A 55833-nucleotide genomic window follows, 5' to 3' on the forward strand; every position below is an offset into this window, starting at 1 on the left:
GCTAGGTGGAGATGTCGCAATCCACACCGAACCCGGAGGCCCTCACCCATTTCAAGAACCCAGCACGCGTGTCACCAACGTCTCGGGACAACACACCTAGTACCGCATCAGACAACGTTCGCCCCTGATGTGCTGGGCTGGCGACTGCCATACTCGGCGTCATGGGGAGAGCTTTGAGTCGCACCAGATTGTGGGAGCAGGGTGATCTGACCGGCGGGCCGGCCGATCAGCTTTTCGCGCAGGTCCGTCAGGCCGTGCCGGGTGTGGTCATCGAACGTCTGGCGGTCACGCACCCCGCCGACGATGACAATGTGTACTTCCTGGGTGTCGGGGCGGTTCTGGACCGCGTCCAGTTGGATACCGGCCCGGGTGGTCGGCCGCCGTTCCTGATCGAAGCGGATTGTCGGGTGGTGACCTCGGACGTCACCGAGGCAGTCGCGGCTGTTTCCGCGGGGCTGGGTTCAGGCGACGTTGGCTTGGGCGACGAGCTTCCGTAGGCGGTCATCGTTGGCGTGGCGGTTTCGCCAGATGATGTAGCGGCGGATCGTGCTGCCCTGCTCCTTGTGGCTGGCGTGATCGGTGCCGTCGAGGGTGAAATAGCGCAGGGCGGTGAACTGGGCCTCGATGCGGTTCAGCCAGGAGGAATTCGTCGGGGTGTAGGCGATCTCGACATCGTTAGCCTCGGCCCAGTCCGCCACCCGGCGGCACCGTTTCGTGGTCAGGTGCGGTGAGTAGTTGTCACACACGATCGCGATGCGTTTCTCGGCCGGGTGCAAGGACCGCAGGTAGCGGCAGAACTCCAGGAACTTCGAGCGGGTTTTGGTCTTCTTGATGTGGCCGTAGAGCTGGTCCTTGCCCAGGTTGTAGGCGGCGAACAGGTGGCGGACGCCGTGCGGCCGGGTGTAGGTCGCCCGCCGCCTCGGCCTGGGCTCCCGGCCGGGGTCTTTGCGCCGGCCGCCGCGTTCGGCCCACTGGTGTCCGGGGTGGGGCTGGAGGTTGAGCGGCCCGAACTCGTCCATGCAGAAGATGACTTCGGGTTCGCCCGCCTCGGGTATGACCTCACCGTCGGCGATGGCATAGAGGTGCTCGACCCGGGCTTTCTTCGCCGCGTAGTCCGGGTCTTTCGAGGACTTCCAGGTCTTCACGCATTGAAAGGTGACGCCTTCCTCGCGGAGCAGGATGCGCAGGCCCTCATGGCTGATGTCGTCGACCACCCCCTCGGCGACCAGGAAGTCGGCCAGTTTGACCAGGCTCCAGGTCGAGAACGGCAGGCCGTGCTCGGCCGGCCTGGACTTGGCCATCTTCTTGATTTCGCGCCGCTCGGGCAGCGTGAAAGTCTTCGGCCGTCCGCCTTTGTACTTCGGGAAGAGCGACGCGAAGCCGTCGGTATTGAAGTTGTGGACCACGTCCCGGACCCGGTCTCCACTGGTGAAGGTAACCTCCGCGATCTTCGCCACGGCCATACCCTGCGCAGACAGCAGCACCATCTGGGCCCGTCGCCAGGTCACCACCGACCCCGTGCCCCGGCGGACGATCCGCAGCAGCCGCCAGCCTTCATCATCATCGATCTCACGGACGCGTACTCGTTCAGCCACCCACACAGCTTGGCGACCACACGCCGCCCAGAACAGGATCCGAGCGGCGCGTCACGTCACAACAGGGCGAACGTTGTCTGATGCGGCACTAGATGCCGTGGACGGTGGTGAGGTCGGTGAGGCCGGAGATGGTCAGGACGGGTTCCAGGAGCGGATTGGCGAGGAGTTCGATGCGGTCGGCGTGCGGGAAGAGGACGCTGAGGCCGGCGCTGTCGAGGTACTCCACACCGGTGAGGTCGAGGACCAGGGGGCCGACCGTGCCCGCGAGGGCGGCGGCCAGCTCCTTGGTGTTGCTCATGTCGATCTCGCCGACCGCGGTGAGCAGTGCGGCGCCGTCGGGCCGCCGTCCGAAGGTGAGGGTCAGGGGCGTGGTCATCAGGCGATCCTCGTGTGCATGTCGACGGTGGTTCCGGACGGGCCGGGAGTGATGGTGACCTGCTGCATCAGCGCGCGCATCAGGGCCATCCCGCGGCCGCGGTGCGCGTTGAGCTCCGGCTCCGGCGCCTTCCAGCGGCCGGTGTCGGCAATGGTCAGGTGCAGATCGTTGACGTTCGCCTCGGCCCGGAACTGGATGGTGCCTCCGGCGGCGTCGCGGTGCCCGTGTTCGATGGCATTGGCGCACGCCTCGCCCGCGGCGACCAGGATGTTCTGCACGGTGGCGGAGGGCAGGTCGCACCGGTCGAGCCAGCCGCGCAGCGTCTTGCGTACGGGCGCGAGCTGGGACGATTCGGCGGGGAAGGACATCTCCAGGGGAGCCGGGTGACGGTAGAGCAGCAAGGCGACGTCGTCGTCGTAGCCGTCGACGGGAGCCAGCCGCGACATGACGTCGGTGGCGAGGTCGTCGATCGCGGTGTCCCGGCCGTCCTGGAGGGCCTTGCTGGCCTGATCGATGCCCGCGCTGAGCGGGCGGCGGCGGCGTTCGACGAGCCCGTCGGTGTACAGCAGCAGCGTGGATCGGGCCGGTATGGTGCAGGCGCCTTCGGGACGCTGGGTTCCGGGCCGGACGGCCAGGGGCAGTGAGCGGCCGTCCTCCAGGAGCCGGGTGGTGCCCTCGGGCCGGACGAGGATGCCGGGCGGGTGGCCGGCGCTGGAGTACGTCAGCTGCCCGGTGTCGACGTTGAGGACTCCGCAGAAGACGGTGGTACAGGCCGCGCCCGGCACACCGGCGGCGAACTGGTCCAGGGCCATCAGCGTCTGGGCGGGACTGGCGTCCTGCAGCAGCAGGGCGCGGCAGGCGCTGCGCAGCTGACCCATGACGCTGGCGGCTTCGAGCCCCCGTCCCACGCAGTCGCCGACGACGATGCCGATGCGGCCGTCGGGCAGTGCGACCGTGTCGTACCAGTCACCGCCGACCTCCAGCGGCTGGGTGGCGGGCTCGTAGCGGACGGCGAAACCGGCGGGCAGCCGCGAGGGGCCGAGGATGGCGCGCTGCAGGGCGATGGCCGTCTCGCGCTGCTGGTCGATCTGGTGCGCGCGGTTGAGGCCTTGGGCGAGGTGACCGGCCAGGAGGGACAGCAGCAGTTCGTCCTCGCCCGTGAACGGCCGGTTCTCGCCCAGGTCGATCCACAGGGCGAGCGGCCCGTCGGGGAACTCCAGGAGGATGCCGGCCCCCGTGCGGTCGGCGACCGGGGTCAGGACCGGCCCCCGGCGCAGCTCCTCAAGCGCCTCCCGTCGTCCGGCGGGCAGTTGCGACCAGGTCAGCCGCGCATCGGTGGAGGTCAGCGCGGGTTCGTCGCCCCGGTCGAAGACCGCCGCCACGACCCACCGGCCGCGCCACAGCTTCTTCAGTTCCTGCAGTGCGCCGGACAGCGCCTCGGGCACGCTCGTGGCCCGGGACAGGCAGGTCCCCAGGGCGGCCAGGGCGCTCTCACGCTGGATGGCGTAGTGCTCGGCGGTGACGTCCCGGAAGGTGCCGACGGTCACGCGGCGCCCGGTGTCGGGATCGTCGACCTGGTTGAAGGTGGCCGTGACCCACAGCCGGTGCCCGTCGCGGTGGGTGATCGGAATGGTGTACGAGCCCTTCGTGCTGCCGAGCAGCAGGGCGAAGGCCTCCTCGACCTGCTGGTGCGCCACCGAGTCGGTGGTGGCGTCGGGCCACCACGGGTGGATCGGCCGGTAGGGCAGGCCTTCGGGTCCGTAGCCGAGGATGTCGCTGAACGAGGTGTTGATCTCGATGACCGCGCCGTCCTCGTCGCACACGAAGAAGGCCTCCTGCAGGGAGTCCACCAGGGCGGTCCGCCAGCGGACGTGGTGGCCGCGCAGCCGTGCCAGCTCGATGTTCGCCCGTACGCGGGCGAGGAGTTCCGCGGCCGCGAAGGGCTTGACGAGGTAGTCGTCCGCGCCGGCCTGCAGGCCTTCGATGGACGCTTCCTGTCCGGCCCGCGCGGACAGCAGCAGCACCGGAACCGAGGCGGTGCGGGGGTCGGCCCGCAGCGTCGTGACCAGGGAGAGGCCGTCCAGGTGGGGCATCATGACATCGCTGACCACCAGGTCGTAGGCCTTCGCGCGGATGGCCCCCAGAGCCTGTTGGCCATCGGCGACCGCGTCGACCTGGTAACCGGCGCCGTGCAGCAGGCGTACGAGGTACTCGCGCATGTCGGGGTTGTCGTCGGCGACCAGGAGACGTGACGTCGGGGCCTGACCGGGGCCGGTCCTGGCGGCCCCGGCGTCCGCGACGTCCTCGATCCGGGCCGCGACGGACGACGCCTGGCCGTGGCCGCCGGGCAGCCAGCGCAGTGCCTCCTGTACGAAGGGGGCGGTCGCGGTGGGGCCCGCCCCGGAGCCCGGCTCCGAGAGGACGGCGTCGGCGGGCAGGTGCGAGGACCCGAAGGGCAGCCGGATGGTGAACCGCGTGCCCCGGCCCTCCGCGGAGGTGGCACTGATCTCGCCGCCGTGCAGCCCGACCAGTTCCTTGACCAGGGCCAGGCCGATGCCGCTGCCCTCGTTGGAGCGGGAGCGGGCGTTCTCGATGCGGTGGAACCGTTCGAACAGTCGGGGTATCTCCTCCGCCGGGACACCGATGCCGGTGTCGTCGACGGTCACCACGGCCGCCCCGTCCACGGCGTCCACCGCGACGCGGATCGAGCCGTCGAAGGTGAACTTCAGCGCATTGCTGAGCAGGTTGAGAACGACCTTCTCCCACATGGTGCGGTCGATGAAGACCGGCTCGGGCAGCGGGGAGCAGTCGACCCGGAAGCCCAGGCCCGCCTTGTCGACGGCGGAGCGGAACACGCTGGCGAGCTCACCGGTGACCTCGGCCAGGTTCACCGGCTCGTAGGACGCCTGCATGCGGCCGGCCTCGATGCGGGAGAAGTCCAGCAGGGTGTTGACCAGTTTGCCCAGCCGGAGCCCGTTGCGGTGGATGACCTCCAGTTCCTCCTGCACGCCCGGGTCCGCGTCCACGCCCGCGAGCCGGTCCCGCAGTTCCTCCACAGGACCCATGATCAGCGTCAGCGGCGTACGGAACTCGTGGCTGATGTTGGAGAAGAACGTCGTCTTCGCCAGGTCCAGCTCAGCGAGTTCCTCCGCGCGCCGCTGCTGTGCCTGGTAGCTGCGGGCGCTGGCCACTCCGGTGGCGACGTGCCCGGCGACCAGCTCCACGAAGCCGCGGTATCCGTCGTCCAGGGCCCGGTACCGGTTCAGACCGACCACCATGAACCCGTACGGGTCGCCGCCCTGCTGGCGCAGCGGCACCACCAGGGCCTGCAGGGGCGCCTCGGCCCACTCGCCGGTCGGCAGGTCCGCGAACACGTCGCCGTCCAGGGGCACCAGCGCGGACTCCCCCCGGGCCGCGGCGGCCGTCGGCCACGGGGTGTCGGAGTCCGGCGGGAGGAGCTTCACCGCGGCCGGGTGATCGTTCCCGATCCCGGTGGCAGCGGCCAGCGAGGCGCTGCCGTCGTCCTCGAACAGGTAGGTCAGGGTGAAGGGCAGATCGTGCGGGTTGCCGCTCAGCTGCAGCCGCGCGAAGTCGAGCATCTCCTGCTCGGTGCGCACCACGCTGGGGTCGGAGCCGAGGTCGCGCAGCGTGGTCATCCGCCGTTCGCCGATGACGCGCTCGGTCTCCTCGCTGACCACGCAGAGCATGCCGACGACCTCACCGGTGTCGTCGCGCAGCGGACTGTAGGAGAACGTGTGGTAGCTCTCCTCCGGGTATCCGGAGCGCTCCACGAACAACAGCAGGGCCTGGTCCCACGTCGCCTCGCCGGTGGTGAGCACGGTGTCGATGCGGGGGCCGATGTCGTCCCAGATCTCCGCCCAGACCTCGCTCGCCGGCCGTCCCAACGCCCACGGGTACTTCCGGCCCAGGGTGTCGCGCCGATAGGCGGCATTGCAGAAGAAGGTGAGTTCCGGTCCCCAGGCCATCCACATCGAGAACTTCGACGACAGCAGGATGCTCACGGTCGTCTTCAGGCTCTGAGGCCAGTTCTCGGGGATGCCGAGCGGGGTGGCCGCCGACCAGTCCACCCGGCCCAGATCCCGGCCGACCGCCTCGTCGGCAGCGAACACACCGGCCCCGACGTCCGCCGCCGTTTCGCGCGCGGCATCCTCGGAACGCGTCACTGCCCACCCCTTTTTGTTCGAACAGCCGATGTCCGGGTACACGGCCGGCATCCATTGTGCTGCCACGCCGCGTGCCGTGGTGGCCTTTGCGGCCCCCAGCGGCCCGTACGGCTGACGGACCACCCGGAGGGAGACCGTTGACGTGATCCGTAGGATAGGACAGCCGAGCCCGGGACCACGAGGTACGGCCAACCAGGCGGGCCGGGAGACCATGTGACGGCAACCGAGTACACCCTCCACCCCGGGGCGGCGCAGGACGGGGCGGACGAACGGAGCAGGCTCGCCGCGGTACGCCGCTACGCGGCCCTGGACACCTCCGCGGACGGGGCCTTCGACCGGATCGCGACCCTCGCGGCCCGAATCTTCGGCGTCCCCATGGCGACCGTGGCGATCGTGGACAGCGACTGGGTGTGGCTCAAGGCCGCACACGGCCTCGCGGGCCTCAGAGAGGTCCCCCGTGACCAGGGCGTGCTCTGCTCCCTCCCGCAGGAGGGGCCGTACGTGGTCACGGACACCCTCACCGACCCGCGCACCACCGCCGGCCCCGCCGTCCAGGGCCGGCCGGGAGTACGATTCTGCGCGGCCGCGGCGATCACCACGTCCGACGGCCACCGACTGGGCACCGTCAACGTGCTCGACACCCGTCCGCGCCACCCCACCGGCGACCAGCTGGCCGCCCTCCAGGAGCTGGCCGCACTCGTCATGGAGGAGCTCGAACTGCGGTTGAGCGCGCAGCACATGGTCGCTGCCGAACGCGCGCGCCGGGCCGACGCCGAGCGCTTGGCCCGCACTCTCCAGCGCACCCTGCTGCCGCCGGCCCTGCCCGCGGTTCCCGGACTGCAAGCGGCCGCCGCCTACCACACGGCCTCCGCCGACGAGGTCGGCGGCGACTTCTACGACCTGTTCCCCCTCGACGACGGCCGGTGGGCGTTCTTCCTCGGCGACGTGTGCGGCAAGGGCGCCGCCGCCGCCGCACTGACCTCGCTGACCCGCTACACCCTGCGCGCCGCAGCCATCTACGACCCCGACCCCCGCACCGTCCTGTCCAACCTGGACACGGTCCTCAAGGGCGAGTACCAGGGCGACACCCCCCGGTACTGCACTGCGGTGTTCGGCGTGCTCGACGCCGCCTCCGACGGGTCGTTCACGGTCACCCTGGCCGGAGGCGGACACCCCCCGGCCCTGGCGGTGCGCGCGAACGGCACCGTCGAACCGGTGTCCACCACCGGCGGCCAGCTGATCGGCATCCTTCCCGACCCGCACTTCGCCGAGGCCACCACCCGCCTCGCGCCCGGTGACGCCCTGCTGCTGTACACCGACGGGCTCACCGAAGCCCGTACCGCGGACGGCAGCATGCTCGGGGAGGAGGGGCTGGCCCGTCATCTTCTCGCCGGGCCCGCCCGAGGAGCGGACGTCCTGCTGGCGTCGGTGCACGAGCTCTTCACCGATCTGGGACCGGGAGTGAGCGACGACACCGCCCTGCTCGCCCTGTCCGTCCCGTACCACCACACACGGCTACCAGCCCAGGAGAACAGGTGACCCACCCCACCCTGACCACCAGTCGGCGCTCCCACCCGAGTGGGGCCATCGTGCTGGGAGTTGTCGGCGAGCTCGACCACCACACTGCACCGGAGCTCACCGGGGTGATCGAGGAGACCCCCTTCAGTGCCGGCGTCCCCGTACTGATCGACCTCTCCGAGCTCGCCTACTGCGACTCCACGGGCATCACCGTACTCATCGGTGCCTACCACCGTGCGGAGAAGGCCCGCGCCCCCTTGTCCCTCGTCGGGCTGAAAGCCGACCTGATGCACGTCTTCCGCATCATCGGCCTCAACCAGCTCTTCACCTTCCATCCCACCATCGAGGACGCGGTCGAGGCCCTCCAGCCTTAGAACCCCCAACAGAACGATCTTCGAGGTGATCGGACCGCTCAGGGGCCGTCGAGCACGCTCTGCGTGGCCACGGGTGCTTTGGGCGACTCCGTACTGGCCTCCGGCCTCCCACCGACCGCACGCCGTGACGATCCGTCTGCCCGGCGTGCGGCTCGACTCCGGGCGGAGGGATGGTGAGGAACCGTCGGCCGGGTGGGTGGCGTGAAGCAGAGTGGGAAGAGGCGTGGTGAGAGGAGCGATGATGCCAGGGACCTCGCAGAGCATGGCCGGACTCAGGAGCGCGGACGCCCGACAGGTCGCCCGGGAGGCCCTGTCCGCCCGTGGTGTGGGGGAGCGGCCGGTGGACGACGTCCTGACGGTGGTAGCCGAGCTGGTGAGCAACGCGATCCGGCACGCGGGCGGCGTGACCGGCTTCAGCATCCGGCATCTCCCCGATGCGGTGGCGATCGAGGTGTCCGACGCGTCCCCGGTCCTCCCCCGCTCGCCGGGCACTCCGGTCGCGGTACCGGGAGGATTCGGCTGGCTGCTGGTCAACCAGCTCGCCGCCCGTACGGAGATCACGGCCGGCCACGACGGAAAGACGATCACCGCGTACGTGCCGCTCACGGTCGCCGCCACGGGCGCGTGACCCGCACGCGCTTCTCCTCGCGGCATGACGGCACCGTCACCGTCACCTTTCATCACCCGTTCATCGACGGAGCACGTCACGTCGTGGTGCCCGCGTCCGCGCCCGATGCGGGCGTTCCCGCGCGGCCGGCTCCTACAGCCAGCCGTTGCGGCGGAAGGCCCGGTACAGGGCTCCTGCCGCGAGCGTCATGAGGCCCACGGCGAGGGGGTAGCCGTAGCTCCAGCCCAGTTCGGGCATGTGCTCGAAGTTCATGCCGTAGACGCCGGCGACCATCGTGGGCACCGCGAAGATCGCCGCCCAAGCGGAGATGCGCCGCATGTCATCGTTCTGCCACGTGCCCACGCGCGCCTGCTGCGCGCCGAGGACCGAGTCCAGCAGTTCGTCCAGGGTGCGCACCTCGATGTCGGTACGGTGCAGGTGATCGGCAACGTCCCGGATGTACGGGCCGATCTTCGGCTGGTGCCTCTCCGGGCCGCCCGGTAGGCCCTGGACCACTGGGACGAGGGGCTGGACCGCGTCGCGGAACTCGCGGACCTCCCGCTTGAGGGAGTAGATGCGCCCGGTGTGGTCGACGCGGTCGGTCGAGAACACCTCGTCCTCAAGCCGGTTGAGCGTGGCGCGTACCCTGCGGGCGGCGTCGCTGTACGCGTCGACGGCGACGTCCAGCACCGCGTGCACCACGGCCCAGGGGCCGAGGCGCAGCATGTCCGGATCGGCGTTCAGCCGACTGGCAGCCTCCGTACAAGGATCCGTCGGACCGTGGCACACGGTGAGGACACTGCGGGTTCCCACGAAGATCATGATGTCGCCGGTCTCCACCGCCGCACCCTCCTCCACGTACCGCAGGGTCTTCAGCGCTACGGCCAGCACGTCGCCGAACCGCTCGCGCTTCGGACGCTGCCGGCCGTGCAGGGCGTCCTCCACGGCCAGCGGGTGCAGGCCCAGCTCCTCGGCCAGCTGGAGCAGTTCGGTTTCCGAGGGGTCTGACAACCGGACCCATGCGAACTCGCCCTCACCCAGTCCCCGCAGTCGCTTGAGTACCGACTGGCAGGCATCTTCGGGTAGTTCGCACTCCACGTGGTCCGAGCGGCCCGAGTCCCGGTCGTATATGACGCATTCCATCCTTCCCGAATGCCTCGCCATCCCGCATTCATGCATCGCCGGCCGCATCGTCCCCGCTGGTCGCCCGTCCGTCCGGGCCCGGTGGCGTGTTCCTGCCCTTGTGCGGTGGTTACGGCCGGCGGTCAGTCGGACTCGCAGGGGCCGGTGGTCATGCGGAAGAGCCGTTCGGTGCCCGTGAGTTCGAGCAGTCTGGTGACCTGCCGGCTGGGAGCGTGGAGGATGACGCGGCGGCCGTGCTCTTCGGCGGTGAGGCGAGCCTGAAGGATGGTGTTGAGGCCGGACGAGTCGCAGAAGGTGAGATCCGTCAGGTCGAGGACGACTTCCGGCGGACAGTCGGGCTGGGTGATCAGGGTGTGCAGGGCTTCCTGGAGCAGCGGGGTCCGGTCGATGTCCATCTCGCCGCCGACGCTGACGATCACCTGCTGCCCTTGAACCCCCACTTCTGCGGGCGGAACGCGGTCCTGCGCATCTTCCATGCGCACAGCCTAGAAGGATGCCAGGCCGATGGCCAGATCCTTCCAGGTCAGCCGGTCGATCTACCGCCCGCCGACGCTGCGCGTGCCCGATGGCTTCGTGCGCGCTGCGCGCCCCACCGCCGCGCGGGGTGGCACGGCCGGTCAGGTCCGCACGCGGCTGTTGGGTCCATTCGAATGGACCCAACGACCCGGACGCTCGTATGAGCGGGGCCTCGTGACGGCGCCCGTCGCGCGGTTCCCGGCGCGATCGGGTAATCAGGAACGGTGAACACGGACGCGACCGACCCCTTCGTGCATGTCCGGGGCGCCAGTGAGAACAACCTGCGGAACATCGACGTCGACGTTCCGCGGGACGCGATGGTCGCCTTCACCGGCGTCTCCGGTTCGGGCAAGTCCTCGCTCGCGTTCGGCACGCTCTACGCGGAGGCCCAGCGACGCTATTTCGAGTCCGTGGCACCGTACGCCCGAAGGCTGTTGCAACAGGTCGGTGCACCGCACGTGCAGGAAATCACCGGACTGCCACCGGCCGTGGCCCTGCAGCAGCGACGCGGGTCGCCCAGCTCGCGCTCGACGGTCGGCACCCTCACCACGCTGTCCAATCTGCTGCGCATGCTGTACTCCCGCGCCGGCACCTATCCCCCCGGGGCTGCTCGGCTGGAAGCCGAGTCGTTCTCACCCAACACCACGGCCGGCGCGTGCCCGGAGTGCCACGGGCTGGGCGTCGTGCACGACGTCGCCGAGGACCTGCTCGTCCCGGACCCCTCGCTGAGCATCCGCGAGGGGGCGATCGCCGCCTGGCCGGGCGCCTGGCAGGGAGCCAACCTGCGCAGTGTCGTGAGCGGCCTGGGGATCGACATCGACCGGCCGTGGCGCAGGCTCAAGAAGAGGGACCGGGACTGGCTGCTGTACACGGACGAGCAGCCTTCCGTGTACGTCGAGCCGGAGGAGGGTCGCGTCGATTACGGCTATCAGGGCAAGTTTTGGAGTGCCCGCAGGCACGTCATGCATGTCCTCGCCGACTCCAAGAGCGAGAAGATGCGCGAACGGGCGCTCCGGTTCGTCAGGAGTGTGCCCTGCCCCGAGTGTCACGGCAGCGGACTGCGGCCCGACGCGCTCGCCGTGACCTTCGCCGGACGTTCCATCGCCGAGATCAACGCGATGCCGCTCACCGAGGTCGTGGGGGTGCTGCGGCCCGTCGCGGGGCGGTCCGGGGCCGACGCCACCACGTCGACCGCCCGATCCGGGGAGACGACCGAGGTCGCGGTCCGGATCTGCGGCGATCTGGTCGCGCGGGTCGACGTCCTGCTCGACCTGGGTCTCGGATATCTCGGCCTCGGGCGCCGCTCGACGACCCTGTCGCCCGGCGAGGCGCAGCGCCTGCGGATCGCCACCCAGCTGCGCTCCGGGCTGTTCGGCGTCGTCTACGTCCTCGACGAACCCTCCGCGGGCCTGCACCCGGCTGACGCGGAACCGCTGCTGGACGTGCTGGAGCGTCTCAAGGCGGCGGGCAACTCGCTGTTCGTCGTGGAGCACGACATGGACGTCGTGCGGCGGGCGGACTGGGTGGTCGACATCGGCCCCGGCGCGGGCGAGGGCGGCGGCCGCGTGCTGTACAGCGGCCCGGTCGCCGGTCTGGAGCCGGTGGCGGAGTCGGCCACGAGCCAGTACCTGTTCGGGCGCGCCGAACCGCTCGATCACCGCCCGCGCACACCCCAGGGCTGGCTGCGCCTGAAAGGCGTCTCCCGCCACAATCTCCGCGACGTGTCCGTCGACGTACCGCTGTGCGTACTGACGGCGGTGACGGGCGTGTCCGGTTCCGGAAAGTCGACACTGGTGACGCAGGTGCTCGCCGAGGTCGTCCGCCGCCACCTCGGACTCGCACCCGAGGACCTCGATGAGGCGCAGCTGGTCGTCGACGTCCAGGGCGCGTCGGGGGTCGAGTCGTTCGACCGGCTGGTCCGGGTCGACCAACGGCCCATCGGCCGCACTCCCCGTTCCAACCTGGCCACGTACACCGGGATGTTCGACGCGGTGCGCAAGCTGTACGCGGCGACGGACGAGGCCAAGGCGCGCGGCTACTCGGCCGGGCGGTTCTCCTTCAACGTGCCCGAAGGACGGTGCGAGACCTGCCAGGGCGAAGGATTCGTCACGGTGGAACTCCTCTTCCTGCCCGGCACCTACGCACCGTGCCCGACCTGCCTGGGCGCCCGGTACAACGCCGAAACGCTGGAAGTCACCTACCGCGGCAAGAACATCGCGGACGTGCTGGGGTTGTCCGTCGACGCAGCCGCCGAGTTCCTGTCCGCCGTCCCGGCCGCCTCCCGCAGTCTGGAGACGTTGCGCGAGGTGGGCCTGGGGTACCTGCGGCTGGGGCAGCCCGCGACGGAGCTCAGCGGTGGTGAGGCGCAACGCATCAAACTGGCCACCGAACTGCAGCGAGCCCGCCGCGGCCACGCGCTGTACCTGCTCGACGAGCCGACGGCGGGGCTGCATCCCTCGGACGTCGCGCTATTGCTGCGACAGCTGCACCGGCTCGTCGACGCCGGCAACACGGTTGTCCTCGTCGAGCACGACCTGGACACGATCACCACCGCCGACTGGGTCATCGACCTCGGGCCCGGCGGCGGCGACGCGGGCGGCCGGGTAGTCGCGGCGGGCCCGCCGGCCAAGGTGGCGAAAGCCCGCCGCAGCGCCACCGCGCCCTACCTCGCGGCCCGGCTCGCGCGCGGGTGATCAATCTGCCGCATCGCTCAAGGGCGCCGTTCTCCTGCTTGTTCGCTCAGCACGATCTTCCACACTCGGGTCGCCACCTGGAGGTTGAGCCGGTCCTCGACGTTCGCGAGGTCGTTGCCGCTGATGTTTCGGATGCGCTGGAGCCGGTAGCGCAGCGTGCTGCGGTGAATCGCGAGGGATTCGGCGGTCTCGTCGTAGTTGCCGCCGCAGTCGAAGTACTGGGACAGCGTCTCCACCATGGCCGTGTGGTGCCGGGAGTCGTAGTCGATCAGCTGTCCGAGCCACTCGTGGACGAACGTCTCCAGTTCCCGGTAGTCGTTGCCGGGTCCCAGGATGCGGTAGAGGCCCAGTTCGTCGAAGAACGTCGTGCCGTAGTGCTCGCCGCGGGAGTGGCGGCGCACTTCCAGGGCGCGCTGCGCCTCCTGGTAGCGGTGGGGGATGTCGTCCAGGGAGTCGCAAGGGGCGCTCACCCCGATGGTCCCGGACCGTGTGCCGGTCTCCCGGACGAGCGCCTCGTACAGTGCGCGGGCGTGCGGCCTGTCGTCGGCGACCAGGACCACGTGGTCGCCGCGCCGGATCAGCAGCGCATGCATCCATCGGCCGGCATTTCGACGAGATCTCCGACGAGGCCAGGGCGGTGGCGTACGACGTCGTCGAGGGCGACGGCGGGGCGGCCCGCTTCAAGGTGCGCGACAAGCTGTACGCGCCCGAGGAGATCAGCGCACAGGTGCTGCGCAAACGCACCGACGACGCCTCCAAGCAGCTCGGGGAGCGGCTCACGGAGGTAGTCATCATGGTGCCCGCCTACTTCAACGACGCCCAGCGCACCGCCACCAAGGACGCAGGCCGGATCGCGGGACTGGAGGTGCTGCGGAGCATCAACGAGCCGACGGCGGCCGCCCTCGCGTACGGCGTGGCTCAAGCGTCCTTGCGGCCGCGCTACTCCCCGCGGTGACCATCGTTCTGCTGTTGCGGTAGGGATGGGCCCCTGCGGATGCGGCGGGACGGCGGCGTGGTCCGTGCCTCACTGGGCGGTGACCACCACGTGGGCTGTGGTGGGCCGGACTGCCGGTGGGCTGCCGGCGTCGTAGAGAACTTTCCCGGTGGCGGGGTTCACCGTCGCCGCGAACAGCCGTTCACGACCGCTGACCGCCGCATGGACGAAGTATGCTCCGCCGGCGTCACGCTCCAGCGCGATGAACGTGATGTCGGCGCCTCCGGATACCTCGATCACGGCGTCGGCGCCGAAAGCACCCCCGGCGTCGTGACCGGTCGGGCCGGACCCGGCGGGCGCGACCGCTTCGTACACGGCCACGATCCGCCCGGACGGATCCACCACGCTGAGCTGCGCGGGAATCGAGGTCCCGCCCAGAGCCACAAGCACGGGCCCCTCGTCGCGGTAGTAGAGAGCCAACGTCGCCACACCAGTGTCGGACACAGCTGCACCCCTCGGCAGTCGGGTATTCACGGGCAAACCTGTCAACCACTCGAACCTGGCGGCGCGCGCCCGCACACGCCCACGCGCCGCCTTCCGGATGGCCGGTTGAGGCTTGTCGTGCTCTGCTGCCCGCGTCCTTGACGTTCAACCTCGCGTCCGCGGCGCTGCGGTGCTACCGCTCGAAAAGGGCGCTGACTGTCTTGCCGCCGATCGGCTGGCGGGTGACATGGGAGCCCGGGCGAGGTGGTTGACCATGGGCCAGCCGAATCCTCCGGCGCCACCGTTCAGGTCGGGGCTGCGCATGCGCGAGGTCCGCGGACTGTCGTGGACGGCGACCTCGACGCTGTCGGGGTGCGCTGTGAGGTCGGGGGTGCAGGTGACGCCGCCATGGCGCAGGGCGTTGGTGACGAGTTCGGAGACGACCAAGACCACGGTGTCGGCGGCTTCGGCCGCGATCACCGGCAGGAGGTCTTCGAGGCATAAGGGTCGGTGGTGAGGCGGGGGAGGGGAAGTGTCACGATCCGGCCCCTCACCAGCTCTACGGTCGAGGCCGAGGTCGACCGGTACGGGTGATTTTGCGGATCAGACGCTCGTCCATGCGTCGAAGAAGGCTTCGCGCCTGGAGGGATCTGCTGATGTGTGGTCCGCGTGGAGGACGCGCCAGGCGGTGAGTTCGAGGTCGCGGAGCCACAGCTTGCCGATGACCTGCCAGCGGGTCAGCGAACAGATCCTGTCCTTCGACGAACTCGTCTCCGGCATGCTCAGCGCCAGCATCGCCCAGCTCGGCGTCCAGCAGAACCCCGACATGCGCCGCATCAGCGCCTGGGCCGCCCTCATCGCCGTCCCCACCATGATCGTCGGCGTGTACGGCATGAACTTCGAGCACATGCCCGAGCTCGGATCCCCGTACGGCTATCCGGCCGTGCGGGGGCTCATCCTGACCGTGTGCACCGTGTGCACCGTGATCTACCGGGCACTGCGCCGCAACGAGTGGCTGTAACGGCCGACCACGTTACCCGCCGGCTTCGCTGTCAGGGCCGGGTGGCGCTTTCGCTGTCGGGGTGGAGGGGGAAGACCTGGTCGAGGCCGGCGATGTGCAGGATGCGCAGGGTGTTGTCGGGGACGGCGGCGAGGGCGATGTCGGCGCCGGCGGCGTGGGCCTGGTTGCGGGCGGCGAGCAGGGCGGTGATGCCGCTGGAGTCGCAGAAGTCCATGCCGGCCAGGTCCACCACCAGACGCTGTCCCACCCGGAGGGTGAGGGTGGTGAGCAGGGCTCGCAGTTCGGCGGCGTGCGCGTAGTCGAGCGGGCCGGCGATCTCCAGTACGGGGCCCGTCGTGGCTTCGCGGGTGGTGATCTTCAGCGGGTTCATCGTGTGTTCTTCGGTGCCGGGCCGGGGTCCGGATGGGCGGGGACGCCGACGGCGAGGAGGGCGGTGTCGTCGTCGAGGCCGTCACCGAAGCCGTCCAGCAGTGCGGTGAGACCCTCCATGAGGGTATGGACGGGTTCGCCGGCGTGGCCGGCTGCGAAGTTGCGCAGGGCCTCATCGCCGTAGAGGCCGGTGCGGTCCTGGCCGGTGCGGGCTTCGGTGAGGCCGTCGGTGTAGAGCAGGAGGGTGTCGCCGGGGGCGAGGGTGGTGGTCGCGGCGGTGAAAGGCGCGCGGGGCAGGATGCCGACCAGGAGGCCGCCAGGGGTGGGCAGGAAGTCGGCCTGGCCGTCGGCGCGCAGGATCAGGGCCGGGGGATGGCCGCCGGAGGCGAGCCGGACGCTGACCTTGCGGGTGGCGGGGTCGGGTTCGAGGATGCCGAAGATGGCGGTGCAGTAGCGGGGGTCGCCGCTGCTGTAGCGCTCGTGCAGCACCGTGTTGAGCGTGGACAGGGCCGTCACGGGGTCGGGGTCGTGCAGGGCGGCGGCGCGCAGGGTGTGGCGGGTCAGTGAGGTGACCGCGGCGGCCTGGGGGCCCTTGCCGCACACGTCGCCGAGGAAGAACGCGAAGCGTGTGCCGTCGATGGGGAAGATGTCGTAGAAGTCGCCGCCGAGCCGGTCGGGGGAGGCGGTGTGGTAGTGCGCGGCCGTCTCCAGCCCGGGCAGCGGCGGCAGCGTGGCGGGCAGCAGCGCCTGCTGCAGCACGGCGAGGGCGTCCTGGAGCCGGGCCCGGTCGGCCTCGGCCTGCTTGCGTGCCGCGTCGGCTTCTCGACGTGCTTCTTCGGCCTCTTTGCGGCCGCGCAGGAGTTCCTTCTCGTAGGCGCGGCGGTCCCGGGCGTCGAAGATGGTGGTGCGGATCAGCAGGGGATTGCCGGTACTGCCGTGCTTGACCCTGGAGGAGACCAGGACCGGCATCCGGGCCCCGCCGGCCTGTTTGATTTCCAGGGCGATACCGCCGATCTCGCCCTGCATGCGCAGCAGCGGCGCGAAGTGTGTCTCGTGGTAGAGCTTGCCGCCCACGGTCAGCAGGTCGGTGAACCGGATCCGGCCCACCACCGCGTCGCGCTGGAGGCCGAGCCAGTCCAGCAGCGTGGTGTTGATCTTGGCGATGGTGCCGTCCATCAGCGTGGACAGGTACCCGCACGGTGCGCTCTCGTACAGCTCCTCCGCACTGTCCTCCAGCAGGGCCGCGAACACCGCATCCGAGGTCTTCTCGTCGCCTGTCTCGCGAGGGTCCGGGTCCTGCCCGGTGCGGCACATCACCGCAGACCTGCCAGGAAGCCGGTGATCGCCTCGTTCGTGGCCTCGGGCGCGGACATGTGGGGGCAGTGCCCGGTGGCATCGAGGGTGACCAGCGTCGAGCCGGGGATGGCCTGGTGGACGAAGGCGCCGACCTCACGGGGGGCGATGACGTCCTGGGTGCATTCCAGGACCAGCGTCGGCACGCTCACGGTCTTCAGGTCGTCCCGCGTATCGGAGAGGAAGGTGGTCCGGGCGAAGACGCGTGCCATCTCCGGGTCGGTGGCGCAGAAGCTGTTCGTCAGCTCCTCGCCGAGCTCTGGCCGCTCCGCGTTCCCCATGATCACCGGTGCCATGGCGGCCGACCAGCCCAGGTAGTTCGACTCCAGGGAGTCCAAGAGCTCGTCGATGTCCTCGGCGCTGAAACCGCCCCGATAGCCGTTGTCGTTGATGTACCGCGGCGAGGGAGCGACCATCACCAGCGCCCCGATGCGTTCCGGGGCCATGCCGGCGGCCAGTACCCCGATCATCGCGCTGACCGAATGTGCCACGAACACCGCACCGCGCAGATCGAGGGCCTCGCAGACCTCCACGACGTCCTGGGCGTAGCCGTCCAGAGAGGTGTAGCGGCCCACGGAGAAGGAGGACAGGTCCGAGCGGCCCGAGCCGACGTAGTCGAACAGCACCACCTGGTAGTCCTCGGCCAGGGCCGGCACCGTCAGGCGCCACATGTTCTGGTCACAGCCGAACCCGTGAGCCAGTACCACCGCCGGCCCCTGCGGGTTCCCGGTGACGGTGACGTTGTTCCTGCGTCGGATGTCCATACCCGCATCCTCCCAGTCCCGCTCACCGGACCCTGGCCTTCATCCACGAAGCCCTGGACGGCGGTGAGGCAGTCGTCGTCGCCGTGCCCTCCGACAAGACCGCCCTCCTGCGCGATGAACTCGCGGGCGAGGCTGCTGTCACCTTCGTCGACACGACGACGGCCGAACCCAACCCCGGTCGGCTCGTCGCCGCCTGGGCCGCCTGGATGAAGGAGCGCGGCGAGGGAAACCGCCCCGTACGGGGCATCGGCGAAACGGCCTGGCGCCAGGCACGCAACCCCGCACACCTCGCGGAGCTGCGCTATCACGAATGGCTGCTGAACCGGGCTTTCGCGCGCAGCTCCACCTGGTCGATGCTCTGCCCGTACGACGACGCCGACCAGGACCTGGACGCCCTGGCCGCCATGTCCCGCTGCCATCCGCTGATTCGGCGCGACGGCAAGAACGCGCCCAACGAGGACTACCTCGCAGGCGAGGACTACGCCTTCGAGGCCCTGGCCGGCCCCCGTGACCCGTCCTTCGAGCTCAGCTACAGGCACGGTGACCTTGCCACGATCCGCTCGGAGGTGTCCCGGAGCGCGTCCGACGCGGGCGTGCCCGAGGACCGGCTGGGGCAGCTTTCCGTCGCCGTCACGGAGATCGCGACGAACAGCATCCGCCACGGAGGGGGCCAGGGAACCCTGCGCACCTGGACCCAGGACGCCACGTTCCTGTGCGAGTTCCGGGACGCCGGCTACATCTCCGACGTCATGGCCGGCCGTATCCGGCCCTCCCCCGAACAGATCGGTAGCCGCGGGCTCTGGCTCGCGCACCAGCTCTGCGACCTCGTAGAGATCCGCTCCACCCGCGACCAGGGGACCGCGATCCGCCTCCACATGGACACAGCGCGGTAGTCCTGCCCGCGGGCAGGACTACGACCGCCCCGGATCCCGGGGTGTGGTCGGCATACCGCACGGTCGTGCTCCACGTGTCGGGCTGAGAGACGGGCCACATGCACCGGATGAGGTGGGCAGGTAGTGGGACGCTGACCCGGACGAGAGCACTCCCCGCCAGGAGCCACCCTCCGTAACCGACCGCCCCGCCCGGGGTCCGGCTGTGAGCCGCCCTCCCCCGCGTTGCCCGGACTCACCCCAGTTGTGGTCATCAGGTCTCCCAGGTGCCTGGTTGTCGCTGCCCACTCCTGCTGACGCTCGGTGGGCGCCCCGGATCGCGGGGATCGAGCCGGCGCTGACCGCGTTGCGCCCTCCTCTCTTGTTGGAGGCCGTTGGCCGGCGCCGCGGTCGAGGGTGCCCGCCGGAGGCGCGCGGCCGTGACGGAGTTCCTACTTGCCAGTCGCCTGACGGACGGTACGGGTCACGCAACCCGCAGAGATACAAGGAATCCGGCCACCCGGCATCGAGCCGCTGCTGCCGCTTTGGCCGACGGGGTCACCGGGGCGGCGGCCGGTGGCTGACCGGCAGTGCCTGCAGGACATCCTGTACGTGGTCTGCAACGACACCGCCTGGCAACTCCTGCCTCCTGAGCTGGGGTTCGGCTCGGGGCAGACTTGCTGGCGAAGTCTGGAGCGGTGGCAGCGGGACGGGGTCTTCGGCCAGTTGCACCGGATCCTCCTCGCCGAGCTGAACGCGGCCGGCCGACTCGACTGGTCGAGGCGTGCGTGGACGGCTCCCACATCCGCACGAAAAAGGGGGAGCCGACACCGCCGGTCGACCGGCGGAAGACGGGCAGCGAACACCACCTGAGGGCGACGGACACGGCACCCCGCTGAAGGTCATCACGACCGCGGCGAACGTGAACGACGTTACCCAGACCCTCGCGCTGGTCGACGGCGTCCCACCGGTGGCAGGTCGTCCCGGCCGGCCCCGCCGGAGGCCCCGCTCGGAGACAAGGGCTACGACTCCAACCCCAACCGCGATGAGCTGCGTGAACGCCGGATCCTGCCGGTCTTCTCCGTCTTGTCGATGGCCTCCAAGACCATCTCGGTATGCGCGATCGGGTCGGCGCGGTCGCACTTGTCGGCGATCTCCATGTTGGGGATATAGAGACCCTCGCCGGAAGGATGGGGGATCGCCGTCATGACATCGGCTGTGAAGTCCGGTTGGCCTGCCGTTCCCGGGTCGGCGAACCGTACGAGCACGGCTCGCCGACGCCCGGCCACTTCCACGGTCAGCTTCGGGAACTCGTCGGCGAGATCCTTCTACATCCGCGACGTCCCGCGCGCCGTCGAGTTCGACACCGGCGTCTTCGGCTTCGAGGTGGCCGCCACCTACGGCGACAGCGCTGTCTTTCTCCGCGCGCCGGGGACGTTGAACGACCACGACCTGGGCCTGTTCGCCCTCGGCGGGGCCGCGGCCGGTCCCGTCCCCGGGCAGGTCGGGCTGTACCACCTGGCCTGGGAGGTCGGGACGCTCGGCGAGCTCGCCGCCGTTGGCGTGGAGTTGCGCGAGCGCGGCGCGCTGGTCGGGGCGCGCGACCACGGGGTCAGCAAGTCCTACTACGCCAAGGACCCCGATGGCATCGAGTTCGAGGTCATGTGGCGCGTCCCGCGCGAGGAGTGGCCGGCGGACGGCGGCGGCGAGCGGTTGGACCTGGACGCCGCCCTCGCCCGCTGGGGCGCGGACCTGGCGACGGGAGCGGCCGGCGGGTCCGCGACCTGAGGGGACCGGGGCGGGCGGGCTACTCGTCCGCCCGCAGCATCGCCTGCGCGATGGAGCCGGCCGTGTTGTCGGACGCCGTGTTCTGCTCGCGGCGGTGCCTGATGAGGCCATGGGCACTTTCGACTCTCACTCGACGACTGGCACGCGCAGTACCAGCAGGCAGGCGTCGTCCTCCGGTTCCGGTGGGAGGAGCTCGGTGGTGACGGCGTCGGCGAGTGCCTGGGGTTCGCGGTGGGCGTGCCGCTCGGCGGCACGGAGCAGCGCCGCCGTTCCGTACTCCAGATCCCGTCCGCGCTGCTCGACGAGGCCGTCGGTGTACAGCAGCACGGTGTCGCCGCTGACGAGTGGTGTCTCCACCGCGGCGTAGGAGTGGTGGGGGGTGACACCGAGAAGGAGGCCGGTGCCGGCCTCCAGTAGGTGGGCCGCGCCTGCGCGCAGCAGGACGGGGGGAGGATGTCCGGCGCTGACCCATCGAAGGAGTTGCCGGTTCGGGTGGTAGCGGGCGATGACCGCGGTGGCGGTGCATTCCGGGTCCTCGTCACACGCGATGCGGTTGAGCCAGTTCGTCAGTTGCTCGACGGGTTCGTGGGTGAAGGCGAGTCCGGCCAGGCCGTTGCGGAGTTTCGACATGCGTGCGACGGCGTCGAGGCCGTGCCCGGAGGCGTCACCGAGCGCGAGCAGGACGCGGCCGTCGGCCAGGGTCTGGACGTTGTGCCAGTCGCCGCCGATGAGGGCACGGCCTTCTGCCGGGCGGTACGACACTGCGGCGTCCAGGCCGAAGGCCGCCAACTGGGCCGTGGCGGAGGGCAAGACCGCCTCGCGGAGCCGGGAGGCGATGTGTGCTTCGGCCTCGGCTCGTTGCTGCCGGTGTTCGGCCGTCCGTACGGCCTCGTCCAGTTGGGCCTGGGTACGGTGGGAGCGGGTGGCATCGCGGAACAGTGCCTGCACGCCCCAGACGGTGCCGTCCGCTTCGCTCAGGGCCTCGGCGGCGAACTGGAAGTATCGCGGGCCGCCGTCGAGGTTCAGTCGGTATGCACCCTCCACGGAGCCGCCTTGGTCGAGCAGTTCTTTCAGGGCCGTGCCGTAGGCGGCCCGGTCGTCGGGGTCGATGAGGCGGGCGATCTCTCCCAGGGTGAGCGGGCGGGTGGGCGTCGGGCGACGGAGCAGGGTGCGGAGCCCGTGCGACCACTTGGTGTGTCCTGCGGCCAGGTCCCACTCGCCCCATCCGAGCAGGCCGCGCCGCTGGATGCGGTCGCTGATGCGCTCCTGGTGCAGCACCGACAGGTCCCAGCTCACCACGAGATGGTCCCGGTGCCGCGTCGCTGAGAGCCGGACGCTGCGGTGGTGCGGCAGGCCGTCGATCAGTACGGTGACGTCCGCGTCGCGTCTGGGCAGCGGTTCCCCCGTGCGCAGAACATGGCCCAGGTCCGTGAACAGTCCCGAGGTCATGAGCGAAGGTTGCTCGATGCAGAGAGGCAGCCTGGCGGACGTGCCGTGGTGCGGGTCGAGGGCCGAGGTGGCGTGGGCAGCGTGATTCGCCGCCACGCCCGCGAAGTCGATCAGGCTTCCGTGTGCGTCACGGACTGGTGCCAGCACGGCGGCCGGCTGTTCGATGCCTGACAGGAGACGGCCGGCCCAATGCAGTTGCCCGGTCCGCGAGTCCCCCGGGGGAAGATCCCGGGGAGCACGGGCCGTGGCGCTCAGCGCGTCCACGATCTTTCGGGACACGGCTGTGCCGTGTTCTTGCAGGAGCCTGTCTATCGAGGCCACATCGCTGAGGTCCGCTGTTTCTCGGTTCCGGTCGCGAGGGGGCGTCGTCGAGTCGCCGGGCAGGCACAGGCTGGGGCTGACAGCCGTTGATCGGGCCGATGTCATGCGCGTGGTGCGCCGTCGTGCGGCCTGAGTTCGCAGAGCCACAGGCTCGCTCTGGAGGGGAGTCGCACCTCGTGCAGCCCGTCGAAGCCGAGCTCTTCGAGCTCGAGCCCCTCCGCCTCGGACAGGCTGACCGCGATCACGAGGTCAGGGGAGGGGCCGAGATCCCGTATCACCGTACGGACCAGGTCCGTGCCGATTTCCCTGGCCTCGTGCCCCTGTTGCCGAGCGCGTATCAGCAGTCCGTGCGGTTCCGCGGGCCAGAGCGCGGCAGCGGCTTGGGCGTCCCTTCGCCCTACGTTCCACGGCTCGCCTCGCGGTCCCACCTCCCGGGCCAGTAGCTGGTCGACCTCCGTCGGATCGGGCTCCGCGCCCGGTGTAGCAGGCCTCCAGGCCGCGACCGCCAAGACGTCGCCGGGCGTCTGCTCGGCCAGCCACACCTTCCCGGCCTCGAGGGAGTGATGGGCGAGCATCAGACGCACTACGCTGCCGGCCTCTTGAGTCCGGCCGGGCGGCACGTAATGAGCCGCCATGCCACCGGAGGTGATCAGCCGCGTGATTGCCGGTACGTCGACGAGTCCCGCTCTGCGCACTGTCGGGGCCAGCACGCCTCGGTCTTGTGTTGCCATTGGTGATTCCATGTCGTTTCGTTCGTGTCTGCGTTTCCGGCGGGTACGTCGTTCGTGTGGCGGTGTGACAGTGCCGGACCCGTCCCCGGGGCCCGGCACTGTCGAAGGGCCGCGTCCGCTAGCGCGGCCCGTCCGGGGGTTACATGTGGACGGCAGGGGTGGCGTTCTGGTCTGGCTTCGGGACGCCGCGGCGGTAGAGGAGACCGCTGACGACGAGGCCCGTGACGAGGAAGCCGGCTGACCACCAGTAGGCGGTGGAGTAGGTCTCCAGGGCGGCGTGGGCCAGGACGGTGGGGTCCTTGGGGTTTTTGCCGGCCAGATAGTCGGTGGCCGCGCTCGCCGAGACCGTCGTGAGCAGCGCCGTACCGATGGAGCCGCCGATCTGCTGCATCGTGGTGACCATGGCGGAGGCGACACCGGCGTCCGGAGCGGCGATGCCGGCGGTGGCCGTGCTCATCGCGGGGGCCATCACCAGACCGAGCCCGAGACCGACGGTGATCAACGGCGGCATCACGTGGGTGGCGTAGCTGCTGGTGAGGTCGAGTGTGGTCATCCAGGCAAGGCCGGCGGCGGCGATGCCCATGCCCAGCGGCACGATGGGCTTGGGGCCGGTGCGGGGGACGAGCCTGGTGGTGGCCACGACGGTCATGATCATGAGGCCGGCGACCATGGGCAGGAAGGCCAGGCCCGTCTGGACCGGCGTGTAGCCGAGGCTCTGCTGCAGGTAGTAGGTCAGGAACAGGAAGACGCCGAACATGCTGGCGCCGCTGATCAGGACGGCGATGTAGGAGGCGCCGCGGTTGCGGTCGAGGAGGACGCGCAGGGGCAGCAGGGGGTGGGCGGCCCGGGTCTGCCACCACGCGAAAGCGGCGAGCAGGAGGGTGCCGACGGCGAGGAATCCCCAGGTGGCCGCGGCGTCCCAGTCGTGGGTCTCGGCGTTGGAGAAGCCGTAGACCAGGCAGAACAGTCCGGCGGAGACCAGGATCGTGCCGGGGATGTCGATGGTGGCGCTCTTGTCGCGGGCGGTGCGCTGCAGCAGGAGCGTGCCGCCTACGAGGGCGATGACGGCGAAGAAGAGGTTGACGTAGAGCGTCCAGCGCCAGTTCATGTACTCGGTGAGGACCCCGCCGAGCAGCAGGCCGATGGCGCCGCCGGCGCCGGCGATGGACCCGTAGACGGCGAAGGCCTTGGCGCGTTCCCTGGCGTCGGTGAACGTGGTGGTCAGCAGGGACAGGGCGGCGGGCGCCAACAGGGCGGCGAACACGCCCTGTCCGGCCCGGGCGGCGACCAGCATGGAGAAGCCGGTGGCCGCTCCGCCGATGGCGGAGGCGCCGGCGAAGCCGGCCAGTCCCACCAGGAAGGTGGCCTTGCGGCCGACCAGGTCGGCGATGCGCCCGCCGAGGAGGAGAAGGCTGCCGAAGGCGAGGGCGTAGGCGGTGATGACCCATTGCCGGTTGCCGTTGCTGAAGCCCAGGTCCTGCTGGGCGGAGGGCAGGGCGATGTTCACGATGGTGGCGTCCAGGACGACCATCAGCTGGGCTATGCCGATCACGGCCAGCACCCACCAGCGGTGGCGGGATCCCTGGGTGGGCGAGGGCAAAGTGGTGCCTGCGTCGGCGACGCGGGCCGGGGCGTGGGACATGGCTGTGCGCTCCAGGACGGAAGAAAGGAAAGGGGTCGGAGCAGGAGGAGGAGCGGGTGCGCGCGGGGGAGGGAAGGCGGACCGGCCGGGGTCAGGGGGCCAGCAGCATCGGCAGGATCGCGTGCTCGATGAAACGGGTGACGTAGTCGCTGTCGGCGAAGCTCGCGTCGAACAGGTGGCGGGACATGATCGCGCTGAACATCAGCTGGGGCAGGAACTCTGCGCCCGGCGGCCGGGCAGGCAGCTCCCCGCGCTCGACCGCCCGGTCGACGAAGCGGGACAGGTCGGCGATCACCTGCTCGAGCAACGAGGCACGCACGACCGTGGCGAGCTCGGCGTCGATGATGGCCGCGTGGCCCACGGCCGCGAACAGGGTCGTGCGCTTCTCGGCGTGTGCCGCCGCCTCCCGCCCCAGCATGAGGAGGTCACCGCGCAGTGACCCCGTGTCGATCGAGGCGGCGTCCACGGGCCGGGTCGCGCGCAGGGCGGCCGCCACCAGGTGCGGTTTGCCCTTCCACTGCCGGTAGAGCGTGGCCTTGCTGCAATGGCCCCGGGCGGCGACCACGTCCATCGACAGCGCCTCGTAGCCGACCTCGCACAGCACGTCCAGCGCCGTAGTGAGCAGTTCCAGCTCGCGGTCCGGCGTCATGCGGGGACGTCGGATCGGCTGGCCCGCGGCGGTGGCGTCGGCCATCAGGACCTCCATATAGAACGGAACTGTTTCGTACGTAACCGTACGCCGAGCTGCGGGAGAAACGCAACCGTACTATTTGCTGCCATGCCGCTGCCCGCGTGTCGGGACCGCGATGCAGGCCGCGATCGGGCCCTCTCGCCGAGCGAGCCGGGCTCGCGCCTGCGGGGCCCCTGCGAGGGCGTCCGTGTACCGCTCTCGATGCCGCGTGGAGCGCCCGCGTAGCTGTCCTCGGGCGTGCAGGGGAGGCGCGGCAGCCCGAGTCAGGGGCGGGCCTTGCCGAAATACATCAGCTCCCACAGGGCGTCGCCGGTGTGACTGTCCACCAACTCCTCGCCCTGGTAGTGGTCGACCCGCAGTTCGCCGGCGAAACGCAGGTAGGCGCCGTCGAACCCGGCCAGCCTGGCGGCCGCCTTCTTCGGGCCCTTGATCTGGTCGATCAACTTGGAGGCACCCAGATCGGTGTGGCGGGTCCAGGTGACGACGTAGCGTTCGTCGCCGTCGGTGTAGGTGTAGCGGGTGAGGTTGCCGACCGGCTTGCCGGTCTTGGTGTCGGTGTAGGGGCCCAGCTCCTCGAAGGTGACCCTCGTTCCGTCGTCGGCGATCGGGTTTCCGTCGCGGGCGAGCATGAACACGGGCAGTTCGGTGTACCCGTACCGTTCCTGCGCGGTGATGTAGGAGGTGATCACCGAGTAGGGGCCGGCCGCGCCACGGGCCCAGTACCAGTGGTGCATGAGTTCGAGCATCGAGGCATTGCCCCAGTTGTGGTCGTGGTAGCCGACGCCGTTGGCGGTGTGGCTGTCGCCGTCCACCCGGTACGTCGCCTCCACGCTGCCCTGCGGCACGGAGGGCAGCCAGGAGAAGTCGTGCTCTCCCTGCTCTCCGAACAGCCAGACGCCGGTCTCCGGGCGCCAGGCCGGCACGTCGCCCTTCAAGACGATCTCGACCTGGACCTCCTCCACCTGCGCCCGGATGGTGTACGTCTGCAGGTCGCCGGTGAAAACGTTGTCGCCGATCCGTACGTCGCAGGTGTCGGTGGAGGCGCTGAAGGATTCGGCGGGCAGCTCCGCGGCCTTCTGTCTGGTGGTGCCGTCCGGCAGGGTCAGGTCGATGCGGACCTTCGGGGTGAGCGGCTTGCTCAGGTCGGTGAACTCCTTGGTCAGGAAGACCACCACGAGCTTGGCGCCGTCGTCCAGGTGTGCGTCGAAGTACCACCACTCGTAGCTGCCCGGTGCGCCGTCCGTGCGCATACCGTCCTCGGAGGGCTTGATCGCGCGGGGTTCGATGCCGAGGCGCGCGTAGTCCTCGGACGTGTCGGCAAGGCGGGCGGGGGCGGGCGTGGGGTTGTTGTGAGACATGCGTCCACGGTCCTCTCGGAGCGGGTGTCGGTGAGGAGAAAATATCCACTTGACTATTTCTCTCTTCGAGTATGCACTTAGTGGTCAAAACGGACAAATTTGAGGAGTGGGGATGACTCACACCGAGGCCCCGCGCGGACGTGGTCGGCCGCGGGCCGGTCAGGAGACCGATCTGCCGAGGCTGCTGCAGGGGGCCTTGGACGCGTTCGCCGAGAAGGGATTCGGCGGGACGTCCGTGCGGGACCTTGCCCGCAGTCTGGGTGTCAGCCACGGCCTGCTCACCGCGCGCTTCGGCTCGAAGGAGGGGCTCTGGTTCGCGGCGATCGAGCATGCGCTCGCCGACTCCGAGCGCGCCTGGCGCGAGGTCGGCGACTCCCCGGACCTCGACGACCTGGAAGCCCTGCGGCAGGGAATCGTCCGGCAGGTACTGGCCTCGGCCGCGCACCCTCAGATGGCGCGCATCATGAACCACGAGGGGGCAATAGACAGCCCGCGCGTGCGTTTCGTCGTCGAGCGCTTCGTCAACCCGCTGCGACCCGGAGTCGAGCGACTTCTCGCCCGGCTCGTGGACGCGGGACGCATCCGACCGGTGCCCTATGCCACGCTGCACTTCCTGGTGGTTCAGGGTGGTGGCGCCCAGTACGCCAGCCCGGCCGCGGCTGCGCTCCTCGGGGCGCCCGCGCACCCCGACGAGCAGGCCGTCCGCGCCCACGCCGAAACCGTCGCCGACATCCTCATCGCCGGCCTCGCCGTGACCGCGCCCGGCTCCGACGGCGGGCCGTGACCGGGCTGGTGCTCGAGCCTTCCGGGCACCGCCCGCGGACAGGTGCCTGCCCTGAGCCAGCCGGTGAAAGGTCAGGTCGGTAGCTGCCCGCGCGCCGCTCGCACCTGGCGCCGCGCTTCGGCGGGCGCTTCCCCAACGACCTGCTCCGGCCGTCGCGCTTGGCGGCGCCGCCCTCGTCCTGCTCGATCTCTCGCTTCGGGGCCAACCGTCACCGACCCCGCAACCGGAGCGTCTTGCCGTCGAACCGCTCCTATGCAGGCGTCTCGAACAGGCGCAGCAGTTGGTCCCTGGTCCGCGTCCACCGCAGCGTGAGTACGCCGCTGTCGAGACCGGTGATGCGGGAGGTCAGGGCGAGGCCGGACATGGCGTTCAGGGCGGTCTCCCGCAGGGGGTCGAGGCCCTCGCGAGGCGTCAAGTCCGTACGGTCGGCCAGGGTTTAGAGCGTCTCGGTGCCGTGGGGGAGAGCGGCATGATCAGCGCACGGGGGCACGCACCACTGCCCGGACGCCGATCATGGACTGGGGAGTGGACGGTATTCGGGCAGTGGTCACGTTGCCGTGAGGGCCGCGGCGCCGGAGGAGACGTCGAAGCGGTCGCACCAGATGGTGAGGCTGCGGTGGTAGGCCAGGTTGCACGTCGGCGGGGACCGGGTAGTTCTGGTCGCCCTTGTTGCCCTTGAACTTGCCCAGGCTGAGGTACTTGCCGTCGTCGAAGACCCGCCAGCCCGCCGTGCCCTCCTTCGCCGGGGCGTCGGTGAGCCAGACGCGGAGGTCGGGGCCCTTGCTGGTGTCGAGGTTCTCCAGCCGCAGGGTGCGGGAGCCGTCGGGGAGCCGGATGAGCTTCGCGGTGCCCGTGGTGGTGTGTTCGTGGCTGATCAGCGTGCCCCGGGCCCGGGTCTGCGGGCCGGCCGGAGCGCTCGGGGCCGTCGCCGGGGTCGTGGGTGAGAGGGCTGGACCGGGTGCGGCGGCGGACGGGGATGCCGCCGGGAGGGCCTCGTGACGGTCGCGTCCTGCCACAGCTTCCACTGGCGTCGAGTAGGGACAGAATACTCGCACCCACATGATGTGGGCCCACACTATGTGGGTGTATTATTTGAAGTGTGGAGAGCCGCGGCTCTCACTACTCGATGGAGGCGGAGCTGCCCCGCACCGCTCGCGGGGCGTTGCGGCGAATGTGCCCCCTGCGTCCGCACCGCGAAGAATCATCCACTTCGGATCTCAAGGACGAAGAGTCAGATTCATGATCACGACAAGCCGTGAAGTCCTCAGCTTCCGCACCCTCTGCGTGCTCCCGCCGATCCTCTTCGCCCCCACGCTCGTATCGCATTTCGTCGCTCCTGGCGCGGTCGCGATCGAGTACACGGGCATCCTGTTTCACCTGTGCATCATGGTCGTCATCTCCCGCATGGACTCCCCGCTGTGGGCGAAGGCGGCCGGCTTCGGGTGGATCACTCTCGACGTCCTGTCGGGAATGCTGACGATCAACGAGATACCCGCCGATCTCGCGTCCACGGTGCGCCTCGCCGGGCACGTGCTCGCCGGCGTGTGGTTCGTCACCGCGTCGCTCCAGGCCCGACCCAAGAGCGTACGCATCGTGGGAACGCTGGTCGGAGTCTCGCTCGGGCTGTCCAGCTTCCTAGGGGCCTTCCTCCCCGCCGTCATCGCTGCCCCTTCGGGACTCCTGCTCCCCGTCTGGTTCCTCCTGCTCGCATGGAAGTACGAGCCGGGCATGCAGAACACCCGGACCCGAAACCACCTGCCAGCCCCTCAGGACACGCCCGCCTGACGACCCCGCACCCGTACCCGCCGCGCCTGTACACCCAGGCCATCACGAAGCCGACAACGGAGCAATAATTTAAGGAGGGTCCTCATGGTGAGGGCTTAACAGTCACGCACAGGAGTTGAATCCTCTATGGACGAGTTCGTTCTCGCAGAGCAGATGCTGACGTGTGTCACGAGGATCCGCCGGATACTCGACGAGCGCCTCAAAGCACACGGCGTGTCCGTCGCACGAGGCCGCGCCCTGCGGCAGGTCGCCCACGGACCCGCGCGGCAGGCCGCGCTGGCCGCGGCCCTCGGCGTCACACCCCGCACGATCACCGAGATGATCGACGGTCTGGAACGAGACGGTCTCGCAGAACGCCGCGACGACCCCAAGGACCGGCGGGCACGCCTGGTGTACATCACTGCGGCCGGGAAAAAGGCCATCGGCCTAGCCATGGCCACCAGAGCCGAAGTGATCACCGAGATCTTCAGCGACCTCTCCGCACAGGACCGCACCGCCCTGTCCCAGGCACTCACCACCATCGGCGACCGCGTCACCGCCATGACCACAGCTCCGGACCCCGACGCCTTCCCCTACGGCGAAGGCAGTCTGCTGACCATCCTGGGCACCGAAGGCCAGTGACAACGGTGCCTTCCCCGACCGCCCCCGCCCACGACTCCCGGGCACCACAACACCCCACGCCACCCCAACGCAGGTCAACCAGCCCATGAACCGGTGACCTGCCCAATACAGGAGCCACCATCATGGAAATGCGCCGACTCGGCACGAACGGCCCCCTCGTCCCCGAAATCGGGCTGGGCTGCAGCGCCATGTCAGGGACCTACGGCCCGGCACGGGACGCGGACGGCATCGCCACCATCCGCGCCGCCCTCGACGCCGGCCTCACCCTGATCGACACCGCCGACTTCTACGGGACCGGCCACAACGAATGGCTCATCCGCCAGGCCCTGCGCCCCGGCGACCGCGACAACGCCGTCCTGAGCGTGAAGTTCGGCGGCCTGCGCGGCCCCGACGGGAACTGGACCGGCTTCGACGCCCGCCCGGCCCACGTCAAGAGCGCCCTCGCCTACTCGCTCCAGCGCCTGGGCACCGACCACATCGACATCTACCGGCCCGCCCGCCTGGACCCCGAGGTCCCGATCGAGGAGACCATCGGCGCCATCGCCGAGATGGTCCAGGCCGGATACGTACGCTCGATCGGCCTCTCCGAAGTCGGCGCGCACACCATCCGCCGGGCCCACGCCGTCCACCCGATCAGCGACCTGCAGATCGAGTACTCGCTCTTCAGCCGCGGCATCGAGGTCGGCATCCTCGACACCTGCCGGGAACTCGGCATCGGCGTCACCGCCTACGGGGTCCTCTCGCACGGCCTGCTCACCGGCACCTATCAGCCCGCCGCCGACGGCAGCGATCCGCGCTCCCACCTTCCGCGCTTCGACCAGGGCAACGTCGCCGCCAACCTCGCCCTCGTCGACAAGCTCCGCGACATCGCGGACTCCCACACCGTGACCGTGGCCCAACTGGCCATTGCCTGGGTGCTGGCCCAGGGACGAAAGCACGGCGACGTCGCCGCCCTGATCGGGGCACGGCGCCCGCAGCGGATCACCGAAGCCCTGCCCGCAGCCGAACTCATCCTGAACGAACAGGACCTGGCAGCCATCGAGCAGGCCGTACCCGCCTCCGCCGTCTCCGGCGGCCGCTACGCCGCCCCGCAGCTCGCACAGCTCGACAGCGAACGCTGACCCCAGCGCACTGTCGCACCCCCGACCCACCCCTGTCAGGGAAGGGCCGCGGCGAACAGCACCAATACTTGCCCAGGAGGACGAGATGTCCCTGAACGAAGAACAACGCGCACGCACCAGCCAAGAGCTCCTGTTGAACTTCCAGCTCGCCGGCACCAGCCTGGACGCCGTCCGCGCGCAGCTGGACTTCACCGCACAGCGACTCGACGACACCTTGAACGTCCGCGAGCAGTCCCGGCCCGAAGACGTCTGGCTCCTGCGGGACCACCTGGAGAACCTGGTCCGAGCCCAAGGACACACAGCTGTCCCGTACACCGTCCTCACCAGGACGGCCCGCCTGGCGGCCGCCATCTGGTTTCCCCTTCGGCGCCCGCCCGAATAGTCCGGCGAGTTGGTCTTCCAGGGGCCGGGAAGACCACGAGGGCTCGGTAGCTCGCCGCCGAGCACAGGGCTCTGCGGCTGACGCCGGATGAGTGGATGATTCCGCTGTTCGCAGACCCGGAGGTGGATGGGAAGCGTGACGTGCTGGAAGGACGGTTGCTCGCGCTTGCCCTGGAGGCGCTGAGAATCGGGACGGATGTGGTCTTGGATTTCGGATGCTGGTCTCGTGATGAGAGGTCGGCGATCCGCTGGTTGGTGGAGTCTGCGGGCGCCTCCTGCCGACTCGTGTACCTGCCGGTGGACCATGAGACCCAACGCGCGCGGATCGCCGAACGCCAGTTGGCCGCTCCGGGGCAGACCTTCCCCATGAACGAAGCGGACCTCGCGCACTGGAGAACGCTGTTCGAGGAGCCCGGCACCACGGAGGTCGAAGGCCACGAGCTGGGAGGTCCGCCGCCTCCGTGGTCGGGATGGCCGGAGTGGGCCGCGGACCGGTGGCCATCGCTGGCGTGACGGTCGGGCGTAGCCCTCGGGTCTCCTCACCATTCGGCCAGGGATCCGTCCGTGCGGCGCCAGATCGGGTTGCGCCAGCGGTGACCGGACTCGGCAGCGCGTTCTACGGCCTTCTCGTCGATGTCGATGCCCAGGCCGGGGGCGGTGAGCAGGGCGACGTGGCCGTCCTCGTACTGGAAGACGGACCGGTCGGTGAGGTAGTCCAGGAGGTCGGAGCCGGTGTTGTAGTGGATGCCGAGGCTCTGTTCCTGGATCAGGAGGTTGGGGGTGGCGAAGCCGACCTGGAGGCAGGCGGCGAGTGCGATGGGCCCGAGCGGGCAGTGCGGGGCGAGGGAGACGTCGTAGGCCTCGGCCATCGCGGCGATCCGTCGGACCTCGGAGATGCCGCCGGCGTGGGAGAGGTCGGGCTGGGCCACGGCGATGCCCTGCTGGAGCACCGGTTTGAAGTCCCATCGGGAGTAGAGGCGCTCGCCGGTGGCGATGGGGATGCTGGTGGACTGGACGATCTCGCCGATGTGGGCGCTCATCTCGGGGACGACGGGTTCCTCGACGAAGAACGGCAGGTAGGGCTCCAGCAGGGGCAGGACGCGGCGTGCCATGGGGAGGGTGAGGCGGCCGTGGAAGTCGATGGCGATGTCGAAGTCGTCGCCGACTTCGGAGCGGACGCTCGCGACGCGTTCGACGATGTCGTGGACGGCGCGGGGGGTGTCGATCAGTTCCAGCTGGGGCGAGGCGTTCATCTTGATCGCGGTGAAGCCCTCGGCCTTGCGGGCCGCGGCCTGTTCGGCGACGTCGTCGGGGCGGTCGCCGCCGATCCAGCTGTAGACCCGGGTCCGGTCGCGGACGTTCCCGCCGAGGAGTTGCCACACCGGTACGCCCAGCGCCTTGCCGGCGATGTCCCACAGGGCCTGGTCGATGCCGGCGACGGCGCTGGAGAGGATGGGGCCGCCCCGGTAGAAGCCGCCTTTGGTGAGGACCTGCCAGTGCTCCTCGATGCGCATCGGGTCTTGACCGATGAGGTGGTCGGAGAGTTCCTCGACGGCGGCCGCGACGGTGTGGGCGCGGCCTTCGACGACCGGCTCGCCCCAGCCGGTGATGCCCTCGTCGGTGTCGATGCGCAGGAAGCACCAGCGCGGGGCCACCAGGTACGTGCGCAGGGAGGTGATCTTCACTTGGACTCCTTCTTCACGGCCCAGCCGCCGTCCACGGTCAGGTTCGTGCCGGTGATGTACGAGGCGTCGTCGGACGCGAGGAAGGCCACGGCGGCGGCCACCTCTTCGGGGCGGCCCAGCCGGCCGAGGGCCGTGGCCCGGGCGGAGAGCAGGCGGCCCTCCTCGTCCACGTCCTGCCAGTTCTCGGTGAGGACGGGGCCGGGCAGTACGGAGTTGAACCGCACGTCCGGCCCGTACTCGACGGCGAGTTGGCGGATCAGCGCGCACATGCCGCCCTTGGCCGCGGCATAGGCCGGGTAGCCGGGCAGGCTGCACAGGGCGTGCACGCTGGAGGTGGCGACGAACGAGCCACGGGTGGCGCGCAGGTCACCGAGGAAGGTCCGCACTGCGAGGTAGGGCGCCTTGAGGTTGACGGCGATGTCGCGGTCCCAGTCGCCCGGGGACAGCTTGTGGGCGGGCCCGTAGGTATGGGTGAAGGCGTTGCTGTGCACGATGTCCACGCTTCCGAACAGTCTGTGGGCTCTCTCGCGCAGGTGGTACCAGTCCTGCTCGGAGGAGACGTCGCAGCGGACGAACGCGGCGCGGCCGCCGCCGTCCTGGATCTCCTGCGCGAGTGCGGCGCCGCGCTCGTCGGCGATGTCGGCGAGGACGACGGCGGCGCCTTCGGCTGCCAGGCGTACGGCGCTGGCCGCGCCGATGCCGGACGCGGCGCCGGTGATGACCGCGGTTCGTTCTGTGAGTCGGTTCATGAGGGGGGCCTCCGTGCTCTGGTGGGTTGAGTGCGGGGAGGGCGGTACGGAGCCGGTCAGCGGGTGACGTCGTCGCCGTGGAGGAGGTCGAGTTCGGCCCGTCGGGGCAGTCCCTCCCAGTCGCCGGGAGAGGCCACCGCGAAGGCCCCGCAGGTGGCGGCGAGTCGGAGACGGCCGGCGAGGGGGGCTCCGTCCAGGAGTCCGGCGAGGTAGCCGGCTACGAAGGCGTCCCCGGCGCCGATCGGATCCACCGGGGTGACCGGCACGATGTCCTGGAGGGCCTCCCCGGAGTCCGTGGCGGCGAGGGCTCCTCGGGCGCCGAGTTTGAGGACGGCCTCGCGCGGTCCGAGGAGGAGCAGGGCGCGGGCCATGGTGGCGGGGTCGGCCTCGGGTACGACCAGGGCGGCCTCCTCCGGGCCGGCGAAGACGATGTCGGCGCGGGTGACGAGGTCGGAGAGCTCGGCCGAGGCTTCCTGCCGGGTCCACAGCCGGGCCCGGTAGTTGAGGTCGAGGGAGACGGTGACACCGGCGGTGCGGGCGAGGTCGACGGCCCGCCGGACCGCGGCGCGCGGGGCGGCGCCGAGGGCGGGGGTGATGCCCGTGACGTGCAGGACGCGGGCCCGGGTGATGAGCTCCGGGTCGATGTCGTCGGCGCTGAGGCGTGAGCCGGCGAGTCCGCGGCGGTAGTAGGTGACGCGGGTGTGATCGGGGGTCCGGCGTTCGCGCAGCATGAGCCCGGTCGGCGCCGTGTCGTCGACGCGTGCGCGGGCGACGTCGACGGATTCTCCGCGCAGCCCGTCCAGGATCATCGTCCCGGCGCTGTCGGCTCCGACCCGGCCGATCCAGGAGGCGTGGTGTCCGAGTCGGCTGACTCCGATGGCGACGGTGGCCTCCGCCCCGGCGAAGGCCAGGCGGAGTTCGGCCCCGGGGGCGAGCGGGCCGGGCCGGGTGGCGGCCAGGACGGCCATGGCCTCGCCGAGCGTGACGAGCGCGCTCACGAGCGGACGCAGTTCACGACGCCGTCCAGCAGGGTGCGGGCTCGGTCGCGCAGCGCGTCCAGGTCGCCGCCTTCGCAGGCGTCTCCGATCAGGGGGCTGCCCATGCCCAGGGCGGTCGCGCCGGCCGCCAAGTAGGCGGGGGCCTGATTGAGTTGGATGCCCCCGGTGGGGATGAGCGGGATGTGCGGCAGGGGGGCCCGGATCGCCTTCAGGTAGTCCGGTCCGCCCATGGATGCGGGGAAGAGCTTGACCATGCGGGCGCCTTCCCGCCAGGCGGCGACGATCTCGCTGGGGGTGAGGGCTCCGGGGAGGACGGGGACACCGAGGAAGAGGGCCTCCCTGATGACGTCAGGGCAGATGGCCGGGGTGATGAGGTAGGTGGCTCCCGCCTCCACGGCGCGCTGGGCGTCGTACGGGGTCATGACGGTGCCCGCGCCGAGGGCCAGGTCGGTCGGTTTGGACTGGGCGTACTCCCGCATCGTGGGCAGGACGCCGGGTGTGGTGAGGGTGAACTCGACGGCTCGGACGCCCGCGCCGTGAAGGGCGTCGGCGGTGACGGCGAAATGGTGGGGTGTTTGGGAGCGCAGGATGGCTATCACCGGGGCGGCGGCGAGGGCGGTGGTCAGATGTGTCATGACGGGCAACCTCAAGAGTCGTGGAGGGCAGTTCACGCGAAGGGCCGGGGCGGGCCGTCGGCGAACAGGGCGACGGGCAGACCGGTGGCTCCGGGGCGGCACATGAAGACCCGGCCGGCGAGCGGCTGTTCCGCGCGTTCCTCGGGAGCCAGTCCCTCGGCCGCGGTGGTGATCACCAGGAGGTCCAGCTCCGGGCCGGCGAAGGCGCAGCTGGACACCTGTGAGGCGGGAACCGTCACGACGGCGTGGAGGTCCCCGTCGGGGGTGTACGCCCTGACCTGCCCGGCTCCCCACACCGCCACCCAGACCCGGCCGTCGGTGTCGACGGCCAGGCCGTCCGGTTCCCCGTCCTCCCCGGTGGTGGCGTAAGGCCGGCGGTTCGAGAGGGCGCCGGTGGCAAGGTCGTGGTCGAAGACGTCGACGCGGCGGGTCGGGCTGTCCGCGTAGTACAGCAGGCTGCCGTCGGGGCTCCAGCCGAGGCCGTTGGAGATGGTGACCGAGTCGATCAGGGTCGTCACGGTGCCGTCGGGGTCGAGGCGGTAGAGCGCCCCCGCGCCGGGCGTCGTGTCGTAGGCCATGGTGCCGGCGAGCAGTCGTCCGCCGGGGTCGCACTTGGCGTCGTTCATCCGCCGTGGAGTCCCGTCCGCGGGTACGACGGGGGCACCGAATTCCGTGGCCGTCCCCATGGCTTCGTCGATGCGCAGGAATTGCGTTCCGGCGGCGGCGAGGAGCCCGCCGGACGCGCAGAGCGCGACCGCTCCGACGGGCCGGTCGAGGCTCAGGGTGGTCCGGGGGCCGAGGTCCGGCAGGTCGCCGCCGTCGTCCCGGGCCTTCAGCGGGGCCCGGTGGACGAGGCCGGCTGTGATGTCCACCCACAGCACCTCGGCGCGCGCGGCGTGCCAGACGGGACCCTCCGTCAGTCGGCCCGGTGGGGGTGAGCAGTGCAGCGCGATCAGTTGCATGGTGTCGCTCCTCGCTTCTCAGCGGGGACTCTAGGGGTTTGTCTAACACCTGTAAATACTCATCGTCCAATGATCGGAATAAGCTGGGGCGCGAGCGCGTCGGTCTCTGCCGCGCCACCGTGAGAGGACTCGCCGCATGGCCAAGGGCACCGCGCAGGACATCCGGCGCCGCAACAGGTTCGACGTGCTGCGATCCGTCTTCGCCGCGTCCGCGCCGGCGAGCAGGCAGGAGATCGCCGTAACGACCGGCCTGTCGTTCGCGACCGTGGCCAATCTCGTCGCGGAACTGCTGGAGGCCGGGGTCCTGCTGGAGGTCGGGCACGACGACTCGAAGGGCGGGCGCCCGCGGGCGAGGCTCGCGGTCAACGCCGCGCGCGGCGCGCTGCTCGGCATCGACGTCGCCGAGACGTCCGTGCAGATCGAGCTGTTCGACCTGGCCCTCACCGTGAAACGCGCGGTACGGCGGGAGCTGTCAGTGGTCGATGTCAGCCCGGACCAGGTCGTCGACGCCATCGTGACCGGCATCGAGGAGCTCATCGGTGCCGACGGGGAGCTCCCGCACCTCTTGGGAGCGGGCGTGAGCGTTCCCGGGCTCGTCGAGCGCGAAGGCGGCGTCTCGGTCTTCTCCCCGTACTGGTCTTGGCGGGACGTGCCCCTGCGGGCGCTCCTCGCGGAGCGCTTGGTCGTGCCGCTGTACCTCGACAACCCTCTGAAGGCCGGCACCGTCGCCGAAATGTGGTTCGGTGCCGGACGCGAGGCGGACGATCTCGTCGTCGCCACGCTGCGCGCCGGCGTCGGCGTCGGCATCGCGGTCGGCGGCTCGCTGTACCGGGGAGCCACCAACAGTGCCGGCGAGTGGGGGCACACCTGCCTGGAGCGTGGGGGCCGGACGTGCCGGTGCGGCAGACGGGGGTGCGTGGAGGCGTACGTCAGCACGCGCGGCATCGCACGCACCGTCCGGGAACTGGACCCGCGGAGCTCCCTCCTGGACGCGGACGAGGAAGTCGTCCTCGCCAACGTCGCCCGCGCGCGGGCCGAGGGCGACCCGGTGGCCGTCGAGGCGGTGGCGCGAACCGCCCGCTACCTGGGGATGGCCGCGGCCGACCTGCTCAACCTCTTCAACCCGCAGACCCTGGTGCTCGGCGGCTTGGTCGCTGAGCACTTGGGCGAGCGGCTGCTGAGTCAGACCCGCGAGGCCATCGCCGAGCACGCGCTGCCGGCGACCGTGCAGGCTCTCACCCTGCAGCTGAGCACGGTTCCGGGCAACCCGGTGACCCGCGGAGCCGCGACGTTCGCCCTGGAGGGCTTTCTCGACGACCGCGAGACCTTCGGCACGGTGGCGGCGGGACGCCGCGCCGCACGGACGGCCCGGGCGCTGGCACCGTGAGCGAACTCGGCGGCAGGGGCGCTGTTCCCGGGGTCAGCCGTCGGCCGTCGCGGTGAGCCGCCGGAGTGCGGTGTGGCCGGGCGGGCCGTCAGGACGTTGGCCGATGCGGGTCCCGGTGGGATCGGTTCGGTGAAGAGCCGTCAGGAAGGCGGCCGAGCGGAGCGGTAGCCGGGCGTCGCGCACAGGCCGGACGCCGAGCGCTTGACGGCTTGCTCCTAGCCGTGGTCGAACCCGCCCGCCGCGGCTGGGTGGCGCTGGCTTCCACGTTCCGTCACCCGAACCGTGCTGTCCGCTGCCTTCCGAGCGGTATACAACGGGTCGCACGCGCGCAGGGGTGTGCCGTCGAAGCGCGCCCAGGGGGACTCTTCCGTACGGGCACCGCGGGCCGCCGTACGAGGGCACGCGGTCGGGGATGACCGTGCAACACCCCGACGCGGCGCTCCTGCGGCAATGTCGGGCCTCTCGTCGAGGGCTGTGCCTCCCGATGGCCGTATATGCCCAGGTCGGCGGCCTGTCGAGGGACCCGGTGCAGGGGTGGGGCGGGATGGTCGTGAGCCGGCAGGAACAGGGCTGCCCGTCTGCCGAGATGGATGGTTCAACACCGTCACGACCCTTCTGCAGGAACGCCGTTGGTGCCCCCGGGGTGCCCCGCGAAGCCCCGTTCAGGTTCTGTCCACACCCTTTACTTACATTCCCAAGTTGCGTATATATGACGCGAGTACCGCCCCTGCCCGGAATCCAACCCTGCGGAATCCGTGCGATCGCGCTTCAACGAACCCGGTGGCCAGCGCCGTTACTCAGGCACGCCGGGGCCGGAGCAAGGGGGCGGCGACCGGCTCCACGGTTCCGCACCACGTCCGATCGCCGGGCCTGGGCGATGGCGCATCGAGGTTGAGCACACCCCTCGTTCGCGCCCCGGCATCCGTACCAACCCCTTCTTCTGCACCCGGAGGTACCTGTGAGGGTTCGTCACTGGCCTGCGCTGTTGCTGTTCCTGGCAACTGCTCTGGTCGCCAATCCACTGCCGGCGTCCGCCGCGCCGACCGGCCCGCCGCCCCGGCCGCCGGTGTCGGAACCGGTGGACTCCGGCCTCGCCGCGCACACCTACGGTTACGCCGACACTCCCGTCGGTCAGCCCTTGAAGGGCATCGCGCCGTTCCTGTTCCCCGGGGACAACTACGCCGACAAGTACCCCGGCGGCGTCATGTGGAGCTACTTCGCCCTCAACGAGGTGATGAAGGACCCCTCCAACTGCAACAGCTTCGACTGGACGATCTTCGAGAAGGCCCTGGACGAGGCCGCGGTCTGGGGCCGTCAGCTGGCGTTCCGCTTCTACGTGGAGTACCCCGGCGGCACCGGCTCGCACCCGGGCAACGGCATACCGCCCTGCCTCAACGGCAAGGTCACCATGCGCACCAACCCCGCCTGGGGCACTGTCAGCCCGGACTACGACGACCCGGACACCATCGGTGCGTTCACCAACTTCGTGAACGCCTTCGCCGCCCGCTACGACCACGCCGGTCCCGGCGGCTCCGCCGACCCGCGCATCGGGTTCATGACGGCCGGCCTGGTCGGCCTGTGGGGGGAGTGGCACACCTGGCCGTACGACGCGGACCAGGCCGACGGCTACCCCAACCTCATGCCGAGCGACGCGACGGTGTCGACCCTGGTCCACGCCTTCTCCGACGCCTTCGACAACATCCAGCCCGAGATACGCTACGGCGACCTGGCCGGCCTCGCCGACACCCCGAACGTCGGCCTGCAGGACGACTCCTGGGCGTACAAGGAGGACCGCGGCGGCACGCTCAAAGGCATGACGCTGCCGAAGTCACTGGGCGGTGCGGACGACGCGTTCCTACAGCGCGCGATCAACGGCGGCACGCTGAACCGCTGGACGACCGCCTCGATCGGCGGCGAGGCCCGACCGGAGATCCAGGGCCAGCTGTACGCGAACTGGCCCGGCGGCAGCGGACAGGTGGACAACGTCCTGGCGGCCACCGAGCTCTCCCACATCAGCTGGATGATCAACCAGACCGGCGCCAACAGCTACAGCACCTCCGACCCCAAGGTCTCGGCCGGCATGCGGAAGATGGGCTACAACCTGCACGTCCCGCAGGCCAACTTCAACAACTCGGCCAACGGATCCTTCAAGGTCGGCGTCACCATGCAGAACGACGGCGTGGCACCGTTCTACCAGCCCTGGACCGTCCAGCTCGGCCTGCGCGACGCCGCCGGCAACCTGGTCAAGACCTGGGACACCCCCTGGGACCTGCGCAAGATGCAGCCGCTGAAGATCCGGTCCTTCCCGGACTGGAACCTGGGCGCCGACCCGACCTACCTCGACCACGGCCGTCAGGTGAACTTCTCGACCACCGTCGACCCCGCCGGGCTGCCGTCGGGCGACTACAAGCTCGTCATGCGGGTGCACAACCCGCTGGACACCATCACCCCCGCGGTCCTCAAGGCACGCCCCGCCGCGACCCGGCTGAGCGACTTCGTCATCGACCGCTACCGCCGGCCCTACCCGCTGCAGTTCGCCAATGCCAACCAGGGCGCCGACGGCTGGCTCGACCTGGGCGGCCTCGGCCTGGCCGGCGGCACCCCCGGCGGCGACACGACGGCGCCGACCGCGCCGACGCTCACCTCGCCCGGCCGCACCGCCTCGACGGTGGCGCTGTCCTGGTCGGGTGCGACCGACAACGTCGGGGTGACCGGCTACGACGTCTACCGGGGCGCGACGAAGGTCGCCACGGTCACGGGCACGACGTACACCGACACGGGGCTGACCGCCTCCACGGCCTACACCTACACGGTCCGCGCCAAGGACGCCGCCGGAAACACCTCTCCGGCCAGCGCACCGGTCACCGTCACCACGAGCTCCGCACCCGGTGGAGGCGGCCTCCTGGTGGACAACTACGACAACAGCCCCGCCTATCCCGGCGCGGCATCCAATGACCTCGGCAAGTGGACCGGAGCCAACGGCTTCACCAACGGGGGCGGTGCGGGCGCGGTCTCCGGCGGGGCCCTGACCCTGGCCTACAACAACGCAGGCTGGTACGGCACGGACGTCTACACCGACGTCTCCACGAAGAACTACCTGGTCGTACGGGCCAAGGGGCTCCAGGGCGGTGAGCAGAAGGACTTCGAGCTCTCCGTGGGCGGGGTGGCCAAGCGGTTCAAGGACTTCGTCCTCGACGGCGGCGGACATCCGGCCCTCACCACCGGGTACACCGACATCAGGATCCCGCTCACGGCCAACGGCATCAGCCGCACCTCGCCCGGACAGCTCACCATGAGCTTCTGGTTCGGCGGCTCCAGCAGTGTGAGCATCGACAACATCTCCTTCGAGTAGCAGCCCGCAGTGCCGCGCCCCGCCTCCCCCCGGAGGAGGCGGGGCGTCAGCGGGCCATGAACCCCGCGCCGGCCTGCGGGAAGGCGTCGCCCTGCTCGACGACGCGGGTCAGCTGGGCGTCGATGTGGCTCCAGGCGACCTGCACGCCGCCCAGGGCCACCGCGTCGCTGCCGAGCGTCGAGACCGCCACGCGCGGGACGAGCGGGCACAGCTTGGTCAGGTGCTCGCGCACGAGGTCGACGTAGAGGTCGGCGGAGTGGGAGCTGCCGCCGCCCAGTACGACCAGCTCGGGGTCGACGGCCAGGGTCATCGCCGCGATGCCCAGGGACAGCGCTTCGGCGAAGGACGCCACTGCGGCCAGCGCGGCCGGATCGCCGCTGCGCGCGGCGTCGAACATCTCCAGCCTCGTCAGGTGATCGCCGGAGGAGACCCGGCCGGGGTAGTCCGTCTCCAGCTCGCGCCATCGCAGTTGCGGCAGTTCGCCGATCAGGCCGGTGCCGCCGCGGTGCCCGCGGAACAGCTCGCCGCCGGCGACGATGCCGGCCCCGGTGCGGTTTCCGCACAGGATGTAGACCATGTACTGGACGTCCTGGGCCGCTCCCAGGCGGTGCTCGGCGATCGTGCCCAGCGCGCAGTCGCCCTCGACCAGGACCGGGCAGGCGAAGTCCTCCGCGAACGCGGCCGCCAGGTTCAGGCCGATCCAGCCCGGCATGCCGGAGCCGCCGAAGTGCCGGACCGTGCCCTCGGAGATGACCCCGGGCGATCCGAGCGTGACCGTCCACAGGTCCTCGGCCGCCACCTCCGCGGCCTTGAGCACCTCGGCCACCACTTCCCGCACCGCCCGCAGCCGCTCCGTGGCGGGAGCGTTCTCGTCCACGGACAGGTTCCGCCCGGCCAGGGGGGTCCCCAGGAGGTCGGCGACGACGGCATGGATGTGGTGCGCCCCGATGTCCACCGACAGCACGCGGCCGGCGTCGCCGCTGAAGGCGTAGCTGCTGGCGGGCCGGCCCATGACGGGGCGGTCGCCGCGGTCGTCGGGTGCCAGCACGTTCACCCAGCCCAGCTCCTGCAGATCACTGAGGACCGCCTCGGTCGCCGTGCGCGAGAGGCGGGTGATGTTGACCAGGCGGGTGATGGTGGCGGGGCCCTGGCGCAGTTCGCGGAGCAGGGCGAGCGAGTTGATCCGCCGTAGTAGCGACCGGTTTCCCGCAACGCTCGACGCGATTGACATTGTCAGCTCCCTTGACACCGGTTCCGCCCTGTCTTTCACTTACATCGCCAAGTTGAGAATGTATCTCGGAAGCGCGTCGCGCACCAGCTCAACCCAGCCCGTCACAGGGCCAATTCAAGCCGCTTCGAAGGCGCGGCGACACAGGGCCAGGATCCGCCTCACCACGCAATCGAGGAAGACGCAGCATGACAACCCTTCGGACAGCCACGGCGGAGAAGAAGAACGCCACGTCGGCCTCCCGCGGCCCGGTGCAGCGCCCCGGCCCGCCCCGCAAGCGCTCGGTCATGGACCACCAGGGTCGCGCCGCCGCACTGTTCCTCGCGCCGGCCCTGATCGGCTTCGCACTCTTCTACGTCTATCCCGCCGTCCGAGGCGCCTACCTCTCCCTCACGAACTACAACCCGGTCTCCCCGCGGCCGCCCGAGTTCGTCGGCCTGGAGAACTATCAACAGCTCTGGAACGACGAGCTGTTCTGGAAGTCCCTGCGGGTCACGGCCGAGTACGTGGTCCTCAACATCGTCTCGCAGACGGTCCTGGCCCTGGTGCTCGCGGCGCTGATGGCCCGCCTCACCCGCTCCGTCGTCCTGCGCGCCACGCTGCTGATCCCGTGGCTGGTGCCCAACGTCACGGTGGCCCTGACATGGTTCTGGCTGCTGGACGCCAATCTCGGCTTCGCCAACCACCTGCTGGGCGCCGTCGGCATCTCTCCCCAGGGATTCCTCTCCGACCCCGATCAGGCCATGCCCGCCATCGCGGCGATCAACACCTGGGCCTACACCGGCTACACCGCGCTCCTGCTCTACGCCGGCATGCTGCAGATCCCCAAGCAGATCTACGAAGCGGCCGCCATCGACGGGCTCCGCGAGATCCGCCTGTTCTTCCACATCACCCTGCCGCTCCTGCGCCCCGTCCTGGCCCTGGTCCTGGTGGTCTCGCTCATCGGCTCGTTCCAGATCTTCGACACCATCGCCGTCACCACCAAGGGCGGCCCGGTCAACGCCACCCAGGCGATCTACTACTACATCTACCGGCAGGCCTTCAGCTACCTGCACATGGGCTACGCCAGCGCGCTGGCCATGACGCTCGTACTGATCCTCGGATCCCTGACCTTCCTCCAGCTGCGCATGCTGCGGGCTTCCAGCTCCGACCTGGCCTGAAACGAGACGACCACACCATGCAAAAGACCTGGCGCAACCCCGGCCGAATCGCCGCCTGGACCTTCCTGTCAGCCGTCATCGCGGCGACCCTGTTCCCCTTCTACTGGATGATCCGCACGGCCTTCACGCCAGCCAAGGACCTCTTCGCGGACAGCACCGCGCTCGTCCCCTCCACCCTGACCACCGTGAACTTCGAGCGGATCCTCGGACTCACCACCAAGGCCGAGACCCTCGCGGCGGGCGGCACCGCCGCACATCTCGACTTCCTGCTGTACCTGCGCAACTCGCTGATCTACAGCACCACCATCGCGGTCGCCCAGACACTGTTCTGCGCCGCGGCGGGCTACGCCCTGTCCCGGCTCAGGTTCCGGGGCCGGCAAGGGGTCTTCGCTCTGGTGATCTCAGCCCTCATGGTGCCGCCGATCTTCACGCTGCTCCCCAACTTCGTCACGGTGAAGTCGCTCGGCTGGCTCAACACCTGGCAGGGCGTGCTGGCCCCCGCGCTCCTGATGACGCCGTTCGCCATCTTCTTCCTGCGCCAGTTCTTCCTCTCCGTCCCCCGCGAGGTCGAGGAAGCCGCCTACCTGGACGGCGCCGGCGTGTGGCGGCAGTTCACCCGGATCATCCTGCCGATGAACAAGGGGCCACTGCTGACCATCGGGCTCATCACCGCGGTCAACTCCTGGAAGGAGTACCTCTGGCCGCTGCTGGCCGGGAAGGACGAGGACATCCGGCTGATGACCGCCGCGATCGGCATCCTCCAGCAGTCCGGCCCCAACACCTCGCCCGACTGGACCGGCCTGATGGCCGCCTCGATCCTCACCGTCCTCCCCGTCCTGCTGCTGCTCCTGATCTTCGGCCGTCGCCTCGTCGAATCGATCAGCTTCACCGGCGTCAAGTAGCCGTCCCGTCCCGCTCACAGAGAAGAGCCGCTCCATGAACCTGCGCATCCGCACCGCCCTGGTCGTCGTAGCCCTGGCCGGCAGCATGACCGCCTGCTCCGCCGACTCCACCTCCGACGGCGGCGGGAACGTAACCCTCAACTACGCGCTGTGGGACGACCGCCAGCTCCCCGCCTACCAGGAGTGCGCCGACGCCTTCACCAAGGCCAACCCCACCATCAAGGTCGAGATATCCCAGACCGCGTGGGGCGAGTACTGGACCAACCTCACCACCGGCCTGGCCTCCGGGACCGCGCCGGACGTCTTCACCGACCACGTCGGCTTCTACCCCAAGTTCGTCCAGAGCGACCAGCTGCTCGACCTCCAGCCGTACGTGGACAAGGACAAGATCGACCTGGGGCAGTACCAGAAGGGCCTCGCGGACCTCTGGGCCAAGGACGGCAAGAGATACGGTCTGCCCAAGGACTGGGACACCATGGCCCTCGTCTACAATGCCGACTTCCTCAAGAAGGCCGGCGTCGACCCGGCGTCGCTGGCCTCCCTGGACTGGAACCCGAAGGATGGCGGCTCCTTTGAGAAGCTCATCGCGAAGCTCACCGTCGACACCAAGGGCCGCAACGGCCTCGACCCCGCCTTCGACAAGACAAGCGTCGCGGTCTACGGCTACCAGCCCGACTACGACTCGGGCGGAGCTCCCGGCCAGAGCAGCTTCGGAAACTTCGCCGCGTCCACCGGCTTCACCTTCACGGACAAGAACCCCTTCGGCACCAAGTTCAACTACGGCGACCCCAAGCTCGCCGCCACCATCGACTGGATGGCCTCGCTCGCCGGTAAGGGCTACGCCCCCAAGCTGGACAAGTCCTCCACCATCGGCACCGACGCCGTCCTCAACGGCGGCAAGGCCGCGCTCGGCATCACCGGATCCTGGAACCTCAACACCTACCTCGGCCCCACCGCCCAGCAGAAGTTCGCCTTCGCCCAGCTGCCGACCGGCCCCGCCGGACGCAAAAGCATGATCAACGGCCTGTCCGACGCGATCTACGCCGGCACCAAGCACCCCGAACAGGCCTGGCAGTGGGTGAAGTTCCTCGGCTCCACCGACTGCCAGGACCTGGTCGCCGAGAAGGCAGTCGTCTTCCCCGCCATCTCCACCTCCTCGACGAAGGCCCTGGCCGCGCACAAGGCTGCAGGACGCGACGCCTCGCCCTTCACCAACCAGGCCGCCGCCACCAACGAGCTCTTCAACTGGCCCGTCACCAACCACGGTGACGAGATCACCGCCGCGGTCAAGGACGCCGTCTTCAGCGTCTACCTCGGCGAGACCTCGGGCTCCGCGGCCCTGTCCGGCCTGCAGAAGCAGGTCGACGGCTTCTTCGCCCAGGACTGAGCCCCGCCCGCTGCGGCACCCGCGCCTGCCGTCCCGGCCCGCCACACGGGAACACAGCCCAGCCGAACTCCCGTAGTCCGGGACGGCCGGCGTACCGCCACCCCACCCGCTTCGCCCCGCCTGCGCGCACCTCGACCTTCTGACATCCAAGGAGCTTCATGCCGGACATCATCGAACTGGGCCGCCACCGCCTGGCCGTCCACGCCCAAGGCACCCCGGAGGCGGTCCACGGCGGAGTCATCCTGCCCGCCGGCCCAGTGGCGATGCTGCACGGCCTGGGAGACACCGACTTCTACCGGCACGGCTGGAACTCCTGGTCCCCGACCGGGTGGCGCAACCTGGCCGCGGAACCGCTGCGCATCACCGACCCGCGCCGCCGGCTCACCGCGGACGACACGGCCTGGCACGAGGACCACCGCCACCACTCCTCCGCGGTCGCGGCCCTCGACGCCGGCAACGGCGACGTCCTCCTCCTGGGTTCCCTGGGCCTGGGCAACCCGCGGCTGGCCGCCGACCACGACACCCTCTCCGGCTGGTACGAACACGGCTCGGCCCCCTGGTTCGCGGCCGTCGGCCCCGAGACCGAGGTCTTCGCCCGCTACAGCGAACTTCTCGCCAAGCGCCTGGGCGGCCGCCGCAACCCACCCCGCCACCGCAACGTGTGGTCCAGCTGGTACTCGTACTACGAGGACATCGACGAGCACACGCTCCTGGCCGAACTCCCCGGCATCGCCTCCCTCCCCTTCGACGTCGTCCAGTTCGACGACGGCTGGCAGGAAATCGTCGGCGACTGGGAACCGAACGCCAAGTTCCCCTCCGGGATGCGCCACCTCGCGGCCGCCGTCGAGGACAGCGGCAAGATCCCGGGCCTGTGGATCGCACCCTTCATCGCGCTCCCCACGTCCAAGATCGTCCGGGACCGCCCCGAGCTGTTCCTCCGCGATACCGACGGAAACCTCGCCGTCACCGGCTACAACTGGGACGCCGGCTACCACTCACTCGACCTCACCCTGCCGGCCGCCCAGGACCACCTCCGCGAGACCATCACCCGCCTCACCGCATGGGGCTTCCGCTACCTCAAGCTCGACTTCATCAACGCCGCGGCCGCCCCGGCCGCGCGCGGCGGCGACATCGGACGCGAGGAGATCTACCGCAACGCCCTCACCATCGTCCGGGAAGCCGCCGGAGACGACGCCTACCTCCTGGGAAGCGGAGCCCTGCCCCTCCCTTCCCTCGGCCTGATCGACGCCATCCGCATCGGCCCCGACGTCGGCCCCACCTGGTCCTACTACGGCCTGAACGACCCCTCCGACGCCGCTGCGAGCAACGCCGTCGCCGTCTCCGCCGGCCGCCTCTGGCTCGACGCGCTCTACGACATCGACCCCGACGTCGCCTACTTCCGCACCCGCCACTGCCTCCTGACCACCCCGCAACGCCGCGTCATCGCCGACCTCGCTGCCGCCTGTCGCTTCCGCGCCGTCTCCGACCCGCCCTCCTGGCTCACCGAGGAAGAACGAGCCGAACTCGATGCCTTCCTGCGCAGTACCCCGGAGGTCCAGTGGCTGGACCGCAACCGGGTACGGATCGACGACCGCACGGTCGAATTCCCCACCGACCTCCCCTGACCGGGGACGGATCCGCTCCGGTCAAGCACACCGGGTTTCGTGGTTCTTCAGTCACCCACCACCCACCACCCACCAGCGTGGAAGTACCAACCTCTGCGCCAACGAGGGGACATGCTCTCGAGGGAGTCGGCAAGGCCGCGATGAACAGAGAGGCGCAAGGAGTGAACCAGCCCGTGGTAGACCGTCAGGCCTTGCTGATCACAGGCACGGTAGGCGTCGGCAAGACCTCGGTAGCCGACCTTTTGGGCGACCTTCTTGCCACTGCTCGCCTACCGCACGCGGTCATCGACCTTGACCGCATCTGCCAGTCGTGGCCGCCTCCCGAGACAGACCCTTTCAACTTCCGCGTCCTCCTGCGTAACCTGCACGGTCTGACCACCGTCTACCGCGACGCCGGAGCACGGCGCATCGTCCTGGCCGGAGTCGCGGAGAGCGTGGAACAACGCCACGCCTACGAGATGGCCCTCGGCATCCCGCTCCAGGTATGCCGCCTGACCGCAGAGGCCGCCTCAGTCCGCGCCCGCCTCACCCGCCGCCACAAGGGCGACGGCGATTCCAACTCACGGCGCTGGCACCTCGGGCGAGCGGGTGAGCTCGATCGGATCCTGGATCGCGCGGACGTTGCGGACTTCACCATCGACACCACTCACCTCACGCTTCCCGCCGTGGCCGCAGCAGTCCTCACGGCCACGGCCTGGGCGTGACCGCGCCCTGGTCCGTGACCGGCCCGGATCTTCTCTGCGAAGTCGGATTCCGGAGGCGAACAAACCCTGGAATCACGCGGCTTCGATAGCTGTCACCAGAGCAGGGCGCGGTGCCTGACCGGTCGTTTGCGCAGGTCAGGCACCGTGTTCAACTTTTAGAAGAAGCCGAGCTTCTTCGGGGAGTACGACACCAGAAGATTCTTCGTCTGCTGGTAGTGCTCCAGCATCATCTTGTGGGTCTCGCGGCCGATGCCCGACTGCTTGTAGCCGCCGAAGGCGGCGTGGGCGGGGTAGGCGTGGTAGCAGTTCGTCCAGATCCGGCCCGCCTGGATCGCGCGGCCCGCGCGGTAGGCCGTGTTGATGTCGCGGGTCCAGACGCCCGCGCCCAGGCCGTACGCCGTGTCGTTGGCGATGCGCACCGCGTCGTCGAAGTCCTGGAACGAGGTCACCGACACCACCGGTCCGAAGATCTCCTCCTGGAAGATCCGCATGCGGTTGTCGCCCTCGAAGATGGTCGGCTGGACGTAGAAGCCGCCCGCCAGTTCGCCGCCGTGCTCCACGCGCTGCCCGCCGGTCAGGATCTTCGCGCCCTCCTGCTGCCCGATCTCCACGTACGACAGGACCTTCTTCAGCTGCTCCGCCGAGGCCTGCGCGCCGATCATCGTGTCCGTGTCCAGCGGATGCCCCGGCACGATCAGTTCGGTGCGGGCCACGGCCGCGTCGAGGAAGTCGCCGTAGCGGCCGCGCTCGATCAGGGCGCGGGACGGGCTGGTACACACCTCGCCCTGGTTGAGGGCGAACATCGTGAAGCCTTCCAGGGCCTTGTCCCGCAGGTCGTCGTCGGCGTTCCACACGTCGTCGAAGAAGAGGTTGGGGCTCTTGCCGCCCAGCTCCAGCGTGACCGGCTTGAGGTGCTCCGCCGCGTACTGCAGGATCAGCCGCCCGGTGGAGGTCTCCCCGGTGAAGGCCACCTTCGCCACCCGTGGGCTGGACGCGAGCGGTTTGCCGGCCTCCTCGCCGAAGCCGTTGACGATGTTCACCACGCCCGCCGGCAGCAGGTCCGCGATCAGGCTGATCAGGTAGTGCACCGACACCGGGGTCTGCTCGGCCGGCTTCAGCACCACCGTGTTGCCCGCGGCCAGGGCCGGGGCCAGTTTCCACACGGCCATCAGGATGGGGAAGTTCCACGGGATGATCTGGGCCACCACCCCCAGCGGCTCGTGGAAGTGATAGGCCACCGTGTCCTCGTCGATCTGGCTGAGGGCCCCCTCCTGGGCGCGCAGCGCGCCCGCGAAGTAGCGGAACTGGTCGACGGCGAGCGGCATGTCGGCGGCCAGGGTCTCGCGGATCGGCTTGCCGTTCTCCCAGGTCTCCGCGACCGCGAGCGCCTCCAGGTTCTGCTCCATCCGGTCCGCGATGCGCAGCAGGATCGTGGACCGCTCGGTGACCGAGGTGCGCCCCCACGCCGGTGCGGCGGCGTGCGCCGCGTCCAGGGCGCGCTCTACGTCCTCGGCCGTACCGCGCGCCACCTCGGTGAAGGTCTCGCCGGTCACGGGGGAGGGGTTGGCGAAGTACTGCCCGAGGGCCGGCTCGACGTACTCGCCGCCTATGAAGTGGCCGTAGCGGGACGCGTACGACATGAGCGCGCCTTCGGTACCGGGCGCAGCGTAACGGGCCATGGAGGACCTCCCCTTGCCGGGCGCCGGCCGCCGTCGGCCGGTGCTCGCCGTGAGGCTAGGGGCGGGCAGGTTGCCGGTACGTTGCACGGCCGCGCGGCGCACGGGCCGCGGCCGGTGGCGGGGTGGGGGCGCCGCCGGTGCTCCCCTCCGGGGCGGTGCGGGCCCGCCCGGGCGCCGGCGCCTCCCGCGGCGGCGCGGTGAGTTCCGCGTCGATGGCCCGTACGCGGGCCAGCGCGGCCGTCCGGCCCGCAGCCGGGAGTACGCCGGCCAGGGCCCGCCAGACATCGAGGTCCTCCGCGCCCCACGGGCTGCACACCCAGTCGGTCAGCAGCCCCGGGTCGGCCCGCGCGATCACCGCGGCCCGTGCCTGCTCCTCGATGCGGCGCCGGAGCCGGACGACGCCCGGCGCCGTGGAGGCGGGCAGCAGCGGGCCCGGGTAGCGGGCCAGCGCCGCCGAGACGGCTCCGGAGGCCAGGTGGCGGGTGACGGCGGTGAAGTCGGCCTCCATCGGCGCAGCCGTGCGGTAAGGGCGCGAGAGCGGGGCCCGGGAACCCAACAGGCCGCGCAGCCGTGACATTTCGGCGCGCAGGGTGACCGGTGACACCGACTCGTCCTCGTACAGGGCGATCGCCAGTTCCTCCCCCGACAGCCCCTCCGGGTGGTGCGCGAGCAGCGCCATGATCTCGCTGTGCCGCCGCCCGAGCCGGACCTCGCGGCCGCCGCCGGTCAGCAGCGCCTCGTCGCGGCCGAGCGCGGTGAGGCACTCCGCGGGCGCCGTGAGGCAGTCCCCGGGCGCCTTGAGGAAGTCCCCGGGCGCCGGCGGGGCCGGATCGAGCAGGGCGAGCCGGGCCTCCGCCGCGCACGCCACCGCCCGCACGAAGGCGAGGGAGTGCGGATGGGCCAGCCAGTCGCCCCCGGTGACGTCGACGGCGCCGAGCAGCCTTCCGGTGCGCGGATCGCGGACCGGAGCCGCGGCGCAGGTCCACGGGTGCACCCGACGGCTGAAGTGCTCGGCGCCGAAGACCTGGACCGGCTCCCCGAGCGCCACCGCCGTGCCGGGGGCGTTGGTGCCCATCGCCGTCTCCGCCCAGCGGGCGCCCGGGACGAAGCCGAGGCCCTCCGCGCGCCGCATCGTGGCGGGTTCGCCCTCCACCCAGAGCAGGCTGCCCCGCGCATCGCACACCGCCAGCAGATGGGCCCCGTCGGAGGCGAAGGCGCCCACGAGGTCCCGGAACAGCGGCAGCACCCGGGCCAGCGGGTGCTGCTCCCGGTACGACCGCAGTTCCGCCCCGGCCAGCTCCAGCCGGGGCATGCACTCCGGGCTGACCCGGGCCCGGGCGCAGCGGCGCCACGACCTCGCGATGACCGCCCGCACCGGGGCCTCGACCCGCCCGTCCTGGGTGAACGCGGCGTGGGCCCGCCGCAGTTCCCGCGTCCGCTCGGCGGGGTCGGCCCCGCCCGGCAGAGCCACCGAAGGATCGTCCATGTCACCCTCTCGCGGTGCCTTGGTACCCGGAGCGCCCCATCGTCGTACCGGCCCGCCGCCCCGACAAGCGGTACGTCGGCCAGTGCGCGACACCGGTCGGCCGGTCCCCGTCGGTGCGACCGCCTAGTCCTCAGGGTCCTCCGGGTCCAGCGCGGCCAGCGCCGCCGCCGGGTCCGCGGACGGCGGGCCCGCCGGGAGCCAGTGATCCACCGCCCGGCGGTACGGCCACCAGCGGCCCTCGCGGTCCAGGCGGAGCTGGCGGTCACCGCCCGGTTCCGTCCAGCGGGACCGGATCCGGCGGAGCACCGGGTCCGCGGCGGCCCCGTCGGGCCCGTCCGTCCCCTCCGGCCAGGCAGCCGACAGCGCGGCCCGGGCCCGGGTGAGCGACGTCCGGTCCGGGGTCCAGTCCTCCTCCAGGACCGAGACGGCCGGCGCCCCGCCGAAGCCCCAGGCGAGTACGGCCCGGTCCATGGCCGCCCGGTCCCTGTCGGAAGCCGCCGACAGGCGGGAGCGGACCCGAAGGTCATGGGCCTCCGCCGTGAGCCGTACGGCGTCGTGCGCCGCCGTGGGCGCGGGCTGCGGGGCGCGCTCCGCGTGGGCCGGAGCGAGCGCTTCCGCGAGCAGCCGGTACGCCTGCGTCGCGGCCGCCTGCGCCAGGAACTCCACCCCGTCCACATCGAGGCCCGGCGGCTCCGTCCCCGACTCCGTGTCCAGCGTCGGAGGCTGGCCCGGCGCCTCCGGCAGCCGCGCGGGCGGGGGCAGCGGGGGCAGGGCGGAGGCCGCCGCGTACACCTCGGACGCGAGGACACCCGCGTCGGCGGCGGATTCCCGGGACGCGGGAGCCTCCGCCTCCGCCGTGCTGCGTTCCTCCAGCTCGGCCACCACACCGGCCTCCGCCCGCCCGCGGAGCAGCAACAGCACGAAGGGGTCCTGGTCCAGCAGCCGCGCCACCTGGTAGCAGAGCGCCGCCGTGTGCGGGCAGTGGTCCCACTCCTCGCAGTCGCAGCGCGGTTCGAGGTCGCCTATCCCCGGCAGCAGGTCCACCCCGGCCGCCGCCGCGTCCTCCACGAGCTCCGGCGGCACCTCCCGGTCGAGCAGCGCCGCGATGTGGCCCGACTCGGCGGCCGCCATCCCGAGCAGCCGGTCCCATTGCGCTCCGGTGAACTCCTGCACCAGCACGTCGGTCCGGTGCGCCGTCCCGTCCGGATCGCGCACCACGGCCGTCAGCCCGCCCGGCCGCACGGTCACGGCCCCGACCGCGCCCGAACGCGCGTACCGGCGGCCCTGCTTGACCTGCTGCCCGTCGAGCGCGCTGTCCTCCAGGGCGCGCAGCCAGGCATGACCCCACCAGGTGAGGGCGAAGGCGCGGCCCGGGGCGGGCGGGAGCGCCGGGAAGGTCTTCTCGTACGGGTCCTGCGCGTACGGGTCGCTCGCGTACGGATCGCTCGTGTACGGGTCCTGCGCGTTCATCCGTGTCGCTCCCCGGAGGCGGTCGGGCGGAGGGCCACCAGCTCGGCCAGCTCCGCGTCGCTCAGTTCGGTCAGTGCGGCCTCGCCGCCCGCGAGGACGGCGTCGGCCAAGGCCCGTTTGCGTTCCAGGAGTTCGGCGATGCGGTCTTCGACGGTGCCTTCGGCGATGATGCGGTGGACCTGGACGGGCTGGGTCTGGCCGATGCGGTAGGCGCGGTCGGTGGCCTGTTCCTCGACGGCCGGGTTCCACCAGCGGTCGTAGTGGATGACGTGCCCGGCGCGGGTGAGGTTGAGGCCGGTGCCCGCCGCCTTGAGGGACAGCAGGAACACGGGGACCTCGCCGGCCTGGAAGCGGTCGACGAGTTCCTCGCGGCGCGGCACGGGCGTGCCGCCGTGCAGCAGTTGGTGGGAGATCCCGCGCGCCGTGAGGTGGCGCTCGATGATGCGGGCCATCGTCACGTACTGCGTGAACACCAGCACCGAGCCGCCCTCGGCCAGGATCGTGTCGAGCAGCTCGTCGAGGAGCTCCAGCTTGCCGGAGGCAGGCCCGGCGGACTCCTTCGAGCCGTGCTGCTCCTTCGTGTACTGGGCGGGGTGGTTGCAGATCTGCTTGAGCGAGGTGAGCAGTTTGACGACGAGCCCGCGGCGCTCCATCCCGTCCGCCGAGGCGATCGCGGCGAGGGTCTCGCGCACGACCGCCTCGTACAGCCCGGCCTGTTCGCGGGTCAGCGACACGGCGTGGTCGGTCTCCGTCTTGGGCGGCAGCTCGGGGGCGATCCCCGGGTCGGACTTCTTGCGGCGGAGCAGGAAGGGCCGGACGAGCGCCCCGAGCCGGGCCGCCGCCCGCGGGTCGCGGCCGCTTTCGACCGGCTCGGCGTACCGCGTGCGGAAGGTGCCGAGGCGGCCGAGTAGGCCCGGAGTGGCCCAGTCGAGGACGGCCCACAGCTCGGACAGGTTGTTCTCGACCGGGGTGCCGGTGAGGGCCACGCGGGCGTCCGACGGGATGGTGCGCAGGGCCTTGGCGGTGGAGGAGCGCGGGTTCTTGACGTGCTGGGCCTCGTCCGCGACGACCATGCCCCAGCGCACGGCGGCGAGCCGGGGCGCGTCCAGGCGCATGGTGCCGTAGGTGGTGAGGACGAATCCCCCGGCGGGCTGACCGGTCACTTCGGCGGGCCGGCCGGTCACCTCGGCGGGCTGGCCGGTCACCCCGTCGAGGTCGCGTCCGGCGCCGTGGAAGCGGCGCACCGGCGTACCCGGGGCGAACCTCTCGATCTCCCGCTGCCAGTTGCCCAGCAGCGAGGCCGGGCAGACCACCAGCGTCGGGCCCTCGTGCCCGTGCTCCTGGCGGTGCAGGTGCAGGGCGATCAGCGTGACCGTCTTGCCGAGGCCCATGTCGTCGGCGAGGCAGGCACCGAAACCGAGCCCGGTCAGCCGGGCGAGCCAGCGCAGACCGCGGAGCTGGTAGTCGCGCAGCGTGGCGCGGAGGGCGTCCGGGACCTGTACGCCGGGCTGCGCGGCGGCGTTCTCGGGGTCGGCGTCCTTTGTGCCGGCGCGCTCGGGGTCCGTGGTGAGGAGCGTGCGGAGCCGTTCCAGCGGACCGGCGGCCTCCACCTCGTACCGCGTGCCGTCGACCTCCGTCGAGCCGGTCAGTACGGCTGCCAGCGCATCGGCGGCCGTCACCTCGCGGTCCTGGCGGGCGAGGTCCCGGGCCCGGCGGGCCGCGGCCGGATCGATCAGGATCCACTGGTCGCGCAGCCGGACCAGGGGGCGCTTCGCCTCGGCGAGCCGGTCCAGTTCGTCGGCGGTCAGATCGCCCTGGCCGGTCAGGGCGTAGCGCCAGCCGAGGGGGTGCGCGGAGGAGGCGGAGAGCGGGCCGGGCAGGCCAGACGGGCCAGACGGGCCAGACGGGCCAGACGGGCCCGACGGGCCCGACAGGCCCGACAGGCCCGACAGGCCCGGCAGGGCCGCCAGGTCGGAGCCGGCGGCGGGCCGGCCCACGACGGCCCGTGCGGTGAGCGTCGTACGGGCGAGCCCGCGCGGCCAGTGCACCTGCACCCCGTCGGCCGCCAGGGCTCCGGCGGCCTCCCCGAGCAACTCCGCGACCTCCTCGTCGGCGAGGTCCACGGCGTCGGGAACGGCCGCGCCGAGCAGGGGCGCGAGCGGCGGCCACAGGCGGGCGGCGCGGCGCAGGGCCCGAAGCGCGTCCAGCCGGGCCCCCGGCGGGAAGGCGGCCGCGGCGGGTCCGGAGCCGGCCCAGACGTCGGCGGCGTCGGCGACGAGCGTGGCGTCGGCGAGGCCGTGCATCTGCAGGACGGCGCGGAAGGCGGCGGGCCGGGCGTCCGGGTCCACCTCGATGCGGAGCGAGACGCGCACCCCGGCGTCGTGCCCGGCCGCCACCTCCGCGGCCCAGTCGCGCAGTTCGGGGTGGAGCCGCGGCGGGCGGGCGGCGTAGGCGGGCCCGCCGGCGGCGGCGGATGCGGCGGGGGAGCGGGGCAGGGTGTCGGCGACGGCGTCGAGGAAGGCGCGCAGCAGCGGCTCCGGGGCGGGCAGCCGCGGCGGGGCGTCGGGGTCGCCATCCCCGTCGGCGGCGACCGGTACGCAGTGCGCGTCGGGCGGCATGGCCGCCGCCAGCTCCCGGACCTCCGCCAGGTCGGCGGCGTCCAGCGGCCCGAGCCGCCAGGCGTCGTACCCGGCGGGGCTCAGCCCGGGCAACAGCAGCCCGCGCGCGGCGAGGCGCAGGGCGAGCAGGGCGGCGGCGCCCCAGAACGGCGCGGCTCCGGCCGATGCGGCGGACCGGACCCGGGTGAGCAGCGGCAGGGCTTCGGCGACGGGCAGGACGAGGGCCGTCACCGTGGTGCGCCGCAGTCCGGGCGTGACGACGGCGAGCTGCTCGGCGGTGCCCGGGCCGTCGAGCCGGAGGCCTTCGGCGGCGTCGGGCCGCCAGAAGGCGATCC

At 70.8% G+C, this 55833-nt stretch carries 47 protein-coding genes and 6 pseudogenes (1 of these 53 only partly in view); 23 read left to right on the forward strand and 30 right to left on the reverse strand.

Annotated features, from left to right (window positions below):
- The first annotated feature begins 173 nt into the window (after positions 1-173).
- On the forward strand, positions 174-497 hold the full coding sequence (locus tag ACFWNV_RS04025) for a hypothetical protein (RefSeq protein WP_383940124.1): 324 nt from the start codon (positions 174-176) through the stop codon (positions 495-497).
- Here ACFWNV_RS04025 and ACFWNV_RS04030 read toward each other — a convergent pair.
- The 3 genes from ACFWNV_RS04030 to ACFWNV_RS04040 all read right to left on the reverse strand — a co-directional run bounded on the left by ACFWNV_RS04030 (position 462) and on the right by ACFWNV_RS04040 (position 6155).
- Positions 462-1595 (reverse strand): IS630 family transposase, encoded by a 1134-nt coding sequence (locus tag ACFWNV_RS04030; RefSeq protein ID WP_383940127.1) that lies wholly within the window; start codon positions 1593-1595, stop codon positions 462-464. The two genes, ACFWNV_RS04025 and ACFWNV_RS04030, sit on opposite strands and share 36 nt — an antisense overlap.
- Positions 1596-1683: 88 nt before the next feature.
- Positions 1684-1971, reverse strand: a complete 288-nt coding sequence (locus tag ACFWNV_RS04035) for an STAS domain-containing protein (protein WP_383940130.1) — start codon at positions 1969-1971, stop codon at positions 1684-1686.
- A complete protein-coding gene (locus ACFWNV_RS04040) occupies positions 1971-6155 on the reverse strand; it encodes a SpoIIE family protein phosphatase (RefSeq protein WP_383940133.1) in 4185 nt (1394 codons plus the stop codon). Before ACFWNV_RS04040 ends, ACFWNV_RS04035 begins: the two co-directional genes overlap by 1 nt.
- A gap of 213 nt (positions 6156-6368) precedes the next feature.
- Between ACFWNV_RS04040 and ACFWNV_RS04045 the strand changes: the two genes are divergently transcribed.
- The 3 genes from ACFWNV_RS04045 (at position 6369) to ACFWNV_RS04055 (ending at position 8675) form a co-directional block, all read left to right on the forward strand.
- Positions 6369-7694 (forward strand): PP2C family protein-serine/threonine phosphatase, encoded by a 1326-nt coding sequence (locus ACFWNV_RS04045; RefSeq protein WP_383940136.1) that lies wholly within the window; start codon positions 6369-6371, stop codon positions 7692-7694.
- Entirely contained in the window at positions 7691-8047 is a 357-nt protein-coding gene (locus ACFWNV_RS04050) for an STAS domain-containing protein (protein ID WP_383940139.1), read from the forward strand. Before ACFWNV_RS04045 ends, ACFWNV_RS04050 begins: the two co-directional genes overlap by 4 nt.
- Before the next feature lie 262 nt (positions 8048-8309).
- Positions 8310-8675, forward strand: a complete 366-nt coding sequence (locus ACFWNV_RS04055) for an ATP-binding protein (RefSeq protein WP_383940142.1) — start codon at positions 8310-8312, stop codon at positions 8673-8675.
- A gap of 132 nt (positions 8676-8807) precedes the next feature.
- Here ACFWNV_RS04055 and ACFWNV_RS04060 read toward each other — a convergent pair whose 3' ends face one another.
- Positions 8808-9845: a magnesium and cobalt transport protein CorA gene (locus ACFWNV_RS04060; RefSeq protein ID WP_383940145.1), complete on the reverse strand. Its 1038-nt coding sequence runs from the start codon at positions 9843-9845 to the stop codon at positions 8808-8810.
- Between the two features lie 74 nt (positions 9846-9919).
- On the reverse strand, positions 9920-10273 hold the full coding sequence (locus tag ACFWNV_RS04065; RefSeq protein ID WP_383940148.1) for an STAS domain-containing protein: 354 nt from the start codon (positions 10271-10273) through the stop codon (positions 9920-9922).
- Positions 10274-10537: 264 nt separating this feature from the next.
- On the opposite strand from ACFWNV_RS04065, the gene uvrA reads away from it, so the two are divergent.
- A complete protein-coding gene (gene uvrA / locus ACFWNV_RS04070) occupies positions 10538-13006 on the forward strand; it encodes an excinuclease ABC subunit UvrA (protein WP_383940151.1) in 2469 nt (822 codons plus the stop codon).
- A 17-nt stretch (positions 13007-13023) separates the two neighbouring features.
- On the opposite strand, the pseudogene ACFWNV_RS04075 reads toward uvrA, so the two are convergent.
- Positions 13024-13599 (reverse strand): annotated as a pseudogene (locus tag ACFWNV_RS04075) (PucR family transcriptional regulator); the annotation flags it as partial.
- Between ACFWNV_RS04075 and ACFWNV_RS04080 the strand changes: the two are divergent.
- Positions 13587-13922, forward strand: a pseudogene (locus tag ACFWNV_RS04080) (Hsp70 family protein); the annotation flags it as partial. The pseudogenes ACFWNV_RS04075 and ACFWNV_RS04080 overlap by 13 nt on opposite strands.
- Before the next feature lie 108 nt (positions 13923-14030).
- On the opposite strand, the gene ACFWNV_RS04085 reads toward ACFWNV_RS04080, so the two are convergent.
- The 3 genes and pseudogenes from ACFWNV_RS04085 to ACFWNV_RS04095 all read right to left on the reverse strand — a co-directional run bounded on the left by ACFWNV_RS04085 (position 14031) and on the right by ACFWNV_RS04095 (position 15203).
- Entirely contained in the window at positions 14031-14444 is a 414-nt protein-coding gene (locus tag ACFWNV_RS04085) for a hypothetical protein (RefSeq protein WP_383940154.1), read from the reverse strand.
- Positions 14445-14616: 172 nt separating this feature from the next.
- Positions 14617-14906: pseudogene (locus ACFWNV_RS04090) on the reverse strand (ATP-binding protein); the annotation flags it as partial.
- Positions 14907-15026: 120 nt separating this feature from the next.
- Positions 15027-15203, reverse strand: coding sequence for a hypothetical protein (locus ACFWNV_RS04095; RefSeq protein ID WP_383940390.1), 177 nt, complete (start codon positions 15201-15203; stop codon positions 15027-15029).
- Here ACFWNV_RS04095 and ACFWNV_RS04100 point away from each other — a divergent pair.
- A pseudogene (locus ACFWNV_RS04100) lies at positions 15157-15444 on the forward strand (CorA family divalent cation transporter); the annotation flags it as partial. The gene ACFWNV_RS04095 and the pseudogene ACFWNV_RS04100 sit on opposite strands and share 47 nt — an antisense overlap.
- A gap of 31 nt (positions 15445-15475) precedes the next feature.
- On the opposite strand, the gene ACFWNV_RS04105 reads toward ACFWNV_RS04100, so the two are convergent.
- From ACFWNV_RS04105 to ACFWNV_RS04115, 3 genes are read right to left on the reverse strand one after another with little or no spacing between them, the layout of a single operon-like run.
- Positions 15476-15814, reverse strand: a complete 339-nt coding sequence (locus ACFWNV_RS04105) for an STAS domain-containing protein (RefSeq protein ID WP_383940157.1) — start codon at positions 15812-15814, stop codon at positions 15476-15478.
- A complete protein-coding gene (locus ACFWNV_RS04110; protein ID WP_383940160.1) occupies positions 15811-17127 on the reverse strand; it encodes a PP2C family protein-serine/threonine phosphatase in 1317 nt (438 codons plus the stop codon). Before ACFWNV_RS04110 ends, ACFWNV_RS04105 begins: the two co-directional genes overlap by 4 nt.
- The gene (locus ACFWNV_RS04115) at positions 17127-17930 is read right to left on the reverse strand and encodes an alpha/beta fold hydrolase (protein WP_383940162.1); all 804 of its coding nucleotides are present in this window, start codon (positions 17928-17930) and stop codon (positions 17127-17129) included. The genes ACFWNV_RS04110 and ACFWNV_RS04115 overlap by 1 nt, the downstream gene beginning before the upstream one ends.
- 32 nt (positions 17931-17962) lie before the next feature.
- On the opposite strand from ACFWNV_RS04115, the gene ACFWNV_RS04120 reads away from it, so the two are divergent.
- Positions 17963-18823 (forward strand): anti-sigma factor RsbA family regulatory protein, encoded by an 861-nt coding sequence (locus tag ACFWNV_RS04120; protein WP_383940374.1) that lies wholly within the window; start codon positions 17963-17965, stop codon positions 18821-18823.
- Positions 18824-19336: 513 nt separating this feature from the next.
- Complete coding sequence (locus ACFWNV_RS04125) at positions 19337-19672, forward strand: transposase (RefSeq protein ID WP_383940376.1); 336 nt, start codon at positions 19337-19339, stop codon at positions 19670-19672.
- Positions 19673-19821: 149 nt separating this feature from the next.
- Here ACFWNV_RS04125 and ACFWNV_RS04130 read toward each other — a convergent pair whose 3' ends face one another.
- Positions 19822-20007 (reverse strand): hypothetical protein, encoded by a 186-nt coding sequence (locus ACFWNV_RS04130; protein WP_383940165.1) that lies wholly within the window; start codon positions 20005-20007, stop codon positions 19822-19824.
- Between ACFWNV_RS04130 and ACFWNV_RS04135 the strand changes: the two genes are divergently transcribed.
- Entirely contained in the window at positions 20006-20587 is a 582-nt protein-coding gene (locus ACFWNV_RS04135) for a VOC family protein (RefSeq protein ID WP_383940168.1), read from the forward strand. The genes ACFWNV_RS04130 and ACFWNV_RS04135 overlap by 2 nt on opposite strands.
- A 126-nt stretch (positions 20588-20713) precedes the next feature.
- On the opposite strand, the gene ACFWNV_RS04140 is transcribed toward ACFWNV_RS04135, so the two are convergent.
- From ACFWNV_RS04140 to ACFWNV_RS04160, 5 genes are all read right to left on the reverse strand, one after another.
- Positions 20714-22036: a PP2C family protein-serine/threonine phosphatase gene (locus ACFWNV_RS04140; protein WP_383940172.1), complete on the reverse strand. Its 1323-nt coding sequence runs from the start codon at positions 22034-22036 to the stop codon at positions 20714-20716.
- A 422-nt stretch (positions 22037-22458) separates the two neighbouring features.
- Positions 22459-23088 (reverse strand): hypothetical protein, encoded by a 630-nt coding sequence (locus ACFWNV_RS04145; RefSeq protein WP_383940175.1) that lies wholly within the window; start codon positions 23086-23088, stop codon positions 22459-22461.
- A 139-nt stretch (positions 23089-23227) separates the two neighbouring features.
- Complete coding sequence (locus ACFWNV_RS04150; RefSeq protein WP_383940178.1) at positions 23228-24730, reverse strand: MFS transporter; 1503 nt, start codon at positions 24728-24730, stop codon at positions 23228-23230.
- 91 nt (positions 24731-24821) lie between these two features.
- The gene (locus tag ACFWNV_RS04155; RefSeq protein WP_383940180.1) at positions 24822-25424 is read right to left on the reverse strand and encodes a TetR/AcrR family transcriptional regulator; all 603 of its coding nucleotides are present in this window, start codon (positions 25422-25424) and stop codon (positions 24822-24824) included.
- A 260-nt stretch (positions 25425-25684) separates the two neighbouring features.
- Positions 25685-26779 (reverse strand): hydroxyneurosporene dehydrogenase, encoded by a 1095-nt coding sequence (locus ACFWNV_RS04160; RefSeq protein WP_383940183.1) that lies wholly within the window; start codon positions 26777-26779, stop codon positions 25685-25687.
- Positions 26780-26891: 112 nt separating this feature from the next.
- On the opposite strand from ACFWNV_RS04160, the gene ACFWNV_RS04165 reads away from it, so the two are divergent.
- Complete coding sequence (locus tag ACFWNV_RS04165; protein ID WP_383940186.1) at positions 26892-27563, forward strand: TetR/AcrR family transcriptional regulator; 672 nt, start codon at positions 26892-26894, stop codon at positions 27561-27563.
- Positions 27564-27813: 250 nt separating this feature from the next.
- Here the strand turns inward: ACFWNV_RS04165 and ACFWNV_RS04170 are convergent, their stop codons facing one another.
- Both ACFWNV_RS04170 and ACFWNV_RS04175 read right to left on the reverse strand, forming a co-directional pair.
- Positions 27814-27978 (reverse strand): hypothetical protein, encoded by a 165-nt coding sequence (locus tag ACFWNV_RS04170; RefSeq protein WP_383940189.1) that lies wholly within the window; start codon positions 27976-27978, stop codon positions 27814-27816.
- A 132-nt stretch (positions 27979-28110) separates the two neighbouring features.
- Positions 28111-28581: pseudogene (locus ACFWNV_RS04175) on the reverse strand (DM13 domain-containing protein).
- A 221-nt stretch (positions 28582-28802) separates the two neighbouring features.
- Here ACFWNV_RS04175 and ACFWNV_RS04180 point away from each other — a divergent pair.
- The 5 genes and pseudogenes from ACFWNV_RS04180 (at position 28803) to ACFWNV_RS04200 (ending at position 31984) form a co-directional block, all read left to right on the forward strand.
- The gene (locus tag ACFWNV_RS04180; RefSeq protein ID WP_383940192.1) at positions 28803-29348 is read left to right on the forward strand and encodes a hypothetical protein; all 546 of its coding nucleotides are present in this window, start codon (positions 28803-28805) and stop codon (positions 29346-29348) included.
- Positions 29349-29474: 126 nt separating this feature from the next.
- Positions 29475-29969: a MarR family winged helix-turn-helix transcriptional regulator gene (locus ACFWNV_RS04185; protein WP_383940195.1), complete on the forward strand. Its 495-nt coding sequence runs from the start codon at positions 29475-29477 to the stop codon at positions 29967-29969.
- Positions 29970-30091: 122 nt separating this feature from the next.
- Positions 30092-31090 carry an aldo/keto reductase gene (locus ACFWNV_RS04190; protein WP_383940198.1) on the forward strand — a complete coding sequence of 333 codons (999 nt, stop codon included), beginning with the start codon at positions 30092-30094 and terminating at the stop codon, positions 31088-31090.
- Positions 31091-31175: 85 nt separating this feature from the next.
- On the forward strand, positions 31176-31472 hold the full coding sequence (locus ACFWNV_RS04195) for a DUF2316 family protein (RefSeq protein WP_383940201.1): 297 nt from the start codon (positions 31176-31178) through the stop codon (positions 31470-31472).
- Positions 31469-31984: pseudogene (locus tag ACFWNV_RS04200) on the forward strand (AAA family ATPase). Before ACFWNV_RS04195 ends, ACFWNV_RS04200 begins: the two are co-directional and overlap by 4 nt.
- A 26-nt stretch (positions 31985-32010) precedes the next feature.
- Here the strand turns inward: ACFWNV_RS04200 and dgoD are convergent.
- Genes dgoD through ACFWNV_RS04225 form a run of 5 tightly spaced genes read right to left on the reverse strand, consistent with a single transcriptional unit; the run spans position 32011 to position 36500 of the window.
- Positions 32011-33156 (reverse strand): galactonate dehydratase, encoded by a 1146-nt coding sequence (dgoD, locus tag ACFWNV_RS04205; RefSeq protein ID WP_383940204.1) that lies wholly within the window; start codon positions 33154-33156, stop codon positions 32011-32013.
- A complete protein-coding gene (locus ACFWNV_RS04210; RefSeq protein WP_383940207.1) occupies positions 33153-33905 on the reverse strand; it encodes an SDR family NAD(P)-dependent oxidoreductase in 753 nt (250 codons plus the stop codon). The genes dgoD and ACFWNV_RS04210 overlap by 4 nt, the downstream gene beginning before the upstream one ends.
- Before the next feature lie 56 nt (positions 33906-33961).
- Positions 33962-34903 carry a sugar kinase gene (locus ACFWNV_RS04215; RefSeq protein ID WP_383940210.1) on the reverse strand — a complete coding sequence of 314 codons (942 nt, stop codon included), beginning with the start codon at positions 34901-34903 and terminating at the stop codon, positions 33962-33964.
- A complete protein-coding gene (locus ACFWNV_RS04220) occupies positions 34900-35538 on the reverse strand; it encodes a bifunctional 4-hydroxy-2-oxoglutarate aldolase/2-dehydro-3-deoxy-phosphogluconate aldolase (protein ID WP_383940212.1) in 639 nt (212 codons plus the stop codon). Before ACFWNV_RS04220 ends, ACFWNV_RS04215 begins: the two co-directional genes overlap by 4 nt.
- A gap of 32 nt (positions 35539-35570) precedes the next feature.
- Positions 35571-36500: an SMP-30/gluconolactonase/LRE family protein gene (locus tag ACFWNV_RS04225; RefSeq protein ID WP_383940215.1), complete on the reverse strand. Its 930-nt coding sequence runs from the start codon at positions 36498-36500 to the stop codon at positions 35571-35573.
- A gap of 136 nt (positions 36501-36636) precedes the next feature.
- Here ACFWNV_RS04225 and ACFWNV_RS04230 point away from each other — a divergent pair, with 136 nt between their 5' ends.
- Both ACFWNV_RS04230 and ACFWNV_RS04235 read left to right on the forward strand, forming a co-directional pair.
- Complete coding sequence (locus tag ACFWNV_RS04230) at positions 36637-37887, forward strand: ROK family protein (RefSeq protein ID WP_383940217.1); 1251 nt, start codon at positions 36637-36639, stop codon at positions 37885-37887.
- 985 nt (positions 37888-38872) lie between these two features.
- The gene (locus ACFWNV_RS04235) at positions 38873-41239 is read left to right on the forward strand and encodes a DUF4832 domain-containing protein (RefSeq protein ID WP_383940219.1); all 2367 of its coding nucleotides are present in this window, start codon (positions 38873-38875) and stop codon (positions 41237-41239) included.
- 46 nt (positions 41240-41285) lie between these two features.
- On the opposite strand, the gene ACFWNV_RS04240 is transcribed toward ACFWNV_RS04235, so the two are convergent.
- Positions 41286-42470, reverse strand: coding sequence for an ROK family protein (locus ACFWNV_RS04240; RefSeq protein WP_383940222.1), 1185 nt, complete (start codon positions 42468-42470; stop codon positions 41286-41288).
- Between the two features lie 185 nt (positions 42471-42655).
- Here ACFWNV_RS04240 and ACFWNV_RS04245 point away from each other — a divergent pair, with 185 nt between their 5' ends.
- The 5 genes from ACFWNV_RS04245 (at position 42656) to ACFWNV_RS04265 (ending at position 48245) form a co-directional block, all read left to right on the forward strand.
- Positions 42656-43627: a carbohydrate ABC transporter permease gene (locus ACFWNV_RS04245; RefSeq protein WP_383940225.1), complete on the forward strand. Its 972-nt coding sequence runs from the start codon at positions 42656-42658 to the stop codon at positions 43625-43627.
- Between the two features lie 17 nt (positions 43628-43644).
- The gene (locus tag ACFWNV_RS04250; RefSeq protein WP_383940228.1) at positions 43645-44529 is read left to right on the forward strand and encodes a carbohydrate ABC transporter permease; all 885 of its coding nucleotides are present in this window, start codon (positions 43645-43647) and stop codon (positions 44527-44529) included.
- 34 nt (positions 44530-44563) lie between these two features.
- On the forward strand, positions 44564-45916 hold the full coding sequence (locus ACFWNV_RS04255) for an ABC transporter substrate-binding protein (protein ID WP_383940231.1): 1353 nt from the start codon (positions 44564-44566) through the stop codon (positions 45914-45916).
- A 158-nt stretch (positions 45917-46074) separates the two neighbouring features.
- Complete coding sequence (locus ACFWNV_RS04260) at positions 46075-47541, forward strand: glycoside hydrolase family 36 protein (protein ID WP_383940234.1); 1467 nt, start codon at positions 46075-46077, stop codon at positions 47539-47541.
- 161 nt (positions 47542-47702) lie between these two features.
- Positions 47703-48245 (forward strand): hypothetical protein, encoded by a 543-nt coding sequence (locus ACFWNV_RS04265; protein ID WP_383940237.1) that lies wholly within the window; start codon positions 47703-47705, stop codon positions 48243-48245.
- A gap of 155 nt (positions 48246-48400) precedes the next feature.
- Here ACFWNV_RS04265 and ACFWNV_RS04270 read toward each other — a convergent pair whose 3' ends face one another.
- The 4 genes from ACFWNV_RS04270 to ACFWNV_RS04285 form a co-directional block, all read right to left on the reverse strand.
- Positions 48401-49924: an aldehyde dehydrogenase family protein gene (locus ACFWNV_RS04270; protein WP_383940239.1), complete on the reverse strand. Its 1524-nt coding sequence runs from the start codon at positions 49922-49924 to the stop codon at positions 48401-48403.
- 55 nt (positions 49925-49979) lie between these two features.
- Positions 49980-51410, reverse strand: coding sequence for a transcriptional regulator (locus ACFWNV_RS04275; RefSeq protein WP_383940242.1), 1431 nt, complete (start codon positions 51408-51410; stop codon positions 49980-49982).
- Between the two features lie 123 nt (positions 51411-51533).
- Positions 51534-52880, reverse strand: coding sequence for an SWF or SNF family helicase (locus ACFWNV_RS04280; protein WP_383940244.1), 1347 nt, complete (start codon positions 52878-52880; stop codon positions 51534-51536).
- Positions 52877-55833 carry the 3' portion of a DEAD/DEAH box helicase gene (locus ACFWNV_RS04285; protein WP_383940246.1) on the reverse strand. Its footprint extends 73 nt past the window's final position, so only the last 2957 of its 3030 coding nucleotides appear in the window; its start codon lies beyond the right edge, outside the window; the stop codon is at positions 52877-52879. The genes ACFWNV_RS04280 and ACFWNV_RS04285 overlap by 4 nt, the downstream gene beginning before the upstream one ends.

The sequence above is a fragment of the Streptomyces sp. NPDC058401 genome, from assembly GCF_042722885.1.
GTDB lineage: Bacteria > Actinomycetota > Actinomycetes > Streptomycetales > Streptomycetaceae > Streptomyces.

What these genes read in the sequence shown, in the direction of transcription:
- ACFWNV_RS04055 (WP_383940142.1), top strand. Translation starts at nt 8,310, where the DNA reads ATGGCCGGACTCAGGAGCGCGGACGCCCGACAGGTCGCCCGGGAGGCC.
- ACFWNV_RS04140 (WP_383940172.1), bottom strand. Translation starts at nt 22,036, where the DNA reads ATGACCTCGGGACTGTTCACGGACCTGGGCCATGTTCTGCGCACGGGG.
- ACFWNV_RS04095 (WP_383940390.1), bottom strand. Translation starts at nt 15,203, where the DNA reads ATGCCGGAGACGAGTTCGTCGAAGGACAGGATCTGTTCGCTGACCCGC.
- ACFWNV_RS04165 (WP_383940186.1), top strand. Translation starts at nt 26,892, where the DNA reads ATGACTCACACCGAGGCCCCGCGCGGACGTGGTCGGCCGCGGGCCGGT.
- ACFWNV_RS04250 (WP_383940228.1), top strand. Translation starts at nt 43,645, where the DNA reads ATGCAAAAGACCTGGCGCAACCCCGGCCGAATCGCCGCCTGGACCTTC.
- ACFWNV_RS04105 (WP_383940157.1), bottom strand. Translation starts at nt 15,814, where the DNA reads ATGAACCCGCTGAAGATCACCACCCGCGAAGCCACGACGGGCCCCGTA.
- ACFWNV_RS04225 (WP_383940215.1), bottom strand. Translation starts at nt 36,500, where the DNA reads ATGCAACTGATCGCGCTGCACTGCTCACCCCCACCGGGCCGACTGACG.
- ACFWNV_RS04155 (WP_383940180.1), bottom strand. Translation starts at nt 25,424, where the DNA reads ATGGCCGACGCCACCGCCGCGGGCCAGCCGATCCGACGTCCCCGCATG.
- ACFWNV_RS04195 (WP_383940201.1), top strand. Translation starts at nt 31,176, where the DNA reads ATGTCCCTGAACGAAGAACAACGCGCACGCACCAGCCAAGAGCTCCTG.
- ACFWNV_RS04115 (WP_383940162.1), bottom strand. Translation starts at nt 17,930, where the DNA reads ATGGACATCCGACGCAGGAACAACGTCACCGTCACCGGGAACCCGCAG.
- ACFWNV_RS04150 (WP_383940178.1), bottom strand. Translation starts at nt 24,730, where the DNA reads ATGTCCCACGCCCCGGCCCGCGTCGCCGACGCAGGCACCACTTTGCCC.
- ACFWNV_RS04245 (WP_383940225.1), top strand. Translation starts at nt 42,656, where the DNA reads ATGACAACCCTTCGGACAGCCACGGCGGAGAAGAAGAACGCCACGTCG.
- ACFWNV_RS04280 (WP_383940244.1), bottom strand. Translation starts at nt 52,880, where the DNA reads ATGAACGCGCAGGACCCGTACACGAGCGATCCGTACGCGAGCGACCCG.
- ACFWNV_RS04110 (WP_383940160.1), bottom strand. Translation starts at nt 17,127, where the DNA reads ATGTGCCGCACCGGGCAGGACCCGGACCCTCGCGAGACAGGCGACGAG.
- ACFWNV_RS04145 (WP_383940175.1), bottom strand. Translation starts at nt 23,088, where the DNA reads ATGGCAACACAAGACCGAGGCGTGCTGGCCCCGACAGTGCGCAGAGCG.
- ACFWNV_RS04185 (WP_383940195.1), top strand. Translation starts at nt 29,475, where the DNA reads ATGGACGAGTTCGTTCTCGCAGAGCAGATGCTGACGTGTGTCACGAGG.
- ACFWNV_RS04270 (WP_383940239.1), bottom strand. Translation starts at nt 49,924, where the DNA reads ATGGCCCGTTACGCTGCGCCCGGTACCGAAGGCGCGCTCATGTCGTAC.
- ACFWNV_RS04210 (WP_383940207.1), bottom strand. Translation starts at nt 33,905, where the DNA reads ATGAACCGACTCACAGAACGAACCGCGGTCATCACCGGCGCCGCGTCC.
- ACFWNV_RS04255 (WP_383940231.1), top strand. Translation starts at nt 44,564, where the DNA reads ATGAACCTGCGCATCCGCACCGCCCTGGTCGTCGTAGCCCTGGCCGGC.
- ACFWNV_RS04180 (WP_383940192.1), top strand. Translation starts at nt 28,803, where the DNA reads ATGATCACGACAAGCCGTGAAGTCCTCAGCTTCCGCACCCTCTGCGTG.
- ACFWNV_RS04260 (WP_383940234.1), top strand. Translation starts at nt 46,075, where the DNA reads ATGCCGGACATCATCGAACTGGGCCGCCACCGCCTGGCCGTCCACGCC.
- ACFWNV_RS04060 (WP_383940145.1), bottom strand. Translation starts at nt 9,845, where the DNA reads ATGCGGCCGGCGATGCATGAATGCGGGATGGCGAGGCATTCGGGAAGG.
- ACFWNV_RS04130 (WP_383940165.1), bottom strand. Translation starts at nt 20,007, where the DNA reads ATGACGGCGATCCCCCATCCTTCCGGCGAGGGTCTCTATATCCCCAAC.
- ACFWNV_RS04035 (WP_383940130.1), bottom strand. Translation starts at nt 1,971, where the DNA reads ATGACCACGCCCCTGACCCTCACCTTCGGACGGCGGCCCGACGGCGCC.
- ACFWNV_RS04240 (WP_383940222.1), bottom strand. Translation starts at nt 42,470, where the DNA reads ATGTCAATCGCGTCGAGCGTTGCGGGAAACCGGTCGCTACTACGGCGG.
- ACFWNV_RS04160 (WP_383940183.1), bottom strand. Translation starts at nt 26,779, where the DNA reads ATGTCTCACAACAACCCCACGCCCGCCCCCGCCCGCCTTGCCGACACG.
- ACFWNV_RS04135 (WP_383940168.1), top strand. Translation starts at nt 20,006, where the DNA reads ATGACATCGGCTGTGAAGTCCGGTTGGCCTGCCGTTCCCGGGTCGGCG.
- ACFWNV_RS04230 (WP_383940217.1), top strand. Translation starts at nt 36,637, where the DNA reads ATGGCCAAGGGCACCGCGCAGGACATCCGGCGCCGCAACAGGTTCGAC.
- ACFWNV_RS04220 (WP_383940212.1), bottom strand. Translation starts at nt 35,538, where the DNA reads ATGACACATCTGACCACCGCCCTCGCCGCCGCCCCGGTGATAGCCATC.
- ACFWNV_RS04190 (WP_383940198.1), top strand. Translation starts at nt 30,092, where the DNA reads ATGGAAATGCGCCGACTCGGCACGAACGGCCCCCTCGTCCCCGAAATC.
- ACFWNV_RS04065 (WP_383940148.1), bottom strand. Translation starts at nt 10,273, where the DNA reads ATGGAAGATGCGCAGGACCGCGTTCCGCCCGCAGAAGTGGGGGTTCAA.
- ACFWNV_RS04275 (WP_383940242.1), bottom strand. Translation starts at nt 51,410, where the DNA reads ATGGACGATCCTTCGGTGGCTCTGCCGGGCGGGGCCGACCCCGCCGAG.